52 protein-coding genes and 1 riboswitch (1 of these 53 running past the window's edge) are annotated in these 57,671 nt (G+C 31.8%); of the genes, 42 read left to right on the forward strand and 10 right to left on the reverse strand.

Translation table 11 applies throughout. The features are described 5' to 3' along the window. Positions 1 to 127 precede the first annotated feature (127 nt). Positions 128 to 1,621 carry a hypothetical protein gene (locus ACWJKS_RS07100; RefSeq protein ID WP_462960347.1) on the reverse strand — a complete coding sequence of 498 codons (1,494 nt, stop codon included), beginning with the start codon at positions 1,619 to 1,621 and terminating at the stop codon, positions 128 to 130. Positions 1,622 to 1,802: 181 nt separating this feature from the next. Between ACWJKS_RS07100 and glpQ the strand changes: the two genes are divergently transcribed. The 8 genes from glpQ to ACWJKS_RS07140 all read left to right on the forward strand — a co-directional run bounded on the left by glpQ (position 1,803) and on the right by ACWJKS_RS07140 (position 10,278). Next, complete coding sequence (gene glpQ, locus ACWJKS_RS07105; protein ID WP_462960825.1) at positions 1,803 to 2,897, forward strand: glycerophosphodiester phosphodiesterase; 1,095 nt, start codon at positions 1,803 to 1,805, stop codon at positions 2,895 to 2,897. A 186-nt stretch (positions 2,898 to 3,083) separates the two neighbouring features. Beyond that, positions 3,084 to 3,851, forward strand: a complete 768-nt coding sequence (locus tag ACWJKS_RS07110; protein ID WP_165414444.1) for a formate/nitrite transporter family protein — start codon at positions 3,084 to 3,086, stop codon at positions 3,849 to 3,851. Positions 3,852 to 4,009: 158 nt separating this feature from the next. Next, positions 4,010 to 4,696, forward strand: coding sequence for a Crp/Fnr family transcriptional regulator (locus tag ACWJKS_RS07115; RefSeq protein WP_462960826.1), 687 nt, complete (start codon positions 4,010 to 4,012; stop codon positions 4,694 to 4,696). Positions 4,697 to 4,844: 148 nt separating this feature from the next. Continuing rightward, a complete protein-coding gene (gene asrA, locus ACWJKS_RS07120) occupies positions 4,845 to 5,852 on the forward strand; it encodes an anaerobic sulfite reductase subunit AsrA (RefSeq protein ID WP_462960827.1) in 1,008 nt (335 codons plus the stop codon). Further along, a complete protein-coding gene (asrB, locus tag ACWJKS_RS07125; RefSeq protein WP_462960828.1) occupies positions 5,853 to 6,644 on the forward strand; it encodes an anaerobic sulfite reductase subunit AsrB in 792 nt (263 codons plus the stop codon). It abuts the gene before it with no gap. 13 nt (positions 6,645 to 6,657) lie between these two features. Further along, positions 6,658 to 7,605: a sulfite reductase subunit C gene (gene asrC / locus ACWJKS_RS07130; RefSeq protein ID WP_165414448.1), complete on the forward strand. Its 948-nt coding sequence runs from the start codon at positions 6,658 to 6,660 to the stop codon at positions 7,603 to 7,605. 217 nt (positions 7,606 to 7,822) lie between these two features. Further along, the gene (locus tag ACWJKS_RS07135; RefSeq protein WP_462960829.1) at positions 7,823 to 8,608 is read left to right on the forward strand and encodes an ABC transporter ATP-binding protein; all 786 of its coding nucleotides are present in this window, start codon (positions 7,823 to 7,825) and stop codon (positions 8,606 to 8,608) included. Positions 8,609 to 8,610: 2 nt separating this feature from the next. After that, positions 8,611 to 10,278 carry a hypothetical protein gene (locus tag ACWJKS_RS07140; RefSeq protein WP_462960830.1) on the forward strand — a complete coding sequence of 556 codons (1,668 nt, stop codon included), beginning with the start codon at positions 8,611 to 8,613 and terminating at the stop codon, positions 10,276 to 10,278. Positions 10,279 to 10,397: 119 nt separating this feature from the next. Here ACWJKS_RS07140 and ACWJKS_RS07145 read toward each other — a convergent pair whose 3' ends face one another. Continuing rightward, positions 10,398 to 10,688, reverse strand: a complete 291-nt coding sequence (locus ACWJKS_RS07145; RefSeq protein WP_216304381.1) for a DUF503 domain-containing protein — start codon at positions 10,686 to 10,688, stop codon at positions 10,398 to 10,400. A gap of 222 nt (positions 10,689 to 10,910) precedes the next feature. Between ACWJKS_RS07145 and ACWJKS_RS07150 the strand changes: the two genes are divergently transcribed. From ACWJKS_RS07150 to ACWJKS_RS07165, 4 genes are all read left to right on the forward strand, one after another. After that, positions 10,911 to 11,102 (forward strand): hypothetical protein, encoded by a 192-nt coding sequence (locus ACWJKS_RS07150; protein WP_462953951.1) that lies wholly within the window; start codon positions 10,911 to 10,913, stop codon positions 11,100 to 11,102. 76 nt (positions 11,103 to 11,178) lie between these two features. After that, on the forward strand, positions 11,179 to 11,370 hold the full coding sequence (locus tag ACWJKS_RS07155; RefSeq protein WP_462960831.1) for a hypothetical protein: 192 nt from the start codon (positions 11,179 to 11,181) through the stop codon (positions 11,368 to 11,370). Positions 11,371 to 11,588: 218 nt separating this feature from the next. Next, positions 11,589 to 12,917 (forward strand): MATE family efflux transporter, encoded by a 1,329-nt coding sequence (locus ACWJKS_RS07160; RefSeq protein WP_462960832.1) that lies wholly within the window; start codon positions 11,589 to 11,591, stop codon positions 12,915 to 12,917. A 73-nt stretch (positions 12,918 to 12,990) separates the two neighbouring features. Further along, on the forward strand, positions 12,991 to 13,809 hold the full coding sequence (locus tag ACWJKS_RS07165) for a MerR family transcriptional regulator (RefSeq protein WP_216304385.1): 819 nt from the start codon (positions 12,991 to 12,993) through the stop codon (positions 13,807 to 13,809). 37 nt (positions 13,810 to 13,846) lie between these two features. On the opposite strand, the gene ACWJKS_RS07170 is transcribed toward ACWJKS_RS07165, so the two are convergent. Beyond that, positions 13,847 to 15,784: a Cache 3/Cache 2 fusion domain-containing protein gene (locus ACWJKS_RS07170; RefSeq protein WP_462960833.1), complete on the reverse strand. Its 1,938-nt coding sequence runs from the start codon at positions 15,782 to 15,784 to the stop codon at positions 13,847 to 13,849. A gap of 575 nt (positions 15,785 to 16,359) precedes the next feature. On the opposite strand from ACWJKS_RS07170, the gene brnQ reads away from it, so the two are divergent. Then, a complete protein-coding gene (gene brnQ / locus ACWJKS_RS07175) occupies positions 16,360 to 17,655 on the forward strand; it encodes a branched-chain amino acid transport system II carrier protein (protein ID WP_462960834.1) in 1,296 nt (431 codons plus the stop codon). A 200-nt stretch (positions 17,656 to 17,855) separates the two neighbouring features. Continuing rightward, complete coding sequence (locus ACWJKS_RS07180; RefSeq protein ID WP_462960113.1) at positions 17,856 to 19,316, forward strand: IS1182 family transposase; 1,461 nt, start codon at positions 17,856 to 17,858, stop codon at positions 19,314 to 19,316. Positions 19,317 to 19,332: 16 nt separating this feature from the next. On the opposite strand, the gene ACWJKS_RS07185 is transcribed toward ACWJKS_RS07180, so the two are convergent. Further along, the gene (locus ACWJKS_RS07185; protein ID WP_462960835.1) at positions 19,333 to 19,557 is read right to left on the reverse strand and encodes a hypothetical protein; all 225 of its coding nucleotides are present in this window, start codon (positions 19,555 to 19,557) and stop codon (positions 19,333 to 19,335) included. Between the two features lie 360 nt (positions 19,558 to 19,917). Here ACWJKS_RS07185 and speE point away from each other — a divergent pair, with 360 nt between their 5' ends. The 3 genes from speE to ACWJKS_RS07200 all read left to right on the forward strand — a co-directional run bounded on the left by speE (position 19,918) and on the right by ACWJKS_RS07200 (position 22,244). After that, a complete protein-coding gene (gene speE / locus ACWJKS_RS07190; protein ID WP_165414534.1) occupies positions 19,918 to 20,790 on the forward strand; it encodes a polyamine aminopropyltransferase in 873 nt (290 codons plus the stop codon). A gap of 238 nt (positions 20,791 to 21,028) precedes the next feature. Next, a complete protein-coding gene (locus ACWJKS_RS07195) occupies positions 21,029 to 21,757 on the forward strand; it encodes a hypothetical protein (RefSeq protein ID WP_462960836.1) in 729 nt (242 codons plus the stop codon). Positions 21,758 to 22,019: 262 nt separating this feature from the next. Next, the gene (locus tag ACWJKS_RS07200) at positions 22,020 to 22,244 is read left to right on the forward strand and encodes an alpha/beta-type small acid-soluble spore protein (RefSeq protein ID WP_165414532.1); all 225 of its coding nucleotides are present in this window, start codon (positions 22,020 to 22,022) and stop codon (positions 22,242 to 22,244) included. 158 nt (positions 22,245 to 22,402) lie between these two features. Here ACWJKS_RS07200 and ACWJKS_RS07205 read toward each other — a convergent pair whose 3' ends face one another. After that, positions 22,403 to 22,870: a GreA/GreB family elongation factor gene (locus ACWJKS_RS07205; protein ID WP_216303688.1), complete on the reverse strand. Its 468-nt coding sequence runs from the start codon at positions 22,868 to 22,870 to the stop codon at positions 22,403 to 22,405. 434 nt (positions 22,871 to 23,304) lie between these two features. Here ACWJKS_RS07205 and ACWJKS_RS07210 point away from each other — a divergent pair, with 434 nt between their 5' ends. From ACWJKS_RS07210 to ACWJKS_RS07225, 4 genes are all read left to right on the forward strand, one after another. After that, a complete protein-coding gene (locus tag ACWJKS_RS07210; RefSeq protein WP_462960837.1) occupies positions 23,305 to 24,666 on the forward strand; it encodes an MATE family efflux transporter in 1,362 nt (453 codons plus the stop codon). A 276-nt stretch (positions 24,667 to 24,942) separates the two neighbouring features. Continuing rightward, positions 24,943 to 26,160: a quaternary amine ABC transporter ATP-binding protein gene (locus ACWJKS_RS07215; protein ID WP_216303686.1), complete on the forward strand. Its 1,218-nt coding sequence runs from the start codon at positions 24,943 to 24,945 to the stop codon at positions 26,158 to 26,160. Further along, positions 26,129 to 26,971: an ABC transporter permease gene (locus ACWJKS_RS07220; RefSeq protein ID WP_216303685.1), complete on the forward strand. Its 843-nt coding sequence runs from the start codon at positions 26,129 to 26,131 to the stop codon at positions 26,969 to 26,971. The genes ACWJKS_RS07215 and ACWJKS_RS07220 overlap by 32 nt, the downstream gene beginning before the upstream one ends. A 141-nt stretch (positions 26,972 to 27,112) precedes the next feature. Further along, positions 27,113 to 28,012 carry a glycine betaine ABC transporter substrate-binding protein gene (locus tag ACWJKS_RS07225; RefSeq protein ID WP_216303684.1) on the forward strand — a complete coding sequence of 300 codons (900 nt, stop codon included), beginning with the start codon at positions 27,113 to 27,115 and terminating at the stop codon, positions 28,010 to 28,012. A gap of 108 nt (positions 28,013 to 28,120) precedes the next feature. Here the strand turns inward: ACWJKS_RS07225 and ACWJKS_RS07230 are convergent, their stop codons facing one another. Continuing rightward, positions 28,121 to 28,447, reverse strand: a complete 327-nt coding sequence (locus ACWJKS_RS07230; RefSeq protein ID WP_216303683.1) for a hypothetical protein — start codon at positions 28,445 to 28,447, stop codon at positions 28,121 to 28,123. Positions 28,448 to 29,066: 619 nt separating this feature from the next. Here ACWJKS_RS07230 and ACWJKS_RS07235 point away from each other — a divergent pair. From ACWJKS_RS07235 to ACWJKS_RS07270, 8 genes are all read left to right on the forward strand, one after another. Beyond that, the gene (locus ACWJKS_RS07235; RefSeq protein WP_216303682.1) at positions 29,067 to 29,579 is read left to right on the forward strand and encodes an RNA polymerase sigma factor; all 513 of its coding nucleotides are present in this window, start codon (positions 29,067 to 29,069) and stop codon (positions 29,577 to 29,579) included. Beyond that, complete coding sequence (locus ACWJKS_RS07240) at positions 29,576 to 30,034, forward strand: hypothetical protein (protein WP_462953947.1); 459 nt, start codon at positions 29,576 to 29,578, stop codon at positions 30,032 to 30,034. Before ACWJKS_RS07235 ends, ACWJKS_RS07240 begins: the two co-directional genes overlap by 4 nt. Then, entirely contained in the window at positions 30,015 to 30,545 is a 531-nt protein-coding gene (locus ACWJKS_RS07245; RefSeq protein WP_462960838.1) for a hypothetical protein, read from the forward strand. Before ACWJKS_RS07240 ends, ACWJKS_RS07245 begins: the two co-directional genes overlap by 20 nt. Then, a complete protein-coding gene (locus ACWJKS_RS07250) occupies positions 30,538 to 30,843 on the forward strand; it encodes a LiaF transmembrane domain-containing protein (RefSeq protein ID WP_216303679.1) in 306 nt (101 codons plus the stop codon). Before ACWJKS_RS07245 ends, ACWJKS_RS07250 begins: the two co-directional genes overlap by 8 nt. A 280-nt stretch (positions 30,844 to 31,123) precedes the next feature. Continuing rightward, entirely contained in the window at positions 31,124 to 31,252 is a 129-nt protein-coding gene (locus ACWJKS_RS07255) for a hypothetical protein (protein WP_258280698.1), read from the forward strand. An 80-nt stretch (positions 31,253 to 31,332) separates the two neighbouring features. Continuing rightward, positions 31,333 to 31,881 (forward strand): ParB N-terminal domain-containing protein, encoded by a 549-nt coding sequence (locus tag ACWJKS_RS07260; protein WP_165414791.1) that lies wholly within the window; start codon positions 31,333 to 31,335, stop codon positions 31,879 to 31,881. A 156-nt stretch (positions 31,882 to 32,037) separates the two neighbouring features. Beyond that, positions 32,038 to 33,600, forward strand: coding sequence for a hypothetical protein (locus ACWJKS_RS07265; RefSeq protein WP_462960839.1), 1,563 nt, complete (start codon positions 32,038 to 32,040; stop codon positions 33,598 to 33,600). Between the two features lie 64 nt (positions 33,601 to 33,664). Next, positions 33,665 to 34,381: an FG-GAP-like repeat-containing protein gene (locus ACWJKS_RS07270; RefSeq protein WP_216303677.1), complete on the forward strand. Its 717-nt coding sequence runs from the start codon at positions 33,665 to 33,667 to the stop codon at positions 34,379 to 34,381. Between the two features lie 46 nt (positions 34,382 to 34,427). Here ACWJKS_RS07270 and msrB read toward each other — a convergent pair whose 3' ends face one another. After that, positions 34,428 to 34,883 carry a peptide-methionine (R)-S-oxide reductase MsrB gene (msrB, locus tag ACWJKS_RS07275; protein WP_220286891.1) on the reverse strand — a complete coding sequence of 152 codons (456 nt, stop codon included), beginning with the start codon at positions 34,881 to 34,883 and terminating at the stop codon, positions 34,428 to 34,430. 246 nt (positions 34,884 to 35,129) lie between these two features. On the opposite strand from msrB, the gene ACWJKS_RS07280 reads away from it, so the two are divergent. The 11 genes from ACWJKS_RS07280 (at position 35,130) to ACWJKS_RS07330 (ending at position 48,166) form a co-directional block, all read left to right on the forward strand. Next, positions 35,130 to 37,193: a penicillin-binding transpeptidase domain-containing protein gene (locus ACWJKS_RS07280; protein WP_462960840.1), complete on the forward strand. Its 2,064-nt coding sequence runs from the start codon at positions 35,130 to 35,132 to the stop codon at positions 37,191 to 37,193. Between the two features lie 125 nt (positions 37,194 to 37,318). After that, positions 37,319 to 38,380 carry an IS30 family transposase gene (locus tag ACWJKS_RS07285; protein WP_224578950.1) on the forward strand — a complete coding sequence of 354 codons (1,062 nt, stop codon included), beginning with the start codon at positions 37,319 to 37,321 and terminating at the stop codon, positions 38,378 to 38,380. A gap of 123 nt (positions 38,381 to 38,503) precedes the next feature. After that, a riboswitch (cobalamin riboswitch) is annotated at positions 38,504 to 38,684 on the forward strand. A 162-nt stretch (positions 38,685 to 38,846) separates the two neighbouring features. Continuing rightward, positions 38,847 to 39,407, forward strand: coding sequence for a bifunctional adenosylcobinamide kinase/adenosylcobinamide-phosphate guanylyltransferase (gene cobU, locus ACWJKS_RS07290; RefSeq protein ID WP_165414029.1), 561 nt, complete (start codon positions 38,847 to 38,849; stop codon positions 39,405 to 39,407). A gap of 34 nt (positions 39,408 to 39,441) precedes the next feature. Next, positions 39,442 to 40,389: an ABC transporter substrate-binding protein gene (locus ACWJKS_RS07295; protein ID WP_462960841.1), complete on the forward strand. Its 948-nt coding sequence runs from the start codon at positions 39,442 to 39,444 to the stop codon at positions 40,387 to 40,389. Positions 40,390 to 40,405: 16 nt separating this feature from the next. Continuing rightward, positions 40,406 to 41,458, forward strand: coding sequence for a FecCD family ABC transporter permease (locus tag ACWJKS_RS07300; RefSeq protein ID WP_165414031.1), 1,053 nt, complete (start codon positions 40,406 to 40,408; stop codon positions 41,456 to 41,458). Beyond that, a complete protein-coding gene (locus ACWJKS_RS07305) occupies positions 41,459 to 42,223 on the forward strand; it encodes an ABC transporter ATP-binding protein (protein ID WP_165414032.1) in 765 nt (254 codons plus the stop codon). Positions 42,224 to 42,545: 322 nt separating this feature from the next. Continuing rightward, complete coding sequence (locus tag ACWJKS_RS07310) at positions 42,546 to 43,685, forward strand: O-antigen ligase family protein (RefSeq protein ID WP_462960842.1); 1,140 nt, start codon at positions 42,546 to 42,548, stop codon at positions 43,683 to 43,685. 192 nt (positions 43,686 to 43,877) lie between these two features. Further along, entirely contained in the window at positions 43,878 to 45,932 is a 2,055-nt protein-coding gene (locus tag ACWJKS_RS07315; protein ID WP_220286888.1) for an alpha-amylase family glycosyl hydrolase, read from the forward strand. 274 nt (positions 45,933 to 46,206) lie between these two features. After that, positions 46,207 to 46,548 (forward strand): PadR family transcriptional regulator, encoded by a 342-nt coding sequence (locus ACWJKS_RS07320; RefSeq protein WP_462960843.1) that lies wholly within the window; start codon positions 46,207 to 46,209, stop codon positions 46,546 to 46,548. After that, positions 46,539 to 47,834, forward strand: coding sequence for an FtsW/RodA/SpoVE family cell cycle protein (locus tag ACWJKS_RS07325; RefSeq protein WP_462960844.1), 1,296 nt, complete (start codon positions 46,539 to 46,541; stop codon positions 47,832 to 47,834). The genes ACWJKS_RS07320 and ACWJKS_RS07325 overlap by 10 nt, the downstream gene beginning before the upstream one ends. Positions 47,835 to 47,893: 59 nt before the next feature. Continuing rightward, positions 47,894 to 48,166 carry a hypothetical protein gene (locus ACWJKS_RS07330; protein ID WP_462960845.1) on the forward strand — a complete coding sequence of 91 codons (273 nt, stop codon included), beginning with the start codon at positions 47,894 to 47,896 and terminating at the stop codon, positions 48,164 to 48,166. 806 nt (positions 48,167 to 48,972) lie between these two features. Here ACWJKS_RS07330 and ACWJKS_RS07335 read toward each other — a convergent pair. The 3 genes from ACWJKS_RS07335 to ACWJKS_RS07345 all read right to left on the reverse strand — a co-directional run bounded on the left by ACWJKS_RS07335 (position 48,973) and on the right by ACWJKS_RS07345 (position 55,935). Then, on the reverse strand, positions 48,973 to 50,409 hold the full coding sequence (locus ACWJKS_RS07335; RefSeq protein ID WP_462960846.1) for a glutamate synthase subunit beta: 1,437 nt from the start codon (positions 50,407 to 50,409) through the stop codon (positions 48,973 to 48,975). Between the two features lie 63 nt (positions 50,410 to 50,472). Further along, positions 50,473 to 54,993 carry a glutamate synthase large subunit gene (gltB, locus tag ACWJKS_RS07340; protein ID WP_462960847.1) on the reverse strand — a complete coding sequence of 1,507 codons (4,521 nt, stop codon included), beginning with the start codon at positions 54,991 to 54,993 and terminating at the stop codon, positions 50,473 to 50,475. 225 nt (positions 54,994 to 55,218) lie between these two features. Beyond that, on the reverse strand, positions 55,219 to 55,935 hold the full coding sequence (locus ACWJKS_RS07345) for an SGNH/GDSL hydrolase family protein (protein WP_165414043.1): 717 nt from the start codon (positions 55,933 to 55,935) through the stop codon (positions 55,219 to 55,221). A gap of 418 nt (positions 55,936 to 56,353) precedes the next feature. Between ACWJKS_RS07345 and ACWJKS_RS07350 the strand changes: the two genes are divergently transcribed. Next, the gene (locus ACWJKS_RS07350; protein ID WP_220320297.1) at positions 56,354 to 57,397 is read left to right on the forward strand and encodes an aliphatic sulfonate ABC transporter substrate-binding protein; all 1,044 of its coding nucleotides are present in this window, start codon (positions 56,354 to 56,356) and stop codon (positions 57,395 to 57,397) included. Between the two features lie 14 nt (positions 57,398 to 57,411). Continuing rightward, positions 57,412 to 57,671, forward strand: partial view of an ABC transporter ATP-binding protein gene (locus ACWJKS_RS07355; protein WP_216303664.1) — the start only. The gene runs 580 nt beyond the window's last position; only the first 260 of its 840 coding nucleotides appear in the window; the start codon lies at positions 57,412 to 57,414; the stop codon falls past the right edge of the window.

A 57,671-nucleotide genomic window follows, 5' to 3' on the forward strand; every position in this document is an offset into this window, starting at 1 on the left:
GTTTGTATAAAGTTATATAGAACTATAAATTTTATGTTAAGAGAGCAGTTAGTGATAAAAATAGGTATAGCAAACAAGCCTGCACGATGCAGGAATTTTCAGTAAAAAATATTCAATTGTTAAATAGCTACACTAATAAATTTAAAATACTAAAACCAGAAACTTTAAGTCTTGCATCTAGATGAATATTAATTCCAGCAATCATAGTCATAAATGAATAACGTTTTTTACCGTATATTCGTAAAGAATGAATTCTATAATCATTTAGAATACGATTGTTTATACGTTCTGAGCAGGTTCTAGTTTTATAAATAGTTTTCCATTGTTTTGAACCGCGAGGCAAAGGAGTAAACAACCGCAAATCCCATGATGGTTTAGTGTAGATTACTCGCCCATACGGTGAAGGTGAGCATTGTTCGCAGCAAGAGCAACTGTCAACCTTTTTTAAAACTAAAGGGCAACGCCATTTAAGGCGTGAACGACTTTTTTCATAACCGTTATAGACCATCTCATGGGCACCAATACAGATAGGAAATCCTTTTTCATTAATATCTAGAGCAGCTGGATATTTTGAATTTCCTTTGTTTTTGGAGTTCAGATCAATAAAGGGATTAATGTTCCATTTGGAACATAATTCATATGTAGCATAGTTATCGTTAGCTGAGTCAAGAACATAATTTGTTATATTGAATTGCGGTAACAGTTTTCTAAATTCAGCTAATGCGACTATTCCAGTGACACTGTCGTGTCTGCTTGCTTCTACAAATCGTAGATAAATAGGTAAATCGATCTTGTATTTCTTGTTATAGGAAGATAAAGCATAGAGCGTGTAGCCGTAAAACCAACGATTTTCATGACTGTCCCAACCCCAAGTAGCATTTATGTCAGAAAGTCTACGAGGGCATTTGCAATCGTAAATTCCATTTTGACGGCAGTCACAAACTTTAGAACCATAGTAGGAAGATTTACAGTGAACGCAAGTACCATCACCCGCAACTGTGAGTTTATCTTTTTCTATTAAGTTAAGATTAAAAGATGGCTCTACAGCAACTAATGAGAATATTTTTTGAAGCAGCCTTTCGGCTCTTAGTGAAAATGAGCGACCAGCTTCAAAAAAATCTGAAATTCTTTTAACAACACCTGTTTTTTTATTAGGAAGCTTTTTATTTTTCCCGGGTTCTTTGATTTTAGAGGGTTTCTTCTTATACGAATATGTATTTTTTAGTTTGATTCTGTCGATAGACAGATCTGAGAGCCATAATCTAGAGATAAAATCATAATGAGCACCAAGTGATGGGACATTATTTTCAGTGCAGCCAATACAGGTTGCAAGTAACTCACAGGCATGAAGCTTTTTAACCCAGTTGGTAATGCTTGTTTCCTTTTGAAAAAGCATTAAAGAAAATGAACGAAATATTTCAGGTTGAAGGGTCGCAGGTCTACCGGTATTAGAATAATAAGGTTTTAATATCTCTCTAAGAATATCTAAGTCTAAGCAATGCAACTTAGAGATAGAAGTTTCAAGTTCTATAATTTTTTTAGGAAAAACTTTGTAGAAACATGAGAGAGTTGAAATAATAAATTGCTGATAATCAGCATGAGAGCTCCAATTTTTAAGCATAAAATAATCCTCCTTTTAAAACATGTCTTTAAGAGGAGGAATTCAAAATTTTACAAACTTGTCAAGTGTTTTATGCAAAAAAAATGGGGGAATTAATAAAAATTAATGATACTAAAAATGAGTAATCACGGGCTCTGAAGAGTTTCCGTGAGAGCTCTAGATTATACAAGGGGGATATAACATGAAGAACGAAAAAAAACTAATTGCTCTAGCATGTACACTTACCATAACAGCAGGATTATTCGCAGGATGTAGACAGAAGTCTAAACAGTCTCCTCCAGTAGCAAGTAATACCACAACTGTTTCAACAAAAAATAAAAGCGATAAAATAGTGATTGGACATAGGGGTGCTTCTGGATATTTACCTGAACATACTTTAGAGTCCTATGCTTTAGCTTATGGACTAGGGGCAGATTACATAGAGAGTGATGTTTGTTTATCTAAAGATGGTGTTCCAGTAATAATGCATGATAATATGTTAGATACGACAACAGATGTAGCAAAGCGTTACCCAAATAGAAAACGAAGCGATGGACATTACTATGTAATTGATTTCACGCTAGGAGAAATTAAAACACTTAACGTGCACGAACGTACAAAAGAAGGGTCTAAGGATCCTGTTTTCCCTGATAGATTTCCTTTAAATAGTGCTCATTTTGAAGTTCCAACATTAGAAGAAATGATACAACTTGTACAAGGGCTGAATAAAAGTACAGGTCAAGAAAAAGGAATTTACCCTGAATTAAAAGAGCCTAAATTTCATACAGATAATGGACAAGATATTGGATCTGTGGTATTAAAAGTTCTTAGAAAATATGGATATGATACGCCTGAATCAAAAATTTATTTACAATGTTTTGATCCAACTTACTTAAGAAAAGTTAGGACAGAAATGGGCGCAAAAATGAAAATGGTCCAGCTAATTGGTGAAGAAGCAGATTGTCCAGGGGCAAATTATAAAAAAATGATGTCGGATGAAGGACTAGCAAAAGTAGCTGAATATGCAAATGGTATTGGACCTTGGTACCAACAAATAATAGATGAAAATGGGAAGAACGATAAAGAACCAGTTATAAATCCTAATTTAGTAAAAGATGCACATAAACATAATCTTGTTGTTCATCCATATACATTTAGAAAAGATGAAATCCCTAAATATGTAACTAGTGTAGAAGAGTTAATGCAAAAATTCTACTTTGAAGCTGATGTAGATGGTTTATTTACTGATTTTCCTGATTTTGGAATAAAAATATTAGAAAAAGGACCTAAAAAATAATTTTATATTAAAATGAGAGCACATAAGGATTGATTACCTGAGTGCTCTTTTTTATTAATAACTAACGTCCTGGAAGTTAGATTGTTAGTAAAAAATAATTTTAGAAAATATGTGATATTAGTCACATATTTTCTTTTTCTGTAATGATAGAATGTGGGTATCTTTTATAGAAGGAAGTGGTATGTCTTGTTTAGTGAAGAAATTAACAAAGTTTCAATATCGGCGGTAAAAAAATCTGAACTTTTAAAGAAAAGTAAAATGAGGTACCTCACTGCAGCGGCCCTAGCTGGTGCTTATGTGGGATTTGGAATTTTATTGATATTTACTATTGGAGGATCATTTGCAGCAGCTGAGTCACCGGCAACAAAAACTATTATGGGAGCTTCCTTTGGGATTGCCTTAAGTCTTGTAATAATGGCGGGCTCCGAACTTTTTACAGGAAATAACATGATTATGACCATAGGGTATCTAGAAAAGAAAGTTCCTTTACTTGATTCAATAAATATTTGGATATACAGTTTTATAGGAAACTTTATAGGGTCAGCAGCGCTAGCAGCAATATTTGTAGGTTCTGGGCTTGCAAAGGGTAGCACAGCAACTTTTATTTTAAAAACATCACAAGGGAAAATGGCAACGCCAAGCATAGAATTATTTTTAAAAGGGTTACTTTGTAATATGTTAGTCTGTTTAGCCGTATGGTGTGCTATTAAATTAAAGGAAGAAACGGCTAAACTTATAATGATTTTTTGGTGCCTATTTGCATTTATAACTATAGGGTTCGAACATAGTGTTGCGAATATGACTTTGCTTACAACGGCACTAATGATTCCTCACACCGCAGCGATTTCTATAGGAGGATTAGCGCACAACTTAATTTGGGTTACCCTAGGAAACTTTGTAGGTGGAGCTGTATTTATTGGAGCAGCATATTGGTACGTAGCAAAAGAGAAATAAAACAATAAAAATATATATTATTAAAGCCAGGATTAATTAAGGTAAGTAATGTATAATTTCTTTTTTTGTTTTATTTTAAAATTTATTGCTATATAATAAGAATATTAGTATTTTTATTATAATGAGATTATAAAATGAAATCATAAGGAGAAGTTAATATGACACAAATATCGCTTAGGCAATTAAAAGACCTTCCTTTATTTAAATGTGTTGGGGATAAAACTTTGGATTTAATAAGAGAGAGTGTTGTAGTAAAAAAATTGAAAAAATCACAAATGTTATTTGCTGAAAGAGAAATCACAAATAATATATATATAGTGCTAGAGGGAAAGGTAACTATGTACAGAGTATCGGAAAAGGGTCAAAAGAGGGTTATCTATATCCTAAACAAAGGTGAGATTATAAACGAGGTGAATTTTGACAATTTTACGACATCTATTAATTGTGAAGGGTTTGAAGATAGTGAAATTATAAGCATATCAAAAGTAGACTTATTAAATATTATGAAACAGGATTTTAAGCTTACAGAGATTATATTAAACTCTATGAGTAAAAAAATAAGAAGAGTGTATAGACAAATTAAGAACACAGTTCCTACTAAAATGGACAAAAGGGTAGCCGCAAAGCTTTGGAAGCTATCTAAAGATTATGGTGTAGAAACAGAAGATGGCGTTTTAATAGATATTAAAATAAACATAACTTATTTAGCAGATATGTTAGGTAGCTCTCGTGAAACTATTTCAAGGGCAGTAAAAGAGCTTGAAAACATGGATATGGTTAGAATAAAATATAGAAAATTCATAGTTAATAGAGAAAAGTTAAGCAAATACTTTAAAGGTGTGTGATGAAAATCACATACTTTTTTTGTCGTTTAAAATACAATATGCATAGTTAGTTATAAATTTAATTTTTATAGGAACTGACTAACAAAGTTAATTAATTAACAATAATTAGCGATTAAGTAAAATTTATTATAATGGAAGGTGTGCATTTATGGGATTTAAGCTTACAATAGAGAAGTTTGATGAGTATCTTGAAACATTGCGACGTGAATATAAGGTGTATGCACCAGTAATGATCAAGGGAAAAGGAACTTTTGCGGACACAGATACTAATAGGTATAAGGAAATAAAGAGTATAAGGGAAGTAGAGTTTGATTTAAAATCTAGTTTTTCTCCTAAAGAAATAATATTGCCAATTACTCAAACATTATTTTACTTTACTGAAAATGATTGCGTAGAGCCAAAATGCGATGAGAAGAAAACATTAATATTCTTAAGAAGCTGTGATATTCATGCTATAAAGAGATTAGATGAAGTTTACCTAAGAAATGGAAATGAAGATTATTATTATAAGGTTTTAAGAGATAAAATTAAATTTGTACTTATGGGTTGTAGTGAAAGTTTTGAAAATTGTTTTTGCGCAAGTATGGGATCGAATATGATAGAAGATTATGATATGTACACTAAAATTCAAGATGATGAGGTCTTTGTGAATTGTAAATCCGAGGAACTGATGAAGTGCTTTAACATAGATAAACCTAGTAACGTCGTGGTAGAGCCTGAGTTTGTTTTGACTAATGAAGTAAAGGTTAATATACCTGAAAACTTAGATCAAAGAATTTTTAAATCAAAAATGTGGGATGAATATTCTTCAAGATGCATTGCTTGTGGTAGGTGTAATTTTGTATGTGGTACTTGTTCTTGTTTTACTATGCAGGACATTTTCTATAAAGAAAATAAAAACGTAGGAGAAAGAAGGCGTGTTTGGGCATCTTGTCATGTAGATGGATACAGCGACATGGCAGGCGGACATGGCTTTAGACAGGATAAAAAAGACAGAATGAGATTCAAAATTATGCACAAGGTATATGATTTTAAAAAGAGAGCCGGATATCATATGTGTATAGGTTGTGGTAGATGTGATGATATATGCCCTGAATATATATCTTTCTCAAATTGTGTAAACAAATTAAATAAAGCAATGGATGAGGTGGAATAAATGAAAAATATATACATGCCTTTTAAATCTAAGATACTTAATATAAGTAAGCATACAGAAACGGATTATACATTTAGAATGGAGTTCGAAGGTGTTGTAAAGCCGGGTCAATTTTTTGAAGTATCCATACCGAAATTTGGAGAATCACCTATATCCGTTAGTGAGATAGGTGAGGGTTATGTAGATTTTACTATTAGACGTGTCGGCACTGTTACGGATGTAATTCATAGCTTTTTTGTAGGAGGAACCTTGCTTTTAAGAGGGCCTTATGGAAATGGATTTGATGTTAACCTTTATAAAAATAAAGAAGTTATTGTAGCTGCTGGGGGAACTGGACTGGCACCAGTAAAAGGGATAGTAGATTATTTTGCGAAAAATCCAAAGGAATGTACGGGCTTTAATTTAATGGCAGGTTTTAAGTCGCCTAGTGACATCTTATTTAAAGAAAATTTCAAAGTTTGGGAAAAGAGTATCAGTGTAACGTTAACTGTAGACAGTGCTGATGACGGCTACACTGGAACTGTAGGACTCATAACAAAATATATTGCAGATATTCAAGTTGTGAATATGGATGAAGTACAAGTTATTGTAGTAGGACCACCGATGATGCTTAAGTTTACCGTAGCTGGATTTATAAAAAAAGGAGTAAAAGAAAAGAATATATGGGTATCTTATGAGCGAAAGATGTGTTGTGGAGTTGGGAAATGTGGGCACTGCAAAATTGATGATACGTATATATGTTTAGATGGACCTGTTTTTAACTATTTGGATGCAGTTCATCTAGTAGATTAAGGGGGAAAACGTAATGGATATTAATACCAAGTTGCTCAAGAAAAATGCATACAGAATAACTAAAAAAAGAGGTAAAACAGCTATAAGAATAAGGGTACCTGGTGGGCATATAGAAGCCAAACATTTAGAAGTTTTGCAAAGAGTAGCAGAAACTTACGGAGATGGAAATATTCATATAACTATAAGACAGGGTTTTGAAATACCAAATATTGATATAGATAAAATACCGGAAGTTAATAAGATGATTCAATCAGTCATAGAAGGTCTTGATATAAATCAGATTTCAGAAAATACAGGATACTTGGCCGCAGGTACTAGAAATGTGTCAGCTTGTATAGGGGCAAATGTCTGTCCTTTTGCAAATTATAATACTACAAAATTTGCAAAAAGAATTGAAAAAGAAATATTCCCTAATGATTACCATGTGAAGGTAGCTTTAACAGGTTGTCCTAATGATTGTATAAAGGCTAGAATACAAGATTTTGGGATCATAGGAATGACAGAGCCACAATATGAATCCTATAGATGTATCAGTTGCAAATCCTGCGTAGCTAACTGTAAAAAAAGAGTTACTGGTGCACTTAAAATGGAGAACTTTAAAGTAGTTCGCGACCATGACAAGTGTATTGGATGTGGAGAATGCATAGGCAAATGCCCAACTAGTTGTTGGAGCAGAAGTTATGAGAAATATTATAAACTTGTGATAATGGGTAGGACTGGCAAGAAAAATCCTAGGCTCGCTCAAGATTTTATAACTTGGGTGGACGAGGAAAGTATAATTAAAATAATAAAAAACACATATTCATATATCGATAAGTATATGGATGCAAATGCTCCAGGAGGAAAAGAGCACATAGGTTATATTGTTGATAGAACAGGATATCCAGTGTTTAAGGAATGGGTTTTAAAAGACGTGACTTTGGGGGAGAAAGCAGAGGTTAAGCAATATATTAATTGGTAATATTAAAAAGTAACTGAATGAAGTGTTGGCACCTGCTTAGGCTGGTGCTATTTTTTTTAGGTGGAACTCCTACTTATAGAAGTGGAAGAATTTCCTTGTGAAATGTCATTAAAAGGTTTACATACAACCAATAAGTAAAAACTTGTTGAAATTACCAAATTAAGCAGTATAATCAATTATACAGACAGATAAAAAATACAGTTAGGGGGAGGGTTCTATGGAAGAATTAGACAGCATAATATCAATTAAAGATTTACAAATGAGCTTTGGGAGTAAAAAGGTGCTTAATGGAATTAATTTAAAAATTCCAAGAGGACAGATAATAGGATATATAGGGACTAATGGTGCTGGTAAAAGCACAACTATAAAAATAATGCTTGGGATATTAGAAGGATACACGGGAAAAGTAGAAATATTAGGACAAGATATAAGTAATGGAAGCATAGAGTATAAAAAGAAAATAGGGTATGTACCAGAGCTTGCAGATATATATGAAAACTTAACTGCTTATGAGTATATAAGCTTTTTAGGCGGAATATATGGATTAGAAGAAAAAAAGCTTATCGAGAGAGTAACGAAGCTAATGGGCTTATTTGGAATTGAGGATGCTATAGATTCTAGAATATCCTCATATTCAAAAGGTATGAAACAAAAGTTAATTATAATCTGTAGTTTAATTCATAATCCCGATATTTTATTTTTTGATGAGCCTCTAGGGGGACTAGATGCTAATAGTGTAATGGTGTTTAAAGAGGTTATGAAGAGTCTTGCAAAGAGCGGAAAAACCATATTTTACTCTTCACATATAATGGATGTTGTAGAGAAGGTAAGTGATAGAATATTACTTTTAAATGAGGGACAGATAGTTGCTGATGGAAGTTTTGAAGAGCTTAAGAATAATAAGAAGGAAGGAACACTTGAAGAAATATTCAATCAGCTAACAGGATTTAATGAGCATGCAGAGGTTGCTAAAGAATTTGTTTCTTTGGTTTGCGAGGTGTAATTATGAAGAATTTCACCGTACTTGCGATATTGGATAAATTTCAATCTTTATATGAAAAATTAGGCGTTAACTATAAGACTATGAGAATGATTCTTCAGATAAAATTAACCACAGATGGTCGTAGAGTAAGTACTGTTATGGGGAATAATAAAAAGAGAGATGAAAGTAAGGATAAGAATAATTATCTATCATTATTGATGTTCAATTCAGTTATGAGCATTTTTATTGGATTAATAATAATGACGGGTGGTATGTCATCTATGCAATCTGCGAATGTTGTAATAGGTATAAATCTATTTATGATGATTTCACTTATGATATCTGATTTTTCAGCAGTATTACTAGATGTAAAAGAGAAAAATATATTACTACCTAAGCCAATCGATAGTAAAACATTTAATGCAGCAAAGACTACTCATATATGTATATATTTAATAGGTTTATCACTATCATTAAATTTGATTCCACTAGTTATTGGCAGCGTAAAATATGGAGCTTTATTCTCCGTGATATTTTTTATAGACAATATACTTGTAGTGTTCTTAGTTATAGCTTTAACATCTTTACTATATACTTTAGTTTTGAATTTTTTTGATGGAGAAAAATTAAAGGATATAATAAACTATTTTCAAATATTATTAGCATTTGTATTTGCTTTTGGATATCAACTAGTTGCAAGAGTCTTTGATGCTACCAATATGAACAGTGAATATATGCCCAAATTGTGGCATGCATTACTTCCATCTATGTGGCTTGCATCTCCATTTGGTATACTAATAGATGGGAATAAACAACCTTTTCTAATATTTTTATTTGCACTCGCAATAGCAGGACCGATTATGTTAATGACGCTTTATATTAAAAGCGTAGTGCCTTATTTTGAAAAGAACCTTCAAAAATTAAATGATAGAGGGGGAGCCGTAAGCCGCAAAAGTGAAACTAGAAAAGAATTTATAGCAGGATTTGTTTGCAGAGGCAGAGTTGAAAAGGGTATGTTTAAATTTACTCAAAATATGATAGCTACAGAGAGAAACTTGAAGCTTAAGGTGTATCCAACGCTTGCAATGGCAGTGTTTATGCCAGTTCTATTTATGTTTATGGGTAACGGACAAGATAGATCATTCATGGCTAATATTAAAACAGGATATGGTGGGAAAATTCATTTGTTAATGTATATAACTATATTCTTGCTTTGCTTTTGTACAGCGTTTATAAATAATAGTGATAATTATAAGGGGGCATTTATATACAAGGTATTGCCAATAGAAAATCCAGGGGTAATATTAAAAGGGGCAGTAAAAGGAACTATATTCAAACTAATACTACCACTCTATATATTAGAATCTATAGTGTTCACAATTTTTAAAGGACCGTCAATAATTTTAGACTTAATAGTAATGTTTCTAGTTCTTTTAATATTATTATTGGTGTATTTTAAAGCATCAAATAAGGCAATGCCCTTTAGTGTAAAGTTTGCTACATCGGATAGTGGTAAGCTTATAAAGCCATCAGTTATTACAATTATGCTGCTTTTAGTATTTGCTGGAATCCATGTAGCTATTAGAAATAATATGATATATATTGGTGTTTATGCGGTCGCGCTTTTGATATTTAATGTAATTCTTTGGAAAACTAGTTTTAATGTGAACTGGAAGGATATAGAAATGTAAGGGAAAAGATTTTTACCCAGACACAAAAAACACTTGCATAATATATTCAACAACTCTTCACATTGAATATGTTATGCAGTTTTTTTGCAACAAGGCTAATTATAGCATCAATAGAAAGTCTACATACCTTGGATATCCTCTTTCTGAATATCAATTATTTCTGCATCAGTATTAGATTCTATAAAAGTTATAATATGCTCCATTGTAGAATCTAGCTGAGATGAAGTTCCACATATTCCTACGATACCGATAACTATTGTTTGATGAATATCCTGCTCAGCTACTTCTGATACTGATATATTAAACTTGTTTTTTAGTTTTTGAACTATGCTTTTTACAACCATTCTTTTTTCTTTTAATGAATGCGACCATGATGCTCTTAGGGTAACTGTCATAAATAAAATTTTCATTTATTCTTCACCGCCAATTCTACTATAAATATAGTATGTGTAAAAAAACTATTTATACTTATTGCTGAAACATATTTACTTATAACTGATTTTTATATATGACTCATACTTAATAACCTATTAAAATAGAGTTCATTAGTTTCCTGTTATACTTTATAACAAAATGGTTAAACTATATAGTGTAATATATAGTTTAATTTCAGTATTGGAAGGGAGATACTAATGAATAAAAATAAGTTAGGAAAAGCAAAAAAATCAATTAATCAATTAGATGCTAATAAAGGAATTAGTGGCGTTTCAAATACTGAGATGTCTATTATGTATAACATATCTAATATGACTAGTGACATTACTGATGTTACTTTAGAAGAAAAAATAAAATCAAGTGATAGTTCTACACAATCAAGGCATTAGCGTTTATCAAATGACTCTCCAGTAGATAAAATTCAGGGTTATTTTCTATCACATCAAAATAGAAGGAGGTTTAAGAATGAATAGCTTTCAGCAAAAAATTGGAGATGTAATGGAATCAATAGAGGAATCAAATTCTTTTAAATGTGAAAGAAGAAGGGATTTTAAAAAAGTAGCAAAAGCTTTAGTTGAAACAGGTGGAACTATACCAGACTTTAAAAAGTATGATTTAGCTTCAAAACATTGGAAGAGTGCTGAAAAATTTATTTAAACACGTTTTTCTAAAAGGGATAGAGCATAATAAATTAGACATTTTAATGTTATTTCTGTAGTATTCAAAAAAATAAAAAATAGAGTCGCGGATAAAAATTTATCTGTTGGCTCTATTTTTTAGTAATACTTTTGCTTATTTAGAAAGAAGTTGACTCTATAGTAACAATACAGTTTATAATAAGAAAGTGTGAAAATAATGAAAAAAGGTGGATATATATGACAAAGAGATTTTTGAAATATGCTATTCCATCAGCACTTGCTATGTTTATTTCATCTTTATATACAGTTGTTGATGGAATGTTCGTAGGACAAGGTGTTGGTGATTCAGCATTAGCAGCAGTTAACATAGTGCTACCATTTACAGTTATGTTATTTGGATTAGCTTCTATGTTTGCAATAGGTGGAGGAGCTCTAGTCTCTAAAAATTTTGGAGCAAGTAATACTGAAAAGGCAGTAAATATATTTAGACAAGTATTAAAATTTCTGCTAATAATTAGTGTTGTAATAAGTGTAATTGGTGTTATATTTACAGAACCAATAGTAAAGTTATTAGGAGCAACAGAGAGGCTACAGGGTTTATCAGTAGAATATTTAAGGTTTTATGCACTGTTTTGTATTCCTAATTTAACGGGAATAGTTCTTAGTAGTTTTGTTAGGAACGATGGAAGACCAAAACTTGCAATGGTTTCTACAATAAGTGGTGCAATAACTAATGTAATATTAGATTATATATTTATATTTCAACTTGGTTTTGGAATAAAAGGAGCAGCTATAGCTACAGGCCTTGGTCAAATAGTTACGGTATGTATGCTATTACCTCACTTCTTAAAAGGAGAAGGTCAATTAACTTTTGGGAATGTAAAGATTAGTAAGGAACTTATTAAAGAGTTTTCACTTATAGGATTCCCATCATTCTTTGCACAAGCAAGTTATTCAATAATTGTGTTATTGCATAATATAGCTTTAGCAAAATATGTAGGGGAGGTAGGAATTTCTGCATATAGTATAATAAATTATTTAACTACAAATATATATATGGTTCTTTATGGAATAACACTTGGAGTACAACCACTTTTAAGTTACAGCTATGGAAGAAAAGATGTTGAGAAATTGATAGGATTCTTTAAAATAACATGCGTAGCATCAATTTTAATAAGTGCTTTTTTTGTTATAACAAGTTTTATCTTTGGACAGAAGGTTATAGGAATATTCACAACAGATCCATACATAGCGCAGTTAGCATATAAGGCCCTTCGAATAGCAAGTTTTAGCTATTTTGTAGTAGGAATAAATTTAAATACCCTTGTGTATTATCAAGCTATAGAAAAACCAAAGTATGCAAATATAAGTTGTGTATGTAGATCAGTTATTTTCTTGCCAATATGCTTAACTTTATTTGGAAGTATGTTTGGGATAAATGGAATATGGGTAAGTGCGATGGTATCCGAAAGTTTAACATTTATAACTATAAAACTAATTGCAAACATAAAAACTTCTACACAAGCGGTTTTAACCGATTTAAATGTGGAACTTAAAGGAAAATAATAGTTTGAAGATGCATTAAAAATAAAAAATAGCATCATTATTTGGAAATATTAAATACAAATGAGGTGAGAATATGGGGACAAACTTTTCAATAGGAGAAATGTCAAAGTTACAAAATATATCAGTTCAGACATTACGATATTATGATAAAATTGGATTACTAAAACCTTCATATATAGACGAGAAGAGCAGATACAGATATTATTCTGCAAAACACTTTGTAATACTTAATTCAATAAAACAATGTAAGGCTATGGGCTTATCTTTAGATGAAATAAAGGAATTAATAGAAAATTATACTTCATTTGATTCCATACTTAATATAATAAGTAAGCAAAAGGAAATGATAGATACCAAAATAAAAGATTTAAACGCAGTAAAAAATAATATTAGTTTTCTTGAGAAGCGTATAAAAAATTCTTTAAAAGAAGGGATTAATGATGTTTTTATTAAATATAACAAGGAAAGAAAATTCAAAAAATATAATAATACAAAGAGATATACAGAAGAATTTGAAATAAATCTAAGTGAAATATTAGTATCGATGGAGCAGAAGTATAGTAGTTCAATTAAAGAACTTGCTTTTGCTGTATCATATGAAGATATAAAAAAATATAATGAACTAATATATAATAATATGCTAATTAATGGTTTCGAGTGTGTTACAAATGATGATAATTTAATAACTTTGCCAAAGGGGGAATATATAACATTAAATTTTGATGATGATTATAATGATACTAGCAAGTATTATAAAAGTCTTATTGAGTATATAGATAGAAATAATATTGAGGTAAGCGGAGATTTTTATGAAATATACATAATGACTAGAGTTGGGAATGATGGGGAGGAAAGATCTTTAGGACAAATTCAAATATTAAAGAAAAAGTAAAGGGTATAATAAAAAAGCTGCATTCAATGCAGCTTTTTTATTTATATATATCGGAAAATTCAATTTGTATTTTTTCACTGTTTGTTTGATTCATTAAACCTATTTTTGAATTCGGATTATCATTACCGTCAACTATATTAACAGGCAAGCTTATTGTAAATTCTGTACCTTCTTGATACTTACTTTGTACATTAATTTTACCACCATGCATTTCAACTAAAGATTTAACTAGAGCAAGTCCTATACCACTACCTTCATGTGCTCTACTTAGTAAAGGATCCACTTGCTTAAACCTTTCAAAAATTTGTGATAACTTATCTTCTGGGATTCCTATGCCATTATCCTTTACAGAAAGTATAACGTGACTATCTTTATCGTAAACGCAAACTTCGATTTTATCTCCAGGCCTAGTAAATTTAGTTGCATTAGAAATTAAATTAAGTAAAATCCTCTCCATCTTTTCTTCATCAAAAGCCATAATTTTTTCTTCTATATCCGTATCAAAAATAATTATTCTTGACATGCCTTGCACATACGGAATAGTCGATAGGGTTATTTCCTCAACAACTTGTATTATATTTTGATTCTTTAAATTTAACTCCATAAATTTAGAATCAATTTTACTAATATCAATTATATTATTTACGAGTCGTAACAGTCTATAACAATTTTGTTTTATATAATTTGTATATTCGTTTAACTTATCCATGTTATTTGAATTTACATCTTTGCTTATATATACAGAAAATAATTGTGCTGTAGAAAAAATTATATTTAACGGTGTCTTTAATTCATGAGACATATTGGCAATAAATTCAGTTTTTAATTTATCATATTGTACTAATTCTTCTATCAAATGTTTATTTTCAGTTATCATATTATTAAAACTATCGGATAATACCCCTATTTCATCTTTGTTTTTTATGTCCGAATGTACTGTTAAATCGCCTGAGCCCGCAATCTCCATATATGACTTTAATTTATTAATGGGTTTAACCAAATTGTTAGCCATAAACACAGCTATAATCCCACCTAATAAAATCATTAATAACCCACTTAATAATGTGGTATTCAAAATTGATTTACTTGACGATGCTAAGTCATCATAGTTAGCTGTGGTAACAATATACCAATCCCAAGGTTCGAAATAGATAGAGTAAGCTAATTTATGCACACCTTTATATGTGTATTCAATTAATCCATCTCTATTTGAAATTATTTTTTTACTTGATTCATAGTTGCTTAGATTCTTTCCCTTATCAGTAGGATGGACAATCGCTTTTCCATTAGAATCCATTATGTATACATAACCTGTTTTTCCAATTTTAAAGTTATTTAATGTTTTTTCTAAATAATCATTAAGTAATGTATTCCCTACAGCTATTGCTCCTACAACCTTTTTATCTTTATTAAGTAATGGTTTAATTCTTGACAAATAACTTTGATTTTCAGATAAATTTACGCCCCAATACTCATGATTATTAATTATTGTATTGTAAATATCTGAGTCAGCAGGGTAGTATGTTCCTTCAAGTCTTTGGTTGCCTTTAATACGGGTTGTAGATACCCTTATTAATTTATTATTACTTAATAAAAATATAGAAGCTGTGCTACCTATAGATTTATGTATATCATCAACAAGCTTAGTATCTAATGATAGCTTGTGTGTTCCGGCATATAAAACTGGTAAATAATAATCCCCTACTTTTATACTTTGGGTATTATCTACATTTATATTACCAAAACTATATAATAACTTCTCAGCAGAATCTAAATTACTATAAGACTTTTCTATAATGGAATCATTTCTTACACTTATTGTAGTATTAATTAATTCTGTTACAGTTTGACTTTTTTCTTTAACTTCTTTAAATACTGCATCCTTTGATATTTTACCAATTAAAATACCTAAAAAACTTGCTGTAAGTATAATTAATATTAGGTAACTAATAATTATTTTAATTTTAATACTCATACATTAAATCACTTCTCCTTAGATGATAAAAGAACATATTCAAATAATGATACACTTGACTAATGTAAATTTTCAAATTTTTACTTTTAATTTATTAGATTCTACAATCTATCATGCTGTAAGGTTTACAGTAACTAATACTAGGTGTAAAAAAATGTTGTTACTTCACAATTTATAACAATTATGGACTAATTTTAGCATTTAAAGGCTTGTTTGTAAATAAAAAAATATGCGTAATTATGTCAATGGCCTAGGGGAATTGCAACAGCAAAAAAATGTATTGGGTGCATCACAGTGATCCGGAAGTTAGCTCATTGGTATACTTTTCATAGTTGTTATTATTCACGCATTGTTATACAATGCTATTATTAAAATAATTTAATAAGGAGATTTTCTCATGAATTCAGATTTTGAAAACGGTAAAATAGGAAAACTATTGTTCAACCTAGCATTACCATGCATTATGGCTCAATTAGAAATTAAAAAGATAAGGTAAGCCTTATTCTTAAAATAATAGTGTGGATTTAATTATTTTTTAGAATTACATAAATTCATCCATCTGGAGGTATACACAAATGAAAACTTCAACAAAACATTCCTTGGTTATAGGGTTTGCACTATTTGCAATGTTTTTCGGTGCAGGAAACCTGATTTTTCCACCATACTTAGGGAAAGCGGTAGGAAGCAAGTTTATTATAGCTATTATAGGGTTCCTCCTTACAGGAGTTGGTCTTCCTCTAATTGGAATAATTGCCTGTGCTAAAATTAATGGTTCTTTCGATAAAATGGCAAATAGAGTAGGTTCAAAATTTGCAATAATAACAGGTGTAGCTTTAATTCTTGTTATAGGACCTTTATTTGCAGTTCCAAGAACAGCCGCAACGACTTTCGAACTTGGAATACAGCCTTTATTCCCATTTATGGGGCAAAACATAACTATTATATTGTATTTTGCAATAACACTTGCATTCGTGCTTAAACCTTCTTCAATAATTGATAATATAGGTAAAATACTTACACCAGCACTTTTATTAATGCTCGCTATAATTATATTTAAAGGCATAATATTTCCTATTGGACCAATTGTAAATACACATTACCAAGGTGCATTTTCAAAATCTTTATTAGAAGGTTATCAAACGATGGACGGTATGGGCTCTGTTATATTGGCATCAATAATTCTTTCAGCTGTTAAAGCAAAGGGTTATGAAAATCCAAAGGATATAATGAAGATGACTATAAAGGCATCTATGGTGGCTGTAGTGGGTTTAGCCTTTGTATATTCTGGACTTATGTATCTTGGATCTCAAACATCTACTTTGTTCTCTGAAGATATAGCTAGAACTAATCTAGTTACACAAATTGTAAAACTAGACTTAGGCAGTATTGGTAGCGTTATTCTTAGTTTATCTGTGAGTCTTGCATGCTTAACAACTTCTATAGGATTACTTTCAAGTGGAGCAAAATACTTTACTGAACTCTCAAATGGTAAAGTATCATACACGACTAATGCTATTTCTATGGCGTTAGTAAGTGGAGTAATAGCTACAAAAGGCGTTGATAGTATAGTTATATTGGCAGTTCCAATTTTACAAATTTTATATCCAATTGTAATTATTCTAATAGCTATTACCTTTCTTGGTGATAAAGTGAAAAATGATAAGATTGTTGCTATAACTGTATACACAGCTTTAATAATAACTATTTTAGATACAGTAAATGGTTTATTTGGGAATAACATCGCATTTATTAAATTTATTCCTCTAGCAAGTGCAGGATTCTCATGGCTTGTACCTTCTTTACTAGCTTTTGTAATTTCAAACATTTTAATAAAATCGAAAGAAGATGCTACTTCAATTGTTGAAATGTGAGAATGTTTCAGCGATATAAATAATTAATATTTATAGTATAAAAAGCCACCTTTATGCGAGGCCACTGAAAAACTATATGAAAAATCGTCATCTAATTAAAGATGGCGATTTTTTTATATAAAAGACTAAAAAACAAAAAGGAATTTTAAAAGATATGTCGAATTAGTATAGTAGAATAAAATAAAAGGGGCTAAACTATTATGCTAAAAGGACAATTGGAAATAAAAATAAATACATACCATAGCTTATATTCGTTAATTATTCCGAAAGATAACATTTTAAAGCAAATTAATGACCTTGTTGACTTTTCATTTGTTTATGACGAATTGATGATTAACTATAGTTCATCTATGGGTAGAGGTGCTATTAACCCCATAATGCTATTTAAATATTTACTTTTGAAAGTAATATATGAATTGTCTGATGAAGATGTTGTTGAAAGAACTCTTTATGACATGTCCTTTAAATATTTTCTAAATTTAGCCCCAGAAGAAACAAATTTAATAAACTCAAGTACACTAACTAAATTTAGAAAGCTTCGCCTTAAAGACATGAATTTATTGGATTTATTAATAAACAAGACTGTAGAACTTGCTATAAAAGAGGGAGTTTTAAAAAGTAAAGCAATAATAGTTGATGCTACGCATACCAAGTCACGTTATAACCAAAAGTCAGCAAGCGAGGAATTATTGAAACGTGCAAAAAACTTAAGAAAAACATTGTACGGAGTACATCCTGGTATTAAAGAAGAGTTACCTAATAAAGTTACAACTGGAGTACTTGAAGATATTCTTGAGTACTGCAAATTATTAATTGATACCATAAACGAGAAGCCAGAAACTGCAGCAAATCCAGCTGTGAAAACTAAATTAAACTACTTAATGGAAGCTATTAATGATGACTTAGAAAATCTAAAAATATCAAAAGATGAGGATGCAAAAGTGGGGCATAAAACTGAGGATAGTTCTTTTTTTGGATATAAATCACACCTTGCTATGAGTGAAGAACGTTTAATTACAGCAGCTGTTATTACAACTGGCGAAAAAAGTGATGGAAAGGAGCTCATAACCTTAATAGAAAAAAGCCGTGAGGCTGGTATAGATGTAAATGAAGTAATTGGAGATACAGCTTATTCTGAAAAGAAAAACCTAGAATATACAAAAGAAAATAAAATTGCATTAATTTCAAGACTAAATCCTGTAATTTCACAAGGAATGCGAAAAAAAGAAGATGAATTTGAGTTTAATAAAGATGCTGGTTTATTTGTATGTCCGGCAGGTCATATGGCTATTAAAAAAGCAAAACAGGGAAAGAAGAATGTTGGTAAAAATCAAGTGCTAACCTACTATTTTAATGTAGAAAAGTGTAAAAATTGTGTTCATAAAGATGGGTGTTATAAAGAAGGCGCTAAATCTAAAACTTATTCAGTTTCAATAAAGTCAAATACTCACAAAGATCAAATAGAGTTCGAAAAAAGTGAATATTTTAAAAAACGAGCTAGGGAACGTTATATGATAGAGGCTAAAAACAGTGAACTTAAGCACCAACATAGCTATGATGTAGCAATATCGTCAGGCTTAATTAGCATGCAAATGCAAGGTGCATTATCAATCTTCACTGTGAATATAAAGAGAATAATTAAGTTGAAAAGCATGAAATAGGGCTTTTAAAACTTAATTATAAAATAAAAAGCATGAGATATCCAAAATATGGACATCTCATGCTTTTTCTATTCAAGCTTGAAAACTCTACTAAATAAAGAGTGCTTTTTTCAGCGGCCTCCTTTATGCAGGTGGCTTTTGTTTCTTTTGACTTATCACTGCATTTTTCATCATTTAGTTTATGATTTCTATTTATTTTCGTCTCCACAGTAGCAACATCTACATCATCTAGTTTGTGCAAAACAATATAATTATCTTCTGTTATTCTTTTTTCTTAATTATGGTTTAAAAAGGATTTTAGAAAAAAATAACATTATATTAATATTATTAACCTAATTATAATATTCAGCTTTTTTTCTTGAGTGACCATGGGATAACTTTCAGTTAGCTATTATGGGTTGATGGAGATTTAAATAGAATAAGATATTGTGGTGTTGGGTTATCATTAGCATATCCAAGTTGAACTTTCGAATATCTATGATATACTTGAAGTGGTGGCTTTCGGAGATACAAAAGAAAACATTAAAGCTGTAATTGTTGAATTAACTATAATAGAGTTGCATCTTTACAAGCTTAAATTTATTATAATGGAGGAATTATTATGAAAATGGATGAATTGCCAAAGTATTTTAAAAAAATTGATAATGAACTGTGGTTTGAGGAAGTTGAAGTTGAGAAAAAAAGTTTGAAAATTACTTACAAAATTAATAAATGTTTTTCATATAGCAAATCGCCCTATCAAGAGGTAGCTTTGATTGATACTGTGGCATTTGGTCCATGTCTTGTGCTTGATGGGTCAATGCAGACTACTTCAGCAGATGGTTTTATATATAATGAAATGATTACTCATATTCCAGTAATCACACATAAAAACCCACAAAACGTATTGGTAATTGGTGGAGGAGACTGTGGAGCGGTACGAGAATTATCAAAGTATAAAGGACTTGAGACAATTGACATGGTTGAGCTCGACGAAGTAGTAACAAAAGAAAGCATAAAATTTCTTCCGGAAATAAGCGGAGGCGCAGGTTTTGATAAAAGAATCAATTTTAAATTCGGAGATGGAGTTGAATACGTAAAGAAGACCGATATTAAGTATGATATAGTCATGGTCGATTCACCAGATCCTGAGGGTCCTGCTAAGGATTTGTTTGGAGAAGAATTTTATAAAAATGTAAAAAGAACATTAAAAACTGATGGAGTAATGGTATGTCAAAGTGAATCTCCAATGCTTCATCGTAATATAATTGAGAATACAAGAAGGATATTAAAGAATAACTTTAAAATTGTAAAAACCTATATAGCGTTTGTTCCAACTTATCCAGGTGGATTATGGAGTTTTACAATGGCTTCAGATGTTTATGATCCTAGTAACATGGACGTAAATAAATTGCCTCTTGAAACTCGTTATTTAACAAAGGAGATTGCAAAATCTTGCTTTGATCTTCCAAATTTCATAAGTGATCTAAAATAGAAAAAGCTGAGCTTAAAAGTTTAGAGACTACAATTGATTAGGGTATAGACATGAAGTCTGTATCCTTTTTAATGTGATGGTTAAGGAGGGTTTAAATTATGCCAATCTGGGTGTCGTTTTTAATTGGGTTTATTATAGCAATTGTATTTAGCATTTTTATTAAAAAAAACAAATAACTTTTAAATAATTATGATTATAAAGTTATCACTATAAAAGCATATGCGAGGAGAAAAAACAAATGAAAAAGTCAGTAAAAGCACTTGTAATCTTATCACTCATAGTACTATTAGTTATAGTAGTAAGTATATACAGAATAGTCTCAACACCACCATCACAAGTATCATCAGAAGCTGCAACAGGAACACCAGAGCAAATAGCGGATAAAAGGATTTCAGATGCGAAAATAGTAGCGGATAAAAAAATAGCAGATGCAAAAATAGTAGCAGATAAAATAATAGAAGATGCAAAAGTGGTGGAGGAAAAAAAAACATCGGATTTAAAAGCAATCGAGACTAAAAAAATATTAGAGGCAAAGTCTCAGGGTAATCAACTTAAAGAAGATGAATATAAAAGTTATAGTAATGAAAAATTTTCATATTCAATTATGTATCCTAATGATCTTAAAGTAGTTAATGATACTGCAAATGGTAATATATTTAAATCTGACGATGGAAAGGTTTATTTGCAGGTATATGGAACTAATAATGCACCAAATGATACTATTGATTCAATATACAATAAAGCAATTAAAAATAATAATATGTATTATAAAGCTAAAGGTGGTAGTTGGTTTGTAATATCTTATACTGAAGGTGACGAAATAGTATATCAAAAAAAAGTAGTAGGAAAAGCTTCAACAAATACTTTTATTTTTAAATTTCCAGCAAATGAAAAGGACAAATATACTAAAGTTGTGGATAGGCTTGAAAAAAGTTTCAAGACATCTTCTACTGATAAAAATCATTAATGGTAGAGTTGATAAGCCGCATAAAAAAATAGATAACTATTATAAATAAATATAATAGAAAAAGGAGATAATTAAAGTTATCTTCTTTATTTTATTTCAAACACAATCAAAATTAATAAACCTAAATAAAAATTTTAAAGATGAATTAATGAATAAAAAGTTCGTTTTAAAAAATACTAGTTGTAGATATACAAGGTAGAGATCAAAATTATTACAATATATCTTGGGTATTTACAATATAAAATTATATGGAGGTAGTAAAATGACTAAAAGAACATTAGTACCAGAAGCAGCGGGAAAACTTCAAAAATTTAAGATGGAAGTAGCACAAGATATGGCAGTAGATAATATTGAAAGCAGAAATGTAGATATGGGCGATGTGCCAAGTAATATTGTAAATAAAATAAAAAATTCAGGTAATGTCGGCGGAGAAATGGTAAAGAGAATGGTAGAGGCAGCAGAAAAAAATATGGTGGATAATAAGTAAAGGGTGTCGTGCATCCGTATGAAGTTTCTCCGCCGTGCCTTGAAATAAGGGTTTGAAATGTGAATTCATAAAAGCAATGATAAGGGGTAATTTTAAATTTACAAAACAAGAATTAATAAAAAAAATTTAAGCAGAGAGTGATCTCTGCTTAAATTTTTTTACTCGTAAATTTTTTCTATACTTACTTCATAATTGCCTTCAGGAGATATAACAGAGCACTTTTCTCCAAGTGCCTTTTTATATATTGCCATTCCAAGAGGGGATTCAATACTTATGTTCATTAAATCAGGGTTGGTCTCTACTGTTGATACCAGGTGTATGTTCTCAATATCACCTGTGTCAAGAAATTTAATATCAGCCTGACCTCCAAGACCTAATTGGTCGTCACTACTGTAATCATCTACGACTGTAGAGTTCCTAAGTAACTCTTGAACTGCAATTATTCTATCATTATTGGTTGCTTCCTCATCTTTAGCTGCATCATACTCTGCATTCTCACTTAAATCGCCATGGCCCTTTGCTTCTTTAATTGCGGCTGTTATTTCTCTTCTTTTTTCTCCTGTGCGAAAGGATAATTCTTCCTCTAATTTTATTACTCCACTAGGTGTTAATATTGTATTTTTCATAGTTTTGTCACTCCTAACAATTTTTGCGTATATGATTCTGTCTTCTATTTTAAAATAAATTAGACATATCAAATTTTTTTAAATATAGAGAAGACAATAAAGAATTATTATATCACATTTTTGGACAATATATTAAATGTAATTTTGAAGTTAATGTTTATTTAAATGTATTCTAATAAACATTACAAACTATATTTATAAAAACTGCAATATATTTTGTTGTTAATGAGCCCTGAAGTAGATTGAATAATTTAGGCTTGCAGAATAAGAAAAAATGTAGAACATGTGTTATACTAGAAAATAGGTATATCAATGGTTAATGCCGCATATCTAAACATATGTGACTCAAATAGAATAATATAAAATTACTGGAAATTGTAAAAGTTTCTTACTGACATTTTAAATTTATATTTTTAGTATGGAGGAATGTTTTTATGAATCAAACAAAAGAATTAGGAACAGAAAGTATAGGAAAACTACTGGTTAAGTTTTCGGTGCCGGCTATAACAGGGATGATTGTAAATGCGTTATATAACATTGTAGATCGAATGTATATAGGGCATATTAAAGGGGTAGGATCCTATGCACTTTCAGGACTTGCTATAACGTTCCCCATATCAGTTATTATAATGGCTTTTGGAATGCTTATTGGGATAGGTGCTAGTGCAGTTATATCAATAAAACTAGGAGAAAAAAACAAGGAAGCGGCAGATAATATTTTGGGAAATGCCTTTATACTTATAACGATAATATCATTAGTGATTAGTATACTTGGAGTTTTGTTTTTAAATAAACTTCTAATCTTATTTGGAGCAAGTGAAAATAGTATCCCCTATGCAAAAGCATATATACAAATCATACTTATGGGAGCTGTTTTTCAGAATATAGGATTTGGTATTAATAATATAATTAGAGCAGAGGGTAATCCTAAAATGGCAATGCTTACAATGGTATTTGGTGCAATTATTAATATTATATTAGATCCAATATTCATATTCGTTTTTGATATGGGAATTCAAGGTGCTGCAATAGCAACCATAATTTCTCAAGCTTTTAATACTATCTTAGTATTGAAATATTTTACATCTAAAAGCAGTGGAAGCGTGCTAAAAATAAAGAAAACCAATTTAAAGCTGCATAAACATATTATAAAAGATATTTTTGCTATTGGCATGGCGCCTTTTTCAATGCAAATTGCATCAAGTTTTGTAATTATTTTATATAATAAAGGGCTTTATTCTTACGGAGGAGATCTTGCAATAGCTGCAATGGGAATATTAAATAGTATATCAATGCTTATTTTTATGCCTATATTTGGTATAAGTCAAGGGATTCAGCCTATAATAGGATATAATTATGGGGCTAAATTGTATCCAAGGGTTTTAAAGGTTTTAAAGCTTGCCATAACTTTTGGCACTTGCATTGCTATAATTGGATTTATAGGAGTACAAGTATTTGCGAAGCAGCTTATTGGCGTATTTGTAGGTAATAATACTGACCTAATAAATCTAGGTGCACGTGGAATTAGAATAGACTTAATCTTTTTACCTATATTAGGGTTTCAAATTTTAGGGGCAAGCTATTTTCAAGCAATAAATGAGGCAAAAACCTCAATGATTTTAAGCATATTAAGACAAGTCATAGTACTAATTCCACTTATTCTTATACTTCCATTATTTTTTAAATTGGATGGATTATGGCTTTCACAACCTTGTGCAGATTTGATCGCAACTGCACTAACCGCATTCTTCTTATGGAAAAGTATTAAAAAACTTAAATGTAAAAACATTGTATAGAAAAACAACAAATGTAACACAATAACAAAATAGATCCAACAAAAAAAGGTGTTTATAAAGAACACCTTTTTATGTTAATTATTTTTAATAATTCAGGAGGTTGAATAAGTATGCAAATACCTTATTCATAGCATATATGTAATATAATAGGAGAAATGCGATTGTCGAAAACTTGTATTTACTGTCGAGGTCTAGTACAATGTAAGAATATCGCTTAAATCTAAAGGGATGTGTTTACAAATAATACATAGATTAAATAATCAAAGAGGTGAATAAATGTTGAAAATTGAAGTTAAAGGTTTGACCAAGATTTTTGGTAAAAACCCTAAACAAGGAATAAAGCTTTTACAAGAAGGAAAAACAAAACCAGATATCTTAAAAGAAACAGGAATGACTGTAGGTGTAAATAGGGTATCGTTTGAAGTACACTCTGGAGAAATTTTTGTCATTATGGGATTGTCAGGAAGTGGGAAGTCCACCCTTGTTAGATTGATTAATCGTCTAATCGAGCCAAATGCAGGTAGTGTGTTAGTGGATGGTGAGGATTTGGCGAAAATGGATAAACATAAATTAAGAGAAACTAGAAGAAAGAAACTAAGCATGGTTTTTCAAGGATTTGGATTATTTCCCCATCGTACTATTTTGGAGAATGCCGGATTCGGATTAGAAATACAAGGTATGGATAAAAAAGAAATTGAGGAAAAAGCCCTCGAATCATTACAATTGGTAGGGCTTAAAGGATACGAGGATCAATATCCTAGTCAATTATCAGGAGGGATGAAGCAAAGAGTAGGTCTTGCAAGGGCTCTAGCTAATAATCCAGATATTTTATTAATGGATGAAGCCTTTTCAGCACTAGATCCTTTAAACCGTAAAGAGATGCAAGATGAGCTTATAGATTTACAAGCAACCATGCATAAAACAATTATATTTATTACGCATGACTTAGATGAAGCACTTAAAATTGGAGACAGAATAGCAATTATGAAAAATGGATTAATAGTGCAGGTTGGTACTCCAGAAGAAATTATGACAAATCCTGCTGATGAATATGTTAGAAAGTTTGTTGAGGATGTAGATAGATCCAAGGTTTTTTCTGCACAACATGTTATGAAACGCCCAGAGACCATAGATGTAGAAAAACATGGTCCACGAGTTGCATTAAAACGTATGAGACAGGCTGGAATTTCAAGTATCTATGTTATTAATAAAAACAAAGAGTTCTTAGGAGTTGTAACTGCAGATGCGGCAGCTGAAGCAGTGAAAAATGGAACTAAAGATATTTATGATGTTATGATTACGGATGTTCCTGTAGTTCTTCCAGATTTGTCATTAAATGATTTGTTTGAGATAATACACGATTCTCCTGTACCAGTAGCTGTTGTTGAAGAAAAAATATTAAAAGGAATTATAGTTCGAGGTGCAGTATTAGCGGCTCTTGCAGGAAATGAGGTGAATAACGATGAAACAAATACCAACGATACCAATAGTTAAATGGGCTGACATGCTTGTAGCATGGTTAAGAGATAACGCTCAGTGGTTTTTTGAACCAATTAAAGATATTCTAAATGCTGTTGTAAATGGGTTAAGTGACGCATTAATAGCTATCCCTCCAGTGGTTTTTATACTGATTATCGTAGCATTAACTATATTTATAACTAAGAAAAAATGGGGTTTATCTATATTTGCATTATTGGGGTTGCTATTAATCCTAAATCTTGGATATTGGGAACAAACCATGCTTACCCTTTCATTGATTTTAACATCTAGTTCAATATCAATTTTGATTGGTATTCCTCTTGGAGTTTGGATGTCAAAAAGCAGAATGGTGCAAGATATAGTAACGCCTATATTAGACATTATGCAGACTATGCCTGCTTTTGTTTATTTAATACCAGCTGTTTCTTTCTTTGGGATAGGAATGGTACCTGGAATTATTGCATCTGTTATATTTGCAATGCCTCCAGTTGTAAGGTTAACTAATTTTGGTATTCGCCAAGTTTCAACAGAACTTATTGAGGCAGCAGATGCCTTTGGGTCAACTCCTGCACAAAAATTATTTAAGGTTCAACTTCCGATTGCGAAAAATACAATTATGGCAGGGGTTAACCAAACAATTATGTTAGCACTATCTATGGTTGTTATAGCTTCTATGATTGGTGCTGACGGGTTAGGTGTTGAAGTCTTTAGAGCGGTTACAAGAAATGAAGCCGGACAAGGATTTGCTTCAGGTTTAGCTATTGTTATATTAGCGATGATATTGGATCGTATTACTCAAGCGCTAAATAAAAAACACACTACATAAGGTTTTAACGACATTTCAGAAGGAAAGTCTCCACTTCTATAATTGGGAGTGTAAATCTCCTTCTGAAGTTGTTAATATTGCAGCTTCGAAGAAGATGATTTAACGACATTTCAAAATAAAATAAAAGGAGTAAGTAAATTAATGATTAAAAATAATTGGAAACAATTTGGAATAGTAACATTTAGTCTAATAGCTCTGACTTTTGTAGGATGTAGTAGTAAAAGTGGCGAAGTAAAAAAGACTGATAATTCAAGTATTGAAAAACAATTAAATTATAAGATTACAGGTATAGATGCGGGCGCGGGCGTAGTGCAAGCTGCTGAAAAAGCTGTTAAAGACTATAAATTAGATTATAAAGTGCAAACTAGCTCAGGTGCTGCTATGACACAAGCACTTTCAGATGCAATTAAAAATAAGGAGCCAATTATAATAACTGGTTGGTCACCTCACTGGATGTTTAGTAAATATGATTTGAAATACTTAAAGGACCCTAAAGGATCTTTCGGTGGTGCTGAAAATATAAATACAATTGCACGCTTAGGATTAAAAAAAGATAAGCCAGATGCTTATAAAATTTTAGACCAATTTTCATGGACAGCTGATGATATGGAAGCTGTTATGCTTAAAGTTAACGAGGGTGAAGTTGTAAAGAAAGTTGCAAGACAATGGATTACTGACAATAAAGATAAAGTAAGTAAGTGGACAGCGGGTGCAAAAAAAGTGGATGGTAAGGAAGTCAAGCTTGCTTATGTTTCTTGGGATACAGAAATTGCATCTACTAATGTAATTGCATTAGTACTTGAAGATATGGGATACAAAGTTAGACTTACGCAAGTAGAATCAGGTCCTATGTGGGCGGCTGTAGCTACTGGAGATGTAGATGCTATTGTTGCAGCATGGTTACCAGGAACACACGCTAAATATATGGCTGACTACAAAGGTAAAGTTGAAGATCTAGGTCCAAACCTAGAGGGAGCTAAAATAGGGTTAGTTGTTCCTAAATATATGAACATTAATTCTATAGAAGATTTAGCTAAATAGATTATTTATTAAAAATAGGCCTTCAAAAGGCCTATTTTTTTACGTTATTAGATTCAGTGTATGTAGCAAGTTAGAGTGAGGTTAAATTGTCATCTCTAGTTCTACTTATTAATCTTTTCTGCAGCAATTCTTGTGAACCCAATTTTTATAGTCTTCTTGAAATCCTAAGTCAGTATAACAAATTAATTCTCCAGGAGAAATGGAATTAGTACATACCTGACAAGTAGAGTTATACTCAGCTGTCTTTGTAATCCCTAACCATAGGGGTTCATTAAGTTTTAAAAGTTCATGTTCTAGTTCATTATCTGTAAATTCCTTGCATACTAACTCACGTAAATAACCTGAAAAATTATTTTCTCCATGAGTTAATTTAGATTTTCGCAGTGCTAGTTTATACACATGATCTGGCAGGTTAATTGATACTTTTTTACTCATTATTACTAACTCCTATAGTATTAATATCTACTGATATAATATGAGGGTTATTATAATTAGTGCACACTTTGTATCGAATATTGCCTTGGACGTGGTACTACTTTAAAGGTAATTATTAAAAAGTGCATAAGTAATCAATTAGAAGCAGATAGGATAGGGAATAACCTATATTAGTATTAACTACGAATTTGTTGTTGGGTATTTTTTTTTGAGTATTATAAATTCCTAATAAAATGAGTGTTATTCCCAGAACTATTATAAGTGAACTCAGTGCTAATTTAAACATACTGTTACCTCCCATCATATAAATACATTTGCGATAGCCTGACAGAGCTATTGCTTATTAAATCATCTCCTGCGGAGCTGTATATTAACGACTTCAGAAGGGGATTTATACTCTCACTGAAGTTTTCTATTTGTTAGGGTAAGTAACGCCTACTTATAGTAGGTAACTCCCACTTATAGAAGTGGGAGACGTTCCTTCAGAAATGTCGTTAAATTGTACTTTATTTATATGGTAATTGTAACATTAATTTTAATAACATTACATTTTAAATGTTATAATTGAAGTGTTTTTTATTTCTCAATCGTTATATTAAGTGTAAGGGCAAAAAAGGGGGTGATGGTTGTTCAAAAAGAACAGTTTGCAAACTATATAAAACAATATGAACGTTTAATCATTACTATTTGTCTATCCTTTACAAAAAATTACTTTGATGCAGAGGATTTGGCACAACAAACTTTTTTGTCTGCATATATAAGCTTTGGTAAATTTGATGGGGTAAATTTTAAAGCTTGGCTTACAACAATTGCAGTGAATAAATGTAAAGATTTTCTTAAAAGTCCTGCAAGAAAAATTCACAGCATACCTGATGAAGATTTTGAGGGTATAAAGGATAAGGGGGAAACACCTGAGGAGTCGCTTTTAAAAAAACATAGTAGCGAAAAAATATATAGTTTATGTAAGAAATTAAAAGAGCCTTATAGGGCGGTGTCAGTAAACTATTTTTGTGAAGATGTTAAACTTTCTGATATGGCAAAAAACACAGGTCAAAGTTTGAAAACATTGCAAACACATCTTTATAGATCCAAAAAGATGTTGAAAGTTTTATGGAAGGAGGAGTTTATGTGAGTGGTACATTATTTAAAGAAAACGGACACTTAAGTAAAATATCAATAAAAGGGCTTAAAGAGGGATCTCTAAGTGATAATGAACTAATTTTATTATCAGAACATATTTGCCATTGTGAAGGCTGTGCTGATGCTTTAGCTAATAGTTTCGATGATAATGAACTTACTGATGCTCCTTTAGGATTTGAGCAGGAAATACTAAACAAAATAAATAAGGAAAAAGAAATTAATACTCAATTTATCTTTTATTCTATGAGGGTAGTAATGGCAGCAAGTATAGCATTAATGTTTGTTTTTTCAAATCCATTAAATTTTGTGGCCAATGCTAAAAGTGAAACACTGGAGGTAACCCCTATGAGTTTAAGTACCATAAACTCAATTAATGAAAGTCTTAATAATTTCTCGCAAAAAATAATTAACTTGGAGGTTTTTAATAATGAAAAAGGAAAAAAATAAATTTTTAACCTTTAGCTTTTCAATGTTACCTGGCGCAGGTCACATGTATATGGGATTTATGAAGATGGGTTTATCACTTATGACAGCATTCTTCTTTTTAATATTTCTTTCTAGCTGGCTTTCGATAGGGCCACTACTATTCGTTTTACCATTGATTTGGTTTTACTCGTTTTTCGATTGTATGAATAAACGTTATTCAACGGATGAGGAGTTTTTACTTTTAGAGGATAATTATTTATTTTCTCTTGATGAATTAGTGAAAATAGATAAAGGAATGTTTAAGAAACACAGCTTGATTGCAGGGATATTACTAGTATTTCTAGGCATTTATTTAATTTGGAACAACATCATAAACACCTTACTTGGACGTATGAATATGTCGGGCGAACTATATAGTCTTATTAATGATGTAACAAGAATGGCCCCTCAGATAATAATAGGTATTGTAATAATTGTTGTGGGTGCGAAACTTATTATAGGCAAGAAAAAAGAGTGTGATATGAATGATTAAGGGACGTAGAGTGGGAACATTTACTACTGGAATAGTTTTAGTTATATTTGGAATAATGTTTTTACTACGATTAATAAATCCAAGTATTAAATATTTACTAATAGCATCGATGTGGCCCCTAGTTTTAGTTCTACTAGGAATTGAAATTATTGTAGCCTACTTAATAAACAAAAAAGAAGCAATGAAATACGATTTTGGCGCAATAATACTGATAATAATGGTATCATTCTTTGCAATGGGTATGGGATGTATGGAGTATACAATTACTCACATTGAACAGTTTAGAACTGTATTTTAACGTCATTTTAGAAGCTGTGTAGCTTTGCAGGAGATGACTTAAGTTAAGAATCCCAGCACTTAAATATATTTAAGTACTGGAAAGTTTTGTTAAGTAAGTGGAAAATAGTAGCATAAAAAAATAGTTTAACCCCTAAAAGTATGCTATTTCCTGCAATTGTAGGGTTTGAATTGTAACTTTATGCATACAATGATATAATAGATGTATAGGTAAGAATAGTGATAAGTAATAGTTAAGATTTACAAATAAAATTTTTGAATTTACGAATGGGGTGAAGTCTGTGTTAGCTTATAATGAAAAAAATTCTACAGTTGAAAAATATCTAAAAACGTCTAACATAGTCATAGGTAAATTTACTTGCGTGAAAACTAATATGAAGTTAAATTATAATATAGTTAAAAACACCTAGAAAGGGCTATGAGCTTTCTAGGTGTTTTATTTTTGGAATTAAACAGCTAAAATATATACAATTAAAAGGAGAGTTTAAATATGAATAAGAGTGAGATTATAATTAAGGGATTACCTGTAAAAACAAATAGGTTAGAGAATGGAGATGTTAATTTACTATTTAAAATAGGAACTTATGATGATATGAATTCAATTTATAGAGTAATTGTCAAAAAAGATTATTGGAGAGATGCAGTAATAGGTATGAAGGATGTAAATTATTTTGTAATTAAAGGTGAATTAAAAGCGTGCGTAAATAGCAAGGGAACCCCTTTTATTTCAGTTGAAGCATCATCAATTAAAATATTCAATCTGTTAAAAGATGCGAATGGTCAAATAGATTTAAATTACGAAATGCCAATTGGAACAGACGAAATAATGGATATTTCAAAGTTAGTAAATGAAAATGAAGATTTGTCAATAAAACGTTCAAAAAACAAAGCAATAAATTATATGAAGAATAATAAAAAGTTTAACAAACCTATTGTTATTAAAAAAGGAAGCTTTGTAATTGTATCGGGCCATGATCAATATGCAGCAGCGCAAGAACTTGGAATAAATAACGTGCCAGTTTCATATGAAGAAAATTAGTAAGTCAAAATTATATTTTTATTTTACTATTTATATTAGTTTTTAATATTATCTACAGTCAGTGATGTGAATATGTTTGAACATAGTATGCAAACAGGCTATAATATATTAAATACAACATATTGTTTATTTTATATAAATGTTTGGAGGGAGAAAATGGTTTGCAACAGCTGTAAGAATGAATTTACTAATATTAATGGATTAAAATTTTGCCCATATTGTGGAGAGAAAATAGAAGAAAAAATAGATTTAGAAGATGAACGGATTACTAATAAAAATAATAACAGGGATAAAGAAAAGACAGTTGGAGCGGACAAAAAAGAGGAAAAACATCAGGAGACGATAGCGATGCCTGCAATAACTGAGGAAAACATAAAAAAGGATAAAAGGGATAAGTTTTTTGCTTATTTTAAAAAAACATTTGTGCATAGGAAAGTAATTATACCTATAATATCATTATTAGTTGTTACCTCAGTCGCAGTCTTTGCATACACAGTTTTTATTGTTAAACCAGTGGATGAAGTGAAAATAAAAGACGACTTGCTAGGAAAAGTAGTAACTCTTCCTAAAGGAACAGTAATAAAAATAAGCAAAAATGATATGAAAAGCTTTAAGATAAATAGTAGGAATACATATAAGGGCAAGGATGACATAAAAGTAGATTTAACTTTAAACAATGGCGCTATTGAGGCAAAGACTTCTTTGGCTCTAGTATATAATGATGAAGGAAAAAATCAATGGAAGATTAGCCCTAAAATTATAGTTGAGAGCGTTAATTCATTGAAACCGTTGGTAGGTATGAATGAAAAGAAGTTTTGGGTTGGATTAAAAAAATTAAGTATTAATATTGCAGATATACCAAAAGTATTAGGTGGACAAGATGTCACAAATCTTGGCATGGTTTCAAGAACACCGGATTTAGAAAACAAAAAAGAAGAAATTTTGGTGACAGCTTCTATAGACAGTGGACTTCTGGTCTCTACAGGAAAGATAAAGTGTAACCTTATTTTTGAAAATGAAACTTGGAGAATTGATACCATTGAAGAAAACAGCGCAGAGGGATCTAAATTAGTCTTATCACCAACTTTTTCTGATGAAAAGGTTATTGAAACTATAAAAGAACAAGGAGTGGGAGAAACAGTATCCTATTCAAGTTTTTTTGGTGGCAAAGGGTTTGCTATAAATGATAGATTTACTAAGAGTATTAATATATCTGATAAAAAGTTTGATGTACAAAATGGAACATTAATCGTTAATGCTAAGAGGGAAAGTATAGTGGGAGAAATAAAGTTGGTATTATCAACTAATTATACTTTCTCAATATCTTTCGCCAATATATCTTTTTTAAACAGGTCAAAAACTACCGTTGATAGTGGGACAATAAACAATGTTCCTACGGAGATAATAGTACCCTCTATTACCAATGCCGAAATTGAAGGGAGTAATTTATTTTTCTGGTGGTCTAATAACCATAAAATAACAGCTAAAGAAGCGAAGACCTTTAAATCTAATGAAATATTGTCTAAGAAGGGATTAGATAATATAAAATATGTTTATGGAAGTATTACTTATAAAGATGAGAAAAAGAATGAAAACAAAAATGTTTCTTTTGTAGCGCTTTATTTTCTTGTTTACGATGCTGACAAGGGATATAACTGGAAATTAGATAAATTAGTTGGCGAAGATTCGCCCAATTACAAGGCTTATAAAAATCAATAAATGGAACAATTTATTGCTTGGCTCATAAGATATTTTATAAATCTTATAATGCAAAGGAGCAGTTATGTATAATAGATATAATAGGATAAATCCGAGCATTGTTAGTTATGCAAGTGGAGATGTAAATGGTGATGGAATAACAGATGCTGTGTACTTAACAGGTATAAAGACACCAGATAGTCCATATACTCAAAATATCGTCCTTGTAATTCAAGATGGAATAACAGGTGATTTTGCTAGTATACCACTTAGTGAAAATACAGGATACAATCCTACACTATTTTTGGGGGATTTTACAGGAGATGGTGTAGATGATATTTTAATAAGTATTGCAACAGGTGGTAGTGGTGGAATAATGTACTATTACATTTATTCGTTTATTAACAATGAGGCAAAATTACTATTTGACTTTAATGTATATAATGAGCAATACAAATACGATGTTACTTATAAAGACAATTACAAGGTTGAAGTTATCAGTAAGAAAAATAACCAAAAATACATTATAGATATATCCAACAAGGACGCCGATTATTTAAATGAAATATACGACGAAAACGGAAAGCTAAAGAATCCAATCAACGGATTCGTTGATCCTATAAGCGGCTTATATCCTGTGGATTTTGATTCAGATAAAGTATATGAGCTATTGGGTTATCAAAAAATAGCTGGAAGGTACCATGCAGACTCCTTAGGATATGTTTTAAATACTTTAAAATGGAAAGATAAGATATTTGCTTTGGATAATCAGCAAGTAGCTATTAATGGATTACAAGTATAGGTATACTTGTAACGATAGTTTTGGAGGAGAGCGAGAAACGCTCTCCTTATTTATTGAATAATTCTAAGTAATCTCCATATCCTTCATCGCAGAGCTTATGAATTGGTATAAACTTTAGTGAAGCACTATTTATGCAATATCTTAATCCACCCTGGGAAATCGGACCATCGTTGAATAAATGTCCTAAATGACTGTCACCATATTTGCTCCTTACTTCTGTTCTCATCATACCATGGGTTGCATCCTTATTTTCTTTAACGTTAGCATCCTCAACAGGCTTTGTAAAACTAGGCCACCCACAACCTGAATCAAATTTATCAAGAGATGTAAATAAGGGCTCTCCACTATTAATATCTACATAAATGCCTTCTTCTTTATTATTCCAAAATTCATTTTCAAAAGATTTTTCTGTGCTGCTTTCCTGACTTACTTCAAACTGAATTGGAGTTAAGATCTTCTTTAGTTCTTCTTTACTTTTTTTAGTATAAACTTTATTATCCATAATAATGCCTCCTTAATAATGAGTATAATATTTATTGCACCAATTAATAGTTATTATATACTAAATACATTATAAGCAACAGGGGTAAAGATGTGTTGAAAATAGTATCCTGAGGGTATTAATTCTCTAGTTAATATAATTTATTTTATAATATATTTGTTTAATATGCAAAAAAATAAACTTTTAAAAATCATACTATTTAATTATACGGTTCAAGTGTTATAATAAGTAAGGGGTGGTAAAAAAATGTCGAAAAAAAACTTAAAAGTAATACTTTTTACAACGATAGGGATTATATTAATAGTAATGGCAGTATTTATGTTTAATTTTTTTACAAAAGTGGATAGTGCAACAAAAACATTTGATACATATAAGAATAAGTGGGTAAAGCAGGATTTCAAAACAATGTATAGCATGCTTTCAGTTAAAACTAAGGAAACAATAACTGAAAAGGAATTTGTAGACAAATACAATGCTATTTATAGTGGAATAGAGGCTAAAAGTATATCTATTAATGTGGAGAATGAAGATAAAATTAAGGAAGGAAATAAAAAAGCTATAAATATACCATTTTCTATAGTTATGGATACTGCAGCAGGGCAATTAAAAATGCCAGGCTATCAGGCTACTATGGTGAAGGAAGAAGTCAACAATAAAAAGCAGTGGACATTAGTTTGGAATGAGAAAATGATATTTCCTAGTATGGAAGCGGGAGATAAGGTTAGGGTAGAGCCAGAAGTGGCTATACGTGGAGAAATTTATGATAGGAGTAAAAAACCACTTGCAATAAATGATTTAATTGTTACGATTGGAATAAAACCCATTACATTTATTAAAAATAAAGATGCTAATATATCGCAGATGGCTAAGATACTAGATGTTGATGCTTCGGTTATAGAAAATAAACTAAAGGATAATGAAAATTCTGATCAATTTATACCGATTATTAACATATTGCGTAGTGAAAAAGTAAAAATAGATGGAGTTATGAAGCTTGACGGGGTAATCCAGAACAAGCCTAAAGGTAGAGTATATCCAGGTGGGGAAGCTTTGGGGTCGCTTATAGGATACATAAAGCCGATAACTGCTGAGGAACTACAAAAGAATTCTAGTAAAGGGTATAACTCATTTAGTTTAATAGGAAAGGCAGGTCTTGAACAGGTTTATGAAGACAAGCTTAAGGGTGAAAATGGGGCAACAATATATATATCAAAACAAAATAATAACAATAAGATTGTAATTCTTAAAAAAGAATCAAAAGCAGGTGAAAATATAACATTATCAGTAGATAGTGAACTACAGAAGAAAATATATGAAGGGATGAATAAAGAGCCGGGAGCCAGTGCAGCAATAAATCCAAAAACTGGAGAGGTATTGGCTTTAGTAAGCTCCCCGTCATATGATTCAAATGCAATTACTACTTATGTTTCTAATACCCAAAAGGCAGAATGGGAAAAAACAGGGGATCCATTTAAAAATAGATTTAAGGCCGTATATTCTCCAGGGTCTACATTTAAACTGATAACGGCTGCAGTTGGGTTAGAGCAAGGGAAGATAAAACCTAGTGAACTTATTAACATACCGGGAAACGAATGGCAACCAGATAAATCATGGGGACTCAATAAGGTTACTAGGGTTGGTGAACCGAGAGAGTCAGTGAATTTACAGGATGCATTTGTATACTCTGATAACATATATTTCGCAAAGGCAGCTCTTAATATAGGTAAAGAGGAATTTATAAAAGGATGCAACAATTTTGGAATAGGTCAAAAACTTCCAATAGATTATCCAATAGCAAATTCACAAGTAGCCAATGGCAACAACATTAAGAATGATGTAGCATTAGCAGATACTGGTTATGGTCAAGGGGAGGTCCTTATGAGCCCACTTCACCTTGCACTATCGTATAGCGCAGTTGTTAACGATGGAAATATTATGTCTCCAACTTTAGAAAGTTTGAATGAAAAGGTAAAGGCTAAGGTATGGAAAGCTAATGCAATTTCCGCGGATAATATAAAATTTGTAAAAGATGGTCTCACTGGAGTTATCGATAACCCAAATGGTACAGGTCATGCGGCAAGAGTTGATGGGCAAGCTCTCGCGGGTAAAACTGGAACAGCGGAACTTAAGAAAGATGACAAGGATAAAGCTGCAGAAGAAAATGGATGGTTTATATGTATGGATACAGTTAATCCTAAAATAGTAGTATCAATGTTAATGGAAAACGTTAAAGAGAAAGGTGGAAGTCACCATGTGGTACCTATTGTAAAAGGAGTAATGGAATATTACTTAAATAAAACACTGAAATAGCGTTAGAAAGTAGGTAGGGTAAGTTGTAAAATGAAATGACCATAGAACAAAAAATAAAGACTCAAGAGAAAAAATCTTGTACAATGTTAAGTGACTAAACCAACACAAGTACAGGAGGATTTCAAATGAGTCAATCAAATTTTATCACAGAGAACAAAAAAGGTAAACACCTAACATATGAGGATCGTATAAAGATAGAGACATTATACAAAATGGGGCTAAATTCAAGCTGTATTGCGGAGCAAATAGGTGGACGTTCAGAGCGTACAATAAGGCGTGAAATTGCTAAAGGAATAGTAGAATTATTGAATAGTGATTTAACCACTCGAATGGAATATAGCGCAGAAATTGGGCAGTCAGAACATGACAGACAAGGCACAGCAAAAGGGCCTGCATTGAAAATAGGGAAAGATCACAAATTGGTGAAGTACTTAGAAAAAGCCATTGGTAAATATGGCGAATCTCCGTATGCAGCTATTCAAAATATAACAAATAAAGATCTACAATTCGAAACAACTATTTGCTTCAAAACTGTGTATAACTATTTGGATAATAATTTATTCTTAAACATAAGTAACAAAGATCTGCCTGTTAAAAAGAATGCCAAAAAGAGAAACTATAAAAAAATAAGGCCGGCGTATAACAATACCAAAGGAACAAGTATATCAGAAAGACCTACAGCGGTAGCTGCACGTGATGAGATAGGGCACTGGGAAATGGACACCGTAGTAGGAAAGCAGGGTACGAAGACTGTATTAATGGTATTAAGCGAAAGAGTAACTCGCAAGGAGTTAATCTTTAAAATACCTTCTAAATCACAGGTCGCTGTTGTGAAGGAATTGGACAAATTGGAGCGTAAAATGGGAATGGCATTCTCAAAAACATTTAAAACAATCACCTGTGATAACGGCTGTGAGAACCTTGATTTCGAGGGTATTGAGACCTCAGTAAGGAATAAACGAAAGAGAACTAAAGTATATTATGCCCATCCATATAGTTCATGGGAACGAGGCACAAACGAGAATATCAATAAAATGATACGACGATTTATCCCAAAAGGTGTGGATATTTCAGCATTCTCTAAAAAACAAATTATGCAAATACAGCACTGGATCAACAATTATCCAAGAAGGATTTTTAACGGTCTATCTGCTAATATGATGGAACGGAAAACCATTACAACTTAACATTATATTTTTCTTGAAAATTTCGGACATTTTATATTGCAATCTACATTAGAAAGTAGGTAGAATGATTTACATTGCTTTAATATTTTTTTGATGTTACAATAAAAATAGTCAACTTAATAAAAATTAAATATTGTTTTAGGTGCCCTGTAACAGGGGTTAAAAGGGAAAGTGATTATAAAACCACTGCAGCCCACCGCTACTGTATTAGAGGATGAAATCCAAAGAACCATTGGGAAACTGAGAAGGTTGGAGAGTAAGATGATGCTAAAGCCAGTAAACCTGCCTATTGCTTGAAATTTTAGTCTTCGGAGGGAGGATGAAAAATGCGTGATTTAACAATAATATTGGGTTATCCAATATGTGAAAAATTTAATTGCATTATTCCACATCCTTGAGATGTGGTTTTTTTATTTTCTGATTTTTTTACATTAGAGTATATCATTAAAATAATAAGGAGCATACTATGAAAAAAATTATACTTATAACAGGTGGAGCAAGGAGTGGGAAAAGTACATATGCTGAGAAGCTAGCCAAAGAAGAGAAGGGCAACGTACTTTATATTGCAACTTCAATTCCGTTTGATGATGAAATGAAGGACAGAGTAAAAAAACATAAAGAAAGAAGACCAGCTAATTGGTATACCTTTGAAGGCTATAAGAATTTAAAACAGGTATTCTATAACGAAGAAATGCAGTTTGATACGATTTTATTAGATTGTATTACAATAATGACTACAAATCTTATGTTTGATGAAGCGGGGGATAATTTCGATGATCTTAATAATCAAGCTATAAGCGCAATGGAAAAAGGGATTTTACAAGAGGTAGCAGTATTTCTTGACGAAGCAGAAAAAAACTTAAAAACAATAATTCTTGTAACTAACGAAATTGGCTCTGGAATTGTACCAGAATACAAGATGGCAAGGGTTTTTAGAGATATTGCGGGTAGAGTTAATCAGTATATTGCATCAAGGGCTCAGGAAGTTCACATGGTGGTTTGTGGTATCCCAATTAAAATTAAATAAGTAATTAAAAAAATAAAATTTATGGAGGCAACTTATGTTTAAAAGAAAAGGTATAATAAGTCTAGTTTTAGCTGTTTTTGTTTGTGTTGTATTTAGCGCGTGTGGCAGCAAAGGTGAGAATAAAGGGTCTCTTAATACTACTAAAAAGGAAACTAACGCTGTAGTATATCCGCTAAAGGTAGTTGACTCATATAATAGAACGGTTATCATTGAAAAAGAACCTAAAAGAATTATTACAATTGCACCAAATATAACAGAGGGAATATATGCACTTGGTAAAGGAAGCAGTGTAGTTGGTAGAAGTGATTACGATGATTACCCAGCTCAGGCCCTTAAGGTTACATCTGTTGGTGACTTATTGCAACCAAGTGTAGAGAAAATTGTTGAATTAAAACCTGATGTAGTTATTGTATCAGCTCTTTTTGATAAGGCTATTATTAAAAAATTAGAGGCTCTTAATGTAAAGGTTGTAGCGCTTGGTGGTGAAGAAAATTTTAATGGTGTGTATGACACAATGTCAAAACTTGGTCAGGTTGTAAATGCTAGTGGGGAAGCCCAGACAATAATATCAGATATGAAAAGGAAAGTTGCAGAAATAACTGATAAGGTTAAGGATGCTAAGAAGCCAACAGTGTACTATGTAGCAGGATTTGGCAAGAGTGGTGATTTTACAGCAGGAAAAGATACATTTATAGGTAGTATGATAGACATTGCTGGCGGAAAAAATGCTGCGGGCGACGTAGTTGGTTGGAACTACAGTGTAGAAAAGCTTGTAGAAAAGAATCCTGATGTGCTAATTTGTTCAAAGCTCTATGATTCAAAAAAAGGTATAAAAGCTACCAATGGTTACAAAGATTTGAATGCAGTTAAGAACGGCAAATTATTGGAGATTGATGAAAACATTATTGTTAGGCAGGGACCGAGACTTGCAGAAGGACTTGAAGCAATTGCTAAACTAGTTCATCCTGAACTTTTTAAATAAAAGGGGTTAAATAACCATGACGTTTATAGAAAATAAGAGTTATTATCGACGAGTTTTTGCAGTAGGGGTATTTTTACTCCTAATTGTAATGATTGTAGCAACAAATTTTGGGGTAGCAGATATTTCTTTAAAACAGACAGCCCTAATTATTATAAGCAAAATTCCAATATTAAATAACAGTGTATCCTTAGATGGAATTAATCCTACATCTGCAATCATATTGGTAAAGTTAAGACTTCCTAGAATCATTTTATCCTGTTTAGTAGGAGCAGCACTTTCAGTGGTTGGTACCTCTTTTCAGGGTATTTTCAAAAATCCAATGGCAGATCCATTTATTCTCGGAGTTTCATCAGGGGCTGCACTTGGGGCCACTATAACCATGGTTTTTCTTAATGAAATCAATTTTTTAGGGATGAGCATGGTGGCATTCAATGCTTTTGTAGGTGCTATAATAACTACTTTTCTGGTTTATAATATTGCGAGAGTCGGTACTAAAGTTCCAGTTACCACACTTTTACTATCGGGTGTTGCCATAAATTATTTATTATCATCCATTATTTCATTAATGATGACCTTTAATAGAGATAATATTGAAAAAATAGTTATGTGGACGATGGGAAGTTTTTCAACAGCTGGATATCACGAGGTAATTTTACTGTTTATAATAGTAGTTCCCTCAATTTTATTTATTTTTACATTTTCAAGAGATCTGAATATCATGGTTCTTGGAGAAGAGAGTGCTAGAAGTCTTGGTGTAGATGTAAATGGATTAAAAAAGTATATACTTTTAATAAGTACTTTGATGGTGGCAGCAGTCGTATCTGTAAGTGGAATAATTGGATTTGTAGGTCTTATAGTGCCGCACTCTATTAGAATGATTTTTGGACCAGATAATAGGGTGGTTATACCATTTTCTGCACTTGGGGGAGCTATATTTTTAATAATTTGCGATACGCTTGCAAGAGCAGTAGTGCCTCCATCAGAAATACCAGTAGGAATTATTACTTCAATTTTTGGAGTTCCATTTTTTATATATTTATTATATAGAACAAAGAAGAAGGCGATGTAATTGATAGAGATAAATAACGTAAGTTTTTCCTTTGAACAGGAAGTATTAAAGGATATTAGTATAAACATAGAAAGAGGAAAATTTCACACTATTCTAGGTCCAAATGGTTCAGGTAAAACTACACTTCTAAGGATATTATCAAAATCACTGCAACCTGAAAAAGGTGAAGTTTTTATTGATGAAAAGGACTTAGCCCAAATGAAATCAAAGGTTTTAGCAAAGAAAATAGCAGTGGTACCGCAAAGCACAGAAATCGAATTCGATATTTCAGTACAAGATATAGTTCTTATGGGAAGAACGCCTCATATTTCTAGATTCTGCTCAGAAAGTGAAAAAGATATGGAAATAGCTATAAAAGCTATGAAAATGACAAACACTTGGGGTCTTAGAAATAAAAGCATAAATGCATTAAGTGGCGGAGAAAGACAACGAGTGGTAGTGGCAAGAGCGATTGCCCAAGAAACAGGAATAATTCTTTTAGATGAGCCTATTTCTCACCTAGACATTCATCATCAAATTGAAATGATGAATCAATTAAAACAATTAAATGAAAATAAAAACATAACAATTATTGCTGTGCTACATGATTTGAACATAGCGGCTGCATATGGCAATCATATGATACTAATGCATGATTGCTTAGTTTACAAAGATGGAACTCCAGAGGAAGTATTAACAGAAGATATAATTAAAGAGGTTTACGGATTAGATGTATATATAACTAAAAATCCTAAAACGGGTAAAACTTTTATTATGCCATTTTAGTAGCAAGGGTAATCCTTTGCTACATTTATTTTTTTGAAACAATATGGGAAAAGAGATATAATGGAGGAAGGGGGATAATAAAAATGATATCCTACAGATATTTTAGTCGGTGTAGCTTTAGGGCTTATATGTTGTAGAATAATAATATACCCTTTTAATAAAGTAAACAATAATACCAAGGCTAGTATATAATAGAAAGAGGTGACAAGGTTAATATTAGTACTTAATGGAATTGCAGTTTACAAAATGATAAGGTAATTCTCTTGGGCACTTATCATTATGCTTACGAAAAAAAAATACTAGAGATGAAGGTGGCTTTATTATGGGCATTTTAGTTTTATTAACAATCATTTCTCCTTATACGACCATAATACCATTATTATATATGATATATATGGTGTTATTTAAAAAAATTAAGATAGATAAAAATTATTGGAATATAGGACTTTGTTTACTATTTATTTGGTCTTTAATAGTAGGAGTTATAAATTATAGTTTTACATCAATTGTTGCATCGTTTGCTCTCTTTATATATCTATGTGTTAGTATTTTTTTGCAAAATTATTGTAAAAATGAAAATATGGTGGAAAAGATATATATGCATTTAGTGTTTTTTTCTCTGTTCTCAGCAATTTTTGGAATTATTGAGAAAGTGTTATATGAGTATTTTAATTTTAATATTTGGGGGGGATTTCTTCAAAGTACAGCTCAGCCAGCAGTTAATGGTAGAATATATAGCACCTTTGGTAATCCTAATGTAGCGGGGAACTGGTTTGCTATAATGATTCTTGTAGGTATTTATTTTTGTAGCATTAAATCAAAAACTGCAAAATTATTTTATGAGACAGCGACAATCCTCTTTGTTATTGCATTGTGTTTAACGGGATCTCGGGGTGCTTTTATGGGGCTATTATTTGGCGTTTTTATATTTTATCTACTTAAAGGTAATAAAAAAGATATATGGCTGTTTATCACAATATTTATAATTACGGCTGTAATTACTTTTGTACCACCAGAAATGCTTAAAAATTTAACCGGACATGATTTCGATACCTCATTCAATAGTCGTTTTGGAATATGGGATGGATGTTTAAAAATGATAAAACTTAAGCCTTTTACGGGTTGGGGTATTATGGGGATAACTGACCATGGAGAAAGCTTCATGAAAGGGTATTATTATGCAACCCTATACCACGGTCACAATATCTGGATTACTATTATGACAACTCTTGGAGCTGTTGGGCTTCTCATATATACCTATATGAAAATTAATTTATTCCGAAATTTAAAGATACTTCATGCACAGAATTGTAGATTAGTTCCAATGCTGGCAGGTATTCAAGCTGTAATAATTGGGCATGGACTGGTTGACTTTACAATGATTGCACCACAAGCTGGGTTATTATTTATAGCTAGTTCAGCTATAATAAACGCCCTTATAAAACAAGATAATATCAATTGAGAAAAATATAATAGATATAATAATTTCATTACTAATAGACTAAATTTAAGTCGTTATAATTATTTTTGAGTTTATTATTTATTTATTTATTTATTTGAAGAACAAAGGAATTGATAATATTTAGTCGAATTAGATATATTAGTAATAAATATTTTGACTTGCAATAATTTCAAATACGAAAGGAATTTTTAAATGGAGGATTATAAAAATAAAAACATCAAAATAATAGAGATTGATCCATATCTCAAGCCGTTTGAAAGTGATATTAGGATTAGAGTGGACCGTTATACATCTTGTAAAAAAGAATTACTTGGTAATAATCAAAGCTTTGACTCTTTTGCGAGTGGCGACTTATTTTACGGGTTCCATTTAATTAAGGGGGGATGGGTTTATAGAGAATGGGCCCCTATGGCTGATGCTCTTTATTTAATTGGCGATTTTAACTCTTGGAATCCTCAAACACATCCATTGATAAGAAAAGAAAGTGGAAATTGGGAGATTTTTTTGCCAGGGGTACAAGCCCTAAAACATTTATCCTATGTTAAGGTAAGGGTAGTGGCTAAAGGTGTATCAAGAGATAGAATTCCTCTTTATATTAAGCGGACGATGCAGGATCCTATTACTAATGATTTTGTAGGACAAATTTGGCAACCAGACTTTGAATTTAAGTGGCGGGATAGTGAATTTCATGTTGATAGCGAATTGCCATTGTTTATATATGAGGCTCATGTAGGTATGTCCCAGGAAAAAGAAGGAATGGGTACTTTTAGCGAGTTTACAGAAAATATTCTTCCAAGGATAAAGGCTGCTGGTTATAATACTGTGCAGCTTATGGCGGTAATGCAACATCCATATTATGCCTCTTTTGGTTATCAAGTATCTAATTTTTTTGCTGTTTCATCTTGGTTTGGAACCCCTGAAGAGCTTAAAGCATTAGTTAATGCTGCCCACCTTATGGGAATTGCGGTATTACTTGATTTAGTACACTCTCATTCAATTAAGAATATAGCTGAGGGGATTAATGAGTTTGACGGAACTGATTATCAATTCTTCCATACTGGAGTTAAGGGGAATCATCCAGCATGGGGTACAAAACTTTTTAATTATGGGAAGCCAGAAGTTCTTCATTTCCTTTTGTCGAATATTAAGTTTTGGCTAGAGGAATACCATTTTGATGGTTATCGATTTGATGGTGTGTCATCGATGTTATATCACCACCAAGGGCTTGGAGTAGTGTTCTCGGATTACAGTAAATACTTTAGTATGGATACGGATATAGAAGCAATTACTTACCTTCAATTTGCTAATGACTTAGTAAGAGAAGTAAAACCTAATGCAGTAACTATTGCAGAGGATATGAGCGGAATGCCTGGAATGTGTCTGCCAGTTGATTTTGGTGGCATTGGCTTCGATTATCGTTTGTCTATGGGAGTGCCTGATCTTTGGGTGAAATTGTTAAAAGAACTGCCAGATGAAAAATGGAGCATGTGTCAGTTGTGGCACGAGTTAACTAATAGACGGCCTAAGGAAAAGAATATAGGGTATTCTGAATCACATGATCAAGCACTTGTAGGTGACAAGACCTTAATGTTCCGTTTAGGCGGAAAGGAAATGTATTCTCACATGCTAAAAAGTGATGATAATTTAATAATAAATAGAGCAGTAGAACTTCATAAACTTATTAGATTTATTACTATAACTTTAGCTGGTGAAGGCTATTTAAATTTCATGGGGAATGAATTTGGTCACCCGGAATGGATTGACTTCCCAAGAGAAGGTAATAATTGGAGTTATAATTACGCAAGAAGACAATGGAGTCTGATGGAAAATAAAGATCTTAAGTATGAATATTTGTCAAATTTTGATAAAGAAATGCTAATTTTATTAAAAACATATAATGTTTTAAGTGCAACAGACCTCCAAAATCTTTGGACTGATGATAAGCAAAATATGATTGCTTTCAGAAAAGGTGAATTAGTATTTTTATTTAATTTTAATCCATCTGCTTCTTTCTCAGAATATGAACTACCTACTGGCGAGATGGGTGAATATAAGATTATCTTTAATAGTGATGAAACGATATTTGGTGGCCAACACAGAATTGCAACAGATTATATATACAGCGCGAAAACATTACGAAATAAGGGGAATAAACCTGGGATTATAGTGTATTCACCTAGTAGAACTGTGCTAGTTCTAAAGAAAGTTATTCAAATGAGTGACCCCTGCCAGGCAATGGAAGGGTAGAAAATCATGAATTCCTAAAAGTAATGATATGTAATATATGACAATATAAAAACACCTAGAAGAAATTCTTCTAGGTGTTTTTATTTTGAAGGGTTTGGAAGTAGCTTATAGAAGAGGTATTGTTAAAACATAATTAAAAATATACTCATTCTCATTTATATTCTATATTGACATTTTGGAATATAATGTTATTGTTATACTTATAATATCAATGTATCGGATTACTAGGTATAAATGGTATCATATGCCATAAAAATATAAGGGGGGCAATAACATGTCAATAAACAAGGAACTGTTAAAGGGAAGTACGATAATCCTCATTTTAAAATTAATTGATAAAAAACCAATGTATGGCTATGAAATGATAAAAGAAATGGAAGAAAAATCAAACGGTGTGTTTACATTGAAGGAAGGAACTCTTTATCCAATTCTTCATACCTTGGAGGCAAAAGGATTAGTTGTGGCATATTGGGGTGAGGGTTCTGGAAAACGTCCTAGGAAGTACTACAGGATAATGGAGGAAGGTAGATTATCATTAAAGGCAAAAGAGGAAGAATGGACAACTTTCCGTTCTACAGTTGATAGAATATTAGGGGGGGCTATATTATGGACGTAGGAGATAATTCTAAAATTAGTGAATATATAGATTATGTATGTTCTTATGTAAAGTATAAGGGAGCTCATAAAGAAATAAAACAAGAGCTATCCTCACATATTGAGGATATTGTAGGCGAATATGCTGAAAAAGGAATAGTACAAGAAGAATCAGTAATTAAAGCTGTTGAACGCATGGGAGATGGCGAAGCCGTAGGTAAACAGCTAAACATAGCACATAAGGGAACTCCGGATTGGATTACATTAATTTTAACCATAGTACTCGTTAATACAGGCGTTGCATTGATGTATCTCATGCAATATAAAAATTCATTCAGAAGTAGTGATTATCTATTTAAGCACAGCTTGTTATATGCTGCTATTGGTACTTTAGGTATAGTATTATTATATTTATTTGACTATAGAAAACTTCAAAAGTATTCGAAACATATTTTTGTAGGCATGTGCTTATTATTTACCTTATCATTTTTTATAAGTCACCCTATAAATGGAAGGCCTTTTATCAGTGTAGGAAGATTTACATTTGATATTAAAGCAATTAGTTTATATGTATTTATAATAGCACTAGCAGGTATATTCAATAACGATGACTGGAATAAAAAAATGAATTTAATTAAAGCTGTATGGTATTTAATTATTCCAATGCTTTTAATGCTGGCTGCTCAAGGATTAGGTTACTGTGGAATTTATTTTATTACATTTATAGTTTTAGCTCTTAAATCTAATATGAAAAAAAGATATGTAATTTACATTGTTGCACTTAATACTATTTGTTTTCTGTATTATATTATATCAGAACCATATAGAATAAGTAGGTTTTTTACTTTTTTACACCCATTCTCGGATGCAAGAGGAGTAGGATTCTTGAATGTACAGATGTACGAAATAGCTCATACATCTGGAATTTTCGGACATGGGTTTTCTGCAAATGAGGCACTGTTAAAAGTGCCTGAGATGCAATCAGACTTTGTTTTTATTTATATAGTACATACTTTTGGGTGGCTTGGAGCCGCGGTTATTATATCTATTATTGTTTCTTTCATATATAGAATTCTACATGTTTCAAAATATGTTAGAGATAATTATGGACGATTACTTATAAGCGGTTTGATTAGTATATTTATAGTTCAATTCGCAACAAATATATTAATGAATCTAAATTTATTCCCTTTGATAGGAATTCCACTTCCTTTCATAAGCTATGGAGGCTCTTTAGGGATTATTAATATGGTATCCGTAGGCATTATTATGAGTGTGTATAGAAGGCGAAGTTTATCCAATTCATGAATGTGCTAATTCTATGTTGATTATTAAATAATTACTTAAGTATAATATTATCTTACTATATGGAGGCATCTGCATATTTACATACAGCTATATCTATATTACCTTTTACGTCCTATGCTAACGTTGAAAATAAAACTGGAGGTTCAACTGCACTATCTAAACTTTATATGTCCATTTCAATAAATGCTACACCTCAATCTACTAATAGATCGATAGCTTTTACTGAAAAAGAAGAAGAAATACAACGGTATTTGTATTTTATGAGTATTAATCCTAATGATAAGGAGAATTGGGATTTACTTTCAAAAATCGCAGTGGATATAGGATATTAAAAGAGTGTAAAATAAAGTTATAGCTTTAACCGCTGGGGCAGTTAATTTGAACTGTTCTTTAATTATGTGCTGCAAGGATAATTTATATTTGGAGATAGAGGTTATATGAAGAAAAATTTGAAATTTGGCACTTTGATTATTGCTCTGATTACTATGTGGTAGGCTTTTGAATTTGATAGGGATTATTACAACTCAATGGGAGTGGACAAGTTTTTCAGTGGTTTTGTTAATGATTTTTGCGAGTAATGAACAATTTAAAAAAAAAGGGAACAAAATAAAAGAAAGAATGCTGGGATAAAAAATTTGATAATAGAAGTAACATACCATTAAGTCCAGAAAAAACATTAGTCGAAAATTGAAAATAAAGAGGATAGATGCTTTCTCGTTACTTACATTTTTCGTAAGATGCAAAGTTAAGTCAACATTTTTGGATCTTATTAAAGGTTGAAAAATATAAAAGATAGGAAGAAGGCTGTGTTAAATAAAACCTTCTTCTTATCTTTTATATTATTAAAATACATACCATAGGATGTGCTAATTACTATATAGTATGAACTTTCTCCGAAAGTGACTTCAAATAAGAAGAGCAGAAACATTGAAAATTCATTTAGTAATTCTTCTTTTGGCAATATAAAATTCTCGTGAGCCTCCTGTAAGGAAGGCTAGGGAACCGGCTGTAAGCCGAATGTGAGCGTTAGAGAAATTTATATTGGCAAAAGATTAGAATTATTTGATGGAATTTCACGTTTCAAGCTCTTATTTCGAATCACGCAGGAGAGATTTCATACTGATTGTACTATTTGCTCTTACCCCCTTAATGAAGTTTCCCCCATTAAATACTTATCAATATTTTTAGTAACTGCGCGACCTTCATATATTGCCCAAACAACTAATGATTGGCCCTTTTTCATATCTCCAGCTGCAAAAACGCCTTGTAAATTAGTCATATAATTATCATCTACAATAACGTTTCCGCGGTTATCAAAGTCTAAAGCTAAGTCCGTAAGCATACCTTCATGTTGTGGATGCAAGAAACCCATAGCTAAAATAACCAAGTCAACTTTGAGCTCAAATTCTGAACCTGGTATTTCACTCATTTGTTGCATACCTTTTTCATTACGTGTCCACTCAACTTTAGATGCATGGAGCGTAGTAACTTCGCCATCTTCACCAGTGAATTTTCTTGTAGTAATATTCCAATCGCGGTTGCAACCTTCTTCATGAGAAGTAGTAGTTTTTAGTGTTCTAGGGTATGAAGGCCATGGCATTGTGTCGTCTCTATCTACAGGGGGCTTTGGCATAATTTCATATTGAAATACGCTCTTAGCTCCTTGCCTTATTGCAGTTCCAATACAATCTGAGCCAGTATCTCCGCCTCCGAGTACCAGTACAACTTTGCCTTTAGCATTTATCTCACTAGCTTCTATTGTTTTGCCTGAAACTCTTCTATTTTGTTGTTTTAGATAATCCATAGCAAAATGTACACCTTTTAATTCTCTGCCTTCAACTAATAAATCTCTAGGAATTGTACTACCACCAGTTAAAGCTACTGCATCAAATTCAGATAAAAGAGTGTCTACAGAATAATCAACTCCGACATTTACATTAGTTTTAAAGCTAACTCCTGCCTCAATCATAAAATCCACTCTTCTTTGAACTATGCTTTTATCTAATTTAAAATCTGGTATGCCATATCTTAAAAGCCCGCCTATTTCATCGTCCCTTTCAAAAACAGTTACATCATGGCCTACAGAGTTAAGTTCAGCAGCTGCCGCAAGGCCCGATGGACCCGAACCAACAATAGCGACCTTTTTACCAGTCCGAACTCTAGGCTCTAAAGGGTTTGTCCATCCTTGTGAAAATGCTTTTTCTATAATATTTAATTCTATTTCCCTTATTGCAACAGGGTCTCCATTAACTCCTAATGTACATGAACCTTCACAAGGGGCGGGACAAATCCTGCCAGTGAACTCTGGGAAATTATTTGTAAGGGTTAACCTGTTATATGCTTTTTCCCATTTTTCTTTATATACCATGTCATTCCAATCTGGAATTAAGTTTCCTAGAGGGCAACTCCAGTTACAAAAAGGAACACCACATTCCATGCACCTTGCACCTTGCTGACGCAGTTTTTCAACTGGAAATTCTATGAATAATTCTTTAGAGTCCTTAATTCTATCTTTTACAGGGCGTTTATTTGCAGTTTCTCTTTTGAATTCTTTGAAACCATACAATTTTCCCAAATTTAACACCTCCAAAAATTGAAAACTGAGAACCGTCCCTAAAGAGAGACAGTTCTATAGCTTCTATTTACCTTCTAATATTGCTTTGTAAGCGGTTGGTATTACTTTTTTGAACTTTAACTTGTATTCTTTCCAGTTATTTAGAATTTTACTTGCTTTATGGCTGTTAGTTGCTTCAAAATGTTCTTTTATTATCGAATGGAGCTGTAATAAATCTGGTTCTGAAGTTATTAATTCTACCTCTATCATTTCCATATTACAGTTTGATTTTAATGTTTCATCTTCGTCGATAACGTATGCTATACCACCGCTCATTCCGGCTGCAAAGTTCCTGCCTGTTCTTCCGATAATAACTACAATTCCACCTGTCATATATTCACAACCGTGGTCTCCAATTCCTTCAACTACAGCCTGGGCTCCTGAATTTCTTACTGCAAAGCGTTCGCCTACTAATCCGTTTATAAACAACTTACCAGAAGTCGCTCCATAAAGAATTGTATTACCCGCGATGAAGTTTTCGTCTTGAATAAAACTGCAATTTTCTGGTGTCTTTACAATTATTTTAGCACCTGATAATCCTTTGCCAACATAATCATTTGCATCTCCTACTAAGTTTAATGTTAATCCATTAGCACCAAAGGCTCCAAAACTCTGACCTGCTGCCCCAACAAAATTTAATGTTATTGTATCGTCAGGAAGTCCAGCGGCGCCGTATTTCATAGCAATTCTTCCACTTAACATTGCACCAACAGAACGATTAACATTTTCAATTTCTAAATTAGAGGTGCTTTTCATTCCATTTTCTAGGGATGTTTTTGCCATTTCAATAAGCTTGAAATCTAAAGAAGTATCTAACCCGTGATCTTGTGATATTACACAGTACCGCTTAATCCTTTTGGGCATATCAGGTTTATATAGAATATTTGATAAATCTAGTTCCTTTGCTTTCCAGTGGTCTATAGCCTTTTTCTGATTAATTTTATCTACTCTACCTATCATTTCATTCATAGTTCTAAAACCAAGTCTCGCCATATGCTCTCTTATTTCCTTGGCAATAAATGTAAAGAAGTTCACCACGTATTCAGGTTTTCCCCTGAAATTCTTACGAAGTTCTGGATCTTGCGTAGCTATGCCCATATCACAAGTATTCAAGTGACAATTTCTTAGCATAGTACAACCGAGCACTACAAGAGCTGTAGTTGCAAACCCAAATTCTTCTGCTCCAAGAAGTGCTGCAATAACAACATCACGTCCTGTTTTAAGCTGACCATCAGTTTGAACGGTTACTCTGCTTCTTAAATTATTTAAAAGCAATACCTGCTGGGTTTCAGCAAGTCCAAGCTCCCAAGGTAGCCCCGCATGCTTTATCGAGGAAAGTGGGGAAGCACCTGTTCCTCCATCATGACCACTTATTACTATAGCATCTGAATGTGCCTTAACAACTCCAGCGGCTATGGTTCCAACACCTAACTCTGAAACCAATTTTGTACTTATTCTGGCCCTAGGGTTTACACTCTTTAGATCATGAATAAGCTGAGCTAAATCTTCAATAGAATATATATCGTGATGAGGTGGTGGGGAAATTAAATCAATCCCAGGGGTTGAATGCCTTAGCCTAGCTATATTTGCATCAACTTTTTTGCCTGGTAGTTGACCACCTTCACCAGGTTTTGCTCCTTGAGCTATTTTTATTTGCAATTCGTCTGCATTTACAAGATATTCAGCAGTTACACCAAATCTACCGGAAGCTATTTGTTTAATTGCACTTCTTCTTAAATCACCATTTTCATCAACTTTGAATCTTTCGGCATCCTCTCCACCTTCACCAGTGTTGCTTTTTCCACCAAGCCTATTCATAGCTATAGCCATAGTTTCATGGGCTTCCTTGCTGATGGACCCAAAGGACATTGCACCTGAGCAAAAGCGTTTTACTATTTCACTAATTGGTTCAACACTTTCTATTGGAATTCCGTTCCCATAATTAAGTTCAAATAATCCTCTAATTGTACATAAGTTCTTGTCCTGCTCATTTATCACTTTTGCATATTCTTTATATAAATTATAATCATTTGATTTTGTAGCAACTTGAAGTTTAAAGATTGTATCCGGGTTAAATAAGTGGTGTTCTCCACCTTTTCTCCAAGAATATGCCCCTCCTACATCAAGTTCAGCTATAGGTTTTCTTAATTTGTTGAAGGCATTTTTATGCCTAATTAATACTTCTCTTGCTACGGTATCTACACCAATTCCACCAATTCTAGAAGAAGTTCCACCAAAATATTTTTGGAGTAAATCAGAACTTAAGCCAACTGCGTCAAAAATTTGTGCTCCATGATAACTCTGTATAGTTGAAATTCCCATTTTTGATAATATTTTTAGAAGCCCTTGTGATATTGCATGTATATAGTTTTCATGGGCTTTTTCTATAGAAACATTTTCTATATCGCCATCATTTATAATATTATCAATAGACTTAAATGCAAGATATGGATTAACACCTGTTGCCCCATAGCCAATTAATAAGGCAAAATGCATTGTTTCTCTAGCTTCTCCTGTTTCGACTATAATAGAAACAGAGGTTCTGGTCTTTTTGCGGGTTAAGTGCTGCTGAACGGCAGATAATGCAAGTAAGCTTGGGATTGCAGCATCATAAGAGTCTACTGATTTATCACTAAGAACGATAATATTATAGCCTTCTTCAATTCTTGCAGATGTTCTTTTGCAAAGCTTGTTTAGGGCATCTTTAAACCCTTCAATTCCAGTATCTGCTTTAAAAGTTATGGGAATTGTTGTAGTTTTAAAAGCGTTATCTTTTAAATTTTTAATCTTAGCTACTTCTAAATTAGTTAAGATAGGACTCTTTATTTCTATAAATGGGTTATCAGTAAGATCTTGATTTAAAACATTATCTTGAGATCCCAAATAGTTCATAAGTGACATTACCATTTTTTCTCTAATTGGATCTATTGGTGGATTGGTAACCTGAGCAAAAAGTTGCTTGAAATAAGCAAATAAGAGTTGAGGCCTATTAGATAATACAGCCAGTGGTGTATCATTTCCCATAGAGCCAATGGGTTCCTTACCATCTCTTGCCATAGGAGATAGTATAATCCTTAAATCTTCTAGAGAATATCCAAAGGCTTGTTGCCTTTCCTTTAAAATATCTTTGTCTATTTTAACGTCATTAATTACAGCATCAAAATCTTCTAGATAAAGTTTATTTTTTAAAATCATTTCACCATAAGGCTTGTTTGTGCAAACTGTTTTTTTTACTTCTTCATCTTCAATTATTCTGCCTTCATTTGTATCAATCAAAAACATCTTTCCTGGTTGAAGCTTGCCTTTTTCTTTGATATTCTCTGGTTTAAACTTAAGTACTCCAGCTTCAGATGCAAGAACAGCAAAGCCATCCTTTGTTATTATATACCTTGCGGGCCTAAGTCCATTTCTATCGAGTGTTGCACCTATTCGAATACCATCTGTAAATGCAACAACAGCAGGACCGTCCCAAGGTTCAATTAACGAACCATGATACTCATAAAAAGATTTTTTATAATCTTCCATATCATTATTTGACATCCAAACTTCAGGAATCAACATCATTATGCTATGAGGTAGAGATCTTCCATCCATTTTTAAAAGTTCTAACATATTATCCAGGGAAGCTGAATCGCTACCATTAGGGCTAATAATTGGAAACAATTTCTTTATGTTCTTTCCATACACTTTGGACTTTAAAACTCCTTCGCGAGCATTCATCCAGTTTATATTTCCTCTAATTGTATTTATTTCGCCATTATGAGCCAAATATCTAAAGGGTTGTGCTAAATCCCAAGTTGGAAAGGTGTTTGTACTATATCTTTGATGAACAAGGCAAATCGCACTCTTAAAATTTATGTCTTGTAAATCGATGTAAAATCCTTTTATTTGGTCGGCAAGTAAAAGTCCCTTGTAAACAATTGTTCTGCTAGAAAGACTGCAGATATAGAAATATTCTGTGCTTCTATTAACCAATTTGATTACTTCTCTTTCTGCTCTTTTTCTTATAATATAAAGTCTTCTTTCAAATTCTTCTTGAAGCTGCTCGTCTGTTAGAGTCGGATCTTTAAAATTTGATCCTAAAAAAATCTGTCTAATTATTGGCTCTGTTCCTTTTGCCGTGTCTCCAATGTTTCTATTATCTATAGGAACAGATCTCCAACCTAATATTTTTTGTCCTTCTTCTTCGGCAATTCTTTCAAGTATTCCTTCACATTGAAATCTTAATGCAGGTTCCTTTGGCAAAAAAATCATTCCTACGGCGTAGCTTCCTGCCATTGGTAATTCTAGGCCTAAATTGTCACAGCTAATCCTAAGAAATTCATCAGGAATTTGTACCAAAATACCTGCACCATCTCCAGTTTTAGGATCTGCACCCACTGCACCTCTATGAGTTAAATTCACAAGAACTTTTAACCCTTTTTTTATAATACCGTTGGTTTTCTCACCTCTGATATTTGCTACAAAGCCAACGCCACAATTATCTTTTTCAAAGGCCGGATCATACAATCCTTGCTTTTCAGGATAACCAATGCTATTACTCATGATATTACCCCCTTTATATTTATAAATGAATTATATAAATTGTACCATGATTTTATGAAAATGCAAGTTTCATTTTTAAAAAAATCATATTTAACAAATTATACTTAATAAATTGTGTTTAAAAAATAACAAAAGCAACAAAAATTGAAAGTTAATTTCCAATCTTTGTTGCTAAGGAATTATATGATACGTCTGAATATATGTTCTATGAGCGTATCAACATTTTTAATGTTGTAATAAAAAGTTGTAGTTTTCTTTTAAAAATTTTAATATAACATTTGCTATTAATGATTGACCTTCAATATTGGGATGTATTCCATCTTTACATAAAAATTGACTATAGTCGCTGTACTTTAAAAACTCTGTGCGTACATCAATAAGAACAGTGCTAGTTTCAGCGGCTATCTCAGTAATGATTTTACTATATGAGTTATGCCAATTAAAGAGTCTATCCTTCGTGCCTAACCACTGTAAGATATTTTTTTCTGAAGTAGAATCTTCTTTTGTAATCCATTTAAAATACTTTAAAGGATCGAGTGGTGGCAACGTCATAAGTATAGGGAATATGTGATTAGTTTTCAATGTGTCTATCATTGTAAGTAGTGTTTCACGAAAGATAGAAATATCAGTATTAGGTCTGTATTCCATATCAGGATTTTTAGCGATGTCATTCCAGTTATAGTCACAGTCATTACCACCAAATTCTATTAACACTATATCAGGTGATTTTTTGATGACATCATTATACATCTTACGTGCGCCTCTCATAATGGTACTACCAAATTTACCAGCATTATATACTGGGCCTTTTATTTTATTTTCAATGATGCTCGTAAAGTTTTCTTTTAAAGTTGCGTATTTAGATCTTTCATCATCATAAATGATTCCCTTTGTAATAGAATCACCAAATGCTATAAAAATATAACTATCTTTTATTTCCATAATATACCTCCATGAAATTAAATTATAATCGTATAAATTGATTGAGCTAATTTATATATAATAATATATCATATGAATATAAATAATTCAATACGTAGTTATTGAAACTACGTATTGAATAAAAAACTTTGCTATCAATTAAATTATAACTAGCGCAGCTTCGAAGGGTTTAACAACTTCAGGAGGAGATTTATATTCCAACTGAAGTTTTCTATTTGTTATAGTATGCATCTTATTTGTTATAGTATGTATCTTAATTGTATCCATTCACTTATAGAAGTGGAAGACATTTCAATAAAACGTAGTAAACCTATTGACATTATAGGGAATGGAATATATACTTATATAAAATATATAAGAGGGACACTTTCCTTTTGAAATATTGTTAAAAGTGGGGATTTAAATTAGGAGAGATAAAATGAAAAATTCAAAGAGTCTTAAATTTTCAATGGTATTATTCGTAGGTGTTTTAATACTTGGGGGATTAGCAGGATGCTCATCTAAAAAAGTAGAAAATGATAATGTAAATCTTAGAGTTGGGTATTTTCCAAACATAACTCATTCACAAGCTCTTGTAGGACGCGCACAGGGAAGTTTTCAAAAAGCCGTCGGCGGAAAAAATAAGATAGATTGGAAATTATTCAATGCAGGCCCAGCAGAAATAGAAGCACTTTTTGCAGAAGCTATTGATATAGCATATATAGGGCCTGGTCCAGCTATTAATGGATATGCAAAATCCAAAGGCGACATTCAGATTATTGCAGGGGCAACCGACGCAGGAGCAATATTTGTATCTAAAAGAGGAACAATTATTAAAAATCTAAAAGAGTTAAGTGGCAAGAAAATTGCAGTTCCACAATTTGGTAATACACAAGATCTAACACTTCGAAATATATTATCTGCGAATGGGCTTAAAGACACGACAAAGGGTGGAACCGTGGAAGTAAGGCAAGCAGCAAATGCGGATATTTTATCTCTGATGCAAAAAGGGGATATAGATGCAGCCTTAGTGCCAGAACCATGGGGTTCAAGATTTATTAAAGAGGCGAAAGCAAATATTATTTTAGATTATAAAGAAATATTTAGAAAAGGAAAATATACTACTGCTGTAGTAGTTGTTAGAACTGAATTTTTAAAGCAGCATCCACAAATTGTTGAAAATTTTATAAGAAATCATGTAGAAGTAACTGATTATATTAATAAAAATCCAGATAATGCTAAGGAAATAGTAAACAAACAAATTACTGAATTAACTAAAAAAGGAATACCAAATGATGTTTTAGATGCTGCTTTTAAGAGATTAACAATTACAAATAATCCGGAAAAAGACTCAGTAATTGATTTTGTTAAATATTCACTCCATGCAGGCTTCTTAAAATTAGAGCCAGATACTAAGGAGTTGTTTAATCTTAGTATTTTGAATAAAGTTTTAAAAGAAAAAGGGCAAGATCAAATCAAATAAAAGAGGTGATAAATTTGAGTCTTATTGTTAAGGGCGTAAGCAAAGAATTTGTTTCAAAACATAAAAAAACAAGCACACTTGAAAATTTTAATTTAGAGATAAAAAAGGGCGACTTCGTATGTATACTAGGACCGTCTGGTTGTGGGAAATCAACACTGCTAAATATTTTGGCAGGACTTGAAAAGGCCACTAAGGGCGTGGTTATACTTAATGGTAATGAGATAGCTGGGCCGGGACCAGATAGGACAGTGATGTTTCAGGAAGCAGCATTATT

The organism is Clostridium sp. CM038, from assembly GCF_055081105.1.

What these genes read in the sequence shown, in the direction of transcription:
- ACWJKS_RS07180 (WP_462960113.1), top strand. Translation starts at nt 17,856, where the DNA reads ATGCTAAAAGGACAATTGGAAATAAAAATAAATACATACCATAGCTTA.
- ACWJKS_RS07270 (WP_216303677.1), top strand. Translation starts at nt 33,665, where the DNA reads ATGTATAATAGATATAATAGGATAAATCCGAGCATTGTTAGTTATGCA.
- ACWJKS_RS07100 (WP_462960347.1), bottom strand. Translation starts at nt 1,621, where the DNA reads ATGCTTAAAAATTGGAGCTCTCATGCTGATTATCAGCAATTTATTATT.
- gltB (WP_462960847.1), bottom strand. Translation starts at nt 54,993, where the DNA reads ATGAGTAATAGCATTGGTTATCCTGAAAAGCAAGGATTGTATGATCCG.
- ACWJKS_RS07310 (WP_462960842.1), top strand. Translation starts at nt 42,546, where the DNA reads ATGGGCATTTTAGTTTTATTAACAATCATTTCTCCTTATACGACCATA.
- asrB (WP_462960828.1), top strand. Translation starts at nt 5,853, where the DNA reads ATGAAAAATATATACATGCCTTTTAAATCTAAGATACTTAATATAAGT.
- cobU (WP_165414029.1), top strand. Translation starts at nt 38,847, where the DNA reads ATGAAAAAAATTATACTTATAACAGGTGGAGCAAGGAGTGGGAAAAGT.
- ACWJKS_RS07145 (WP_216304381.1), bottom strand. Translation starts at nt 10,688, where the DNA reads ATGAAAATTTTATTTATGACAGTTACCCTAAGAGCATCATGGTCGCAT.
- asrC (WP_165414448.1), top strand. Translation starts at nt 6,658, where the DNA reads ATGGATATTAATACCAAGTTGCTCAAGAAAAATGCATACAGAATAACT.
- ACWJKS_RS07330 (WP_462960845.1), top strand. Translation starts at nt 47,894, where the DNA reads ATGGAGGCATCTGCATATTTACATACAGCTATATCTATATTACCTTTT.
- ACWJKS_RS07265 (WP_462960839.1), top strand. Translation starts at nt 32,038, where the DNA reads ATGGTTTGCAACAGCTGTAAGAATGAATTTACTAATATTAATGGATTA.
- ACWJKS_RS07165 (WP_216304385.1), top strand. Translation starts at nt 12,991, where the DNA reads ATGGGGACAAACTTTTCAATAGGAGAAATGTCAAAGTTACAAAATATA.
- ACWJKS_RS07345 (WP_165414043.1), bottom strand. Translation starts at nt 55,935, where the DNA reads ATGGAAATAAAAGATAGTTATATTTTTATAGCATTTGGTGATTCTATT.
- ACWJKS_RS07260 (WP_165414791.1), top strand. Translation starts at nt 31,333, where the DNA reads ATGAATAAGAGTGAGATTATAATTAAGGGATTACCTGTAAAAACAAAT.
- ACWJKS_RS07135 (WP_462960829.1), top strand. Translation starts at nt 7,823, where the DNA reads ATGGAAGAATTAGACAGCATAATATCAATTAAAGATTTACAAATGAGC.
- brnQ (WP_462960834.1), top strand. Translation starts at nt 16,360, where the DNA reads ATGAAAACTTCAACAAAACATTCCTTGGTTATAGGGTTTGCACTATTT.
- ACWJKS_RS07250 (WP_216303679.1), top strand. Translation starts at nt 30,538, where the DNA reads ATGATTAAGGGACGTAGAGTGGGAACATTTACTACTGGAATAGTTTTA.
- ACWJKS_RS07245 (WP_462960838.1), top strand. Translation starts at nt 30,015, where the DNA reads ATGAAAAAGGAAAAAAATAAATTTTTAACCTTTAGCTTTTCAATGTTA.
- ACWJKS_RS07155 (WP_462960831.1), top strand. Translation starts at nt 11,179, where the DNA reads ATGAATAGCTTTCAGCAAAAAATTGGAGATGTAATGGAATCAATAGAG.
- ACWJKS_RS07325 (WP_462960844.1), top strand. Translation starts at nt 46,539, where the DNA reads ATGGACGTAGGAGATAATTCTAAAATTAGTGAATATATAGATTATGTA.
- ACWJKS_RS07205 (WP_216303688.1), bottom strand. Translation starts at nt 22,870, where the DNA reads ATGAAAAATACAATATTAACACCTAGTGGAGTAATAAAATTAGAGGAA.
- ACWJKS_RS07295 (WP_462960841.1), top strand. Translation starts at nt 39,442, where the DNA reads ATGTTTAAAAGAAAAGGTATAATAAGTCTAGTTTTAGCTGTTTTTGTT.
- ACWJKS_RS07225 (WP_216303684.1), top strand. Translation starts at nt 27,113, where the DNA reads ATGATTAAAAATAATTGGAAACAATTTGGAATAGTAACATTTAGTCTA.
- ACWJKS_RS07160 (WP_462960832.1), top strand. Translation starts at nt 11,589, where the DNA reads ATGACAAAGAGATTTTTGAAATATGCTATTCCATCAGCACTTGCTATG.
- ACWJKS_RS07140 (WP_462960830.1), top strand. Translation starts at nt 8,611, where the DNA reads ATGAAGAATTTCACCGTACTTGCGATATTGGATAAATTTCAATCTTTA.
- ACWJKS_RS07315 (WP_220286888.1), top strand. Translation starts at nt 43,878, where the DNA reads ATGGAGGATTATAAAAATAAAAACATCAAAATAATAGAGATTGATCCA.
- ACWJKS_RS07280 (WP_462960840.1), top strand. Translation starts at nt 35,130, where the DNA reads ATGTCGAAAAAAAACTTAAAAGTAATACTTTTTACAACGATAGGGATT.
- ACWJKS_RS07210 (WP_462960837.1), top strand. Translation starts at nt 23,305, where the DNA reads ATGAATCAAACAAAAGAATTAGGAACAGAAAGTATAGGAAAACTACTG.
- ACWJKS_RS07350 (WP_220320297.1), top strand. Translation starts at nt 56,354, where the DNA reads ATGAAAAATTCAAAGAGTCTTAAATTTTCAATGGTATTATTCGTAGGT.
- ACWJKS_RS07115 (WP_462960826.1), top strand. Translation starts at nt 4,010, where the DNA reads ATGACACAAATATCGCTTAGGCAATTAAAAGACCTTCCTTTATTTAAA.
- asrA (WP_462960827.1), top strand. Translation starts at nt 4,845, where the DNA reads ATGGGATTTAAGCTTACAATAGAGAAGTTTGATGAGTATCTTGAAACA.
- ACWJKS_RS07200 (WP_165414532.1), top strand. Translation starts at nt 22,020, where the DNA reads ATGACTAAAAGAACATTAGTACCAGAAGCAGCGGGAAAACTTCAAAAA.
- ACWJKS_RS07285 (WP_224578950.1), top strand. Translation starts at nt 37,319, where the DNA reads ATGAGTCAATCAAATTTTATCACAGAGAACAAAAAAGGTAAACACCTA.
- ACWJKS_RS07320 (WP_462960843.1), top strand. Translation starts at nt 46,207, where the DNA reads ATGTCAATAAACAAGGAACTGTTAAAGGGAAGTACGATAATCCTCATT.
- msrB (WP_220286891.1), bottom strand. Translation starts at nt 34,883, where the DNA reads ATGGATAATAAAGTTTATACTAAAAAAAGTAAAGAAGAACTAAAGAAG.
- ACWJKS_RS07150 (WP_462953951.1), top strand. Translation starts at nt 10,911, where the DNA reads ATGAATAAAAATAAGTTAGGAAAAGCAAAAAAATCAATTAATCAATTA.
- ACWJKS_RS07170 (WP_462960833.1), bottom strand. Translation starts at nt 15,784, where the DNA reads ATGAGTATTAAAATTAAAATAATTATTAGTTACCTAATATTAATTATA.
- ACWJKS_RS07215 (WP_216303686.1), top strand. Translation starts at nt 24,943, where the DNA reads ATGTTGAAAATTGAAGTTAAAGGTTTGACCAAGATTTTTGGTAAAAAC.
- ACWJKS_RS07230 (WP_216303683.1), bottom strand. Translation starts at nt 28,447, where the DNA reads ATGAGTAAAAAAGTATCAATTAACCTGCCAGATCATGTGTATAAACTA.
- ACWJKS_RS07195 (WP_462960836.1), top strand. Translation starts at nt 21,029, where the DNA reads ATGAAAAAGTCAGTAAAAGCACTTGTAATCTTATCACTCATAGTACTA.
- glpQ (WP_462960825.1), top strand. Translation starts at nt 1,803, where the DNA reads ATGAAGAACGAAAAAAAACTAATTGCTCTAGCATGTACACTTACCATA.
- ACWJKS_RS07220 (WP_216303685.1), top strand. Translation starts at nt 26,129, where the DNA reads ATGAAACAAATACCAACGATACCAATAGTTAAATGGGCTGACATGCTT.
- ACWJKS_RS07300 (WP_165414031.1), top strand. Translation starts at nt 40,406, where the DNA reads ATGACGTTTATAGAAAATAAGAGTTATTATCGACGAGTTTTTGCAGTA.
- speE (WP_165414534.1), top strand. Translation starts at nt 19,918, where the DNA reads ATGAAAATGGATGAATTGCCAAAGTATTTTAAAAAAATTGATAATGAA.